This window comes from Shewanella insulae, assembly GCF_009831655.1.
Taxonomy (GTDB): Bacteria; Pseudomonadota; Gammaproteobacteria; order Enterobacterales; family Shewanellaceae; genus Shewanella; species Shewanella insulae.
Genome location: NZ_WRPA01000010.1, coordinates 1 through 57,671 on the forward strand (window position 1 = coordinate 1; position 57,671 = coordinate 57,671).

The following is a 57,671-nucleotide window of genomic DNA, read 5'->3' on the forward strand; positions in this document are numbered from 1 at the left end:
CAACTCATCTACTTCAAGCCGGTCGTGATATAAGAAGTGTTCAAGAGTTACTTGGCCACAATGACGTGAGTACAACACAAATCTATACACATGTACTTGGCCAACATTTCGCGGGGACAACGAGTCCATTAGACACACTGTAAAGTCGGAGTACTCTAGAAACTCTGTAGCATTACTAAAATTTGGTCAACTTATAGTTTGTAGAGTTAATTGTCAGCTGCCCCAATAACTCGCAATGGGGCATAATTGTCGCAGCATCCCCCTCAAAACTATGGCCAGCTTTTATTGGCCACAAGACACAAATTGAAAATCCCCATTTGTCGGTGTTACTTATCAATACGAGGGTTCGCGAGCCCTTGTAGATGATTCCTGTACCAAGGAGGTGGCTATCGTCTAGACATAGACACCCGACGATTGAACCAAAGTGTTCATACCGTCATCATCCTACTGTTCCTCTTTTTGGTAAGATGAACCGAAGAAAAGACACCTTGAGTGTCTTTTCTTCGTTTTTGACTGCAGCTTTACTTACCCGTAGAACATTCCAGTTAATTCAGTGCAGAGCACAGTGCGGCAAATAATCGCTCTTTTGAGCAACAGAGCATCACTCTCACTGAGCAGCGGCTTTCGGGTCGCCTTGTCGTATCTAGAAGGCATTTCCTCTAGCAACTCAGCATGCAACCGTTTTATATCGCTAAAGATTGAGAGCGACTGGGAAAACAGCATTACCTTGCCGTAATACCCGTGCTTTAACCCATAGAGCCATTTCAACAATATGGTTTGCCTAGACGCTTTGGTTTTAAAAGAATGCTCCATCTCAACAGCGACTATAGTGCCATCAGGTTCGATGGCTATTGCATCCACATTGCGCACGTCATTTGACTTAAATAAACGTTTAAACTCAGTCTCTGTGACATAGGCATGCCAAAACGGTTTATCAGCCCCTTCTTTGGTTTTATTGATAAGCCCTTTTTGCAAAATGTACTGCATCATGAGGTCATGCATGATGGTGTTCTGATTCACCCTCAAGCTCGGCTCGCCCGAACGAAAATACACAGCGATGGCAAGTAACTCTTCGGCATATTTAGCGCCGGCGTAATCAAGCAGGTATACCCGGCCATCCAGAGAGCGATGCGTAATGACTAGACTCAATAGTTTTTCCTTTACCAACTTATTCAAGTGCTCCAAGGCGAGTCGGTAAGGAATGGCATACATCCAGGCAATAATACTGGGAGAAGTTAACCCGAAACGCGCCACGAGTTTGATGGTTGCCATTCTTCTCATTTTACCTGTCTGGTTGTTGTTACAACCAGGGGCATATTGCATGGCCATATTGAGATACGGGTGGTACTTTTCTGCAGAGCTTCCTGCCTGCAATATGCTCTGATTGACGAGCTGCTGAGATTGAGAAATGTGCGTTTGCATGGGATACCTTTTTAGACAACAGATTAAGTGGTATCACCAGGTAGATTCTCCCCAGGCAAACAATCTATATTGATAGAGATCTCTCGATAATCATCACGAGAATCTGTTTCATCCCTATCGGAATGAAAATAGCGACAGAAGTCGCTACCAAGCCAGGCTGCGCCTGATGGCAGAACATCTTCGTTGTTCGGCCATATGTCTTGAAAGGCACGCCAGCTCTGATGACTCGTCATCGACCTGTCTTACGAGCTACGCTCTAGCCTTCCAAAGACATTAAACGCGCATGTACCGAGCTACGCTCTGTACTAACCGCATTTTCGCCGCTTACGACGAGGGTGAGTGTGCCACTCCTCTCCCCTCTTTCGACGCTCTGCTTTTCTGACGAAAAGACAAATGGTTTAGCCATCAATTTGTGCCAAATATGAGGCTAAATTTTGCTGAAGCAAAACGTAAATACGGTTAGTACAGACCAGCTGTACATGCGCGTTGCTCCTTTGAATCGGGACGTCGCCCCCATTCAAATACGCCTGCGGTTAGCCTGTTGCACAGGCGCTTTTATTTACAAAAAATCGTGCCGATTGTTTGCTAAAAAGACACACATTCTGTGCTTAGCAGCATTCGCTTCCCCAAGAGAAATGATTAAAACCCAATGAAAAAACAGACGCTAAGACAGCTAAAAATACCGATATAAAATTAATGAAATTCGCTCTTGCAATCACACTTTTTTTCATTAATGTCGAAAAAAGACCAAACAATTAACGACGCTACGGGAGCATGATATGAAAGATGAATCACCGACTACACCTGCTGTAAATGTTGATGGCACACCGATGATAAACGGTACCTATGTCGATGCACTTGGTAAGCCATTTGGCGTAACAAATGACGATTCAACCTCTCATTCGATACAGGATGACTTGAGCCTCAACACAATCGATAGCGGCTACGACGATTGCTTTGACTCGGGCTTTGATTCAGGCTTCTGTGATTCAGGTTTTGACTCTGGATTCGATTCCGGCTTTGGGGATACGTTTTAGTATGCGCCTAAAATTCGACATTGATTATTTTGCCGAAATATCACCACTACTCTACATGGTTGTCGTAGGTGGAGGGCTATTTGCGTGTTTAGTTATCTTTGAAACTAAAGCCAACTTTATAGCCTCTGTGTTTTTTGGCCTAAAATGTACTTGGGGGGGCTATCTCTATGAATATCGAAAAGCAACGAACCAGATAAAACCAACAAGGTGGACTCATCTATCCTATGTCGCTCTGCGATTCATTTAAATGAAGGAAAACCTATGATCATGCTGATACCGCTAACCATTTTTGTTGCTGGAAGCATCTATATAGCAGTCCGTATAGTCAATAATGAACTAGCGAGCTCTAAGAAGAACTAGCGCAACCTCAATATAGGCCACAGTGACGATACGCTCCAATTAAGCGGACCCCTCAGCCTAGGGGCCGCCTCGCATATAACGATTAAAGCGAGGCATACAACCCACCAGAGGTGGGTGAAACAAAAAAATCCATAAACAACTATAAAAAATAATTAAAAAATAAACCACTAAAAATCAACACCTTAAAGCCAAATAAAAAAATAATAAAAAAAAGTTAGCTTAGTCATTTTTTTGGAATTACGACAATAACTGAAACACTCGCCTCAACTTCAGCACAGTCAATGATTCAACAGCGAGAAATTAAGATGTCACTACTCAATCGAAATAAAGCCAAACTTATGAAGGCGCGTCTGTGGGCAAAAAGGGAGTTCGAAAATGATTCGGTACCGCAAAACCGAACCATCAAAAACTGGATACTACGCGGCGATATCAAAGGAAAGGTGATCGGCAGAAGGACCTATGTTTATGAGGATCAATACTACGATATGATACAGGAAGTCAGCGACTGCGTTAGCAGCCTCATCGCCGAATCAGTAATAGTAGATAGAGGTGTTAATGGTAAGGCCTAAGAACAAAGCCAATAAGAACTTGCCAGCTTACCTGCGATATGAAGTGAATACTCGTACCTATCGATTAACACTGATTAACGGGAAAAGGAAATCGATTGGCAAAAACAAAGATCAGGCCATTCAGATCGCCATCGAATATAATAGAATTGCGCGCCCAACAACTGGCTTAATGGTTGATGACTTAATAAAACATTCAGGCGAAATCAAGGTCGAGCAACTGTCATTTGCTCAACATGTCGATCAACTGCTCGAGCTCATAATCACCGAGGAATCTCCCAGCAAGCAGTTGCGAGACACCATGATGAACGATGCTAATCGGGTGAAAGAATTTTTCAATGATATTGCCACGCAAGATATTACTCTTAAACACGTTCACGATTACCTTAATTGCTACCATGGAAATTCCAGCGCTAACGTCCACAACCGCAAGTTGAGTTTTTTACAGAAATTGTTTAATTATGCCATCGACCAGTCATTGATGTTAGAGAACCCGGCAAAAAGGAAAATGAAGAAACGCAATAAAGCTGAAAAGCAACGCCAACGCCTAAGTGTTGACGCTTATCAAGCAATTCATGCAGCTGCTCCACCCTGGTTACAAATAGCCATGGAGTTGGCTTTACAATCAGCACAGGGACGGCTTGAGACATCGCGCATCAAGTACCGCATTAATAAACCAAAAGAAGGACAATGTGGTTGCCAATGGTGGCCAGAACCTATCGATGGCATATACGGAACTCTATTCATCCATAGACAAAAAGTCGAAGATAAGGAAGCGAGTCACGTAGCCATCCCTATCGGCCAGGTACTTAAAGAGATCATCGAGCGCAGCCGTGACGGAGTCGTATGTCCGTACGTCGTTCATCGAGTGCCAGACCGCAACAACGAACAAAGCTCTTTAACAGATCACCGTTTCCAAGTTGACCCCAATTATCTTAGCCGGAGCTTCTCGGATGTTCGTGACGAACTAGGGTTGTTTGATCACCTTGAAATGGAACAGCGGCCAACTTTCCACGAGATCCGCGCGCTCGCAGCAAGAAAGTTTTTTGACATGGGTATAGACCCACAAGCGCGCTTGGCACACACAGACTCACAATCGACAAAACTCTATGTTGAAAACCATCTTGAGTGGACCGAAGTCCCACATGCAGAGATAAAGCTGGCAAATTAACTAACGTGTGTTTCACAGATATGCTAGCTCAGATCTGAACTGACAGTTGCCCAGTTTTCTGGAACCTTCGTCAGATTAGGTTTGAGCTAAATTATTTTCAGCCTAAAGCTACTGACCTATCCCCCAAATTTAGCCAAATTTACTTGCTTACCAAACTACATAACGTTCTGGTTTATAAGTATATAAATAGCTTTCTATAAGTTATTTATACTAATCATATTGCTCACTTTAAACTTAGCCATATTATTTGATTTACAACCTTTAGCATCCTCTCTTCCCAGTGGGCAAGGGGAAAGCTCCATAAATAAAATTGGATTAACACAAAGTTTAGCCCTCTCTTTTTTAATCATTTTTTTCTTTTTTAATTCCCCTATCATCAGGTCTAACTTGATTACACTAATATGTAGTATATCGGCTATTTCTTCCCTGGTAAGCTTTATATCTATCACTAGCCAATCCTTGGAGAAGTCAGATTTAAATGAAGCCAATATATCAAACAGGAATTTAATTAGTTTATCTTCAGCGCTTGATGTCAACAGAAATATAGCCAACGCTGTTTGCCTTTCTGTAAAATAATTAGAATCAAACATAAATTTTGTAAACAAGTCTATATTTGTATTGTTCAAACCTTTTATCAGTGACTTATTGACGAGTGTTACTTCACTATCTCTAGCGACAGTAATTGCTTTACAACATGTACAGTTATCATCGAGAAGTAAATGATAATCAGTCAGCCTTTTTGGGATGATAGCATTGACGAACTTTGGACGGGTGTAGTCATTGGTACGCTTTACATAGAACAAAAGCCCATCATTTAAGTATATAAAGTTGTTTAATAATACATTTTTTGATATCGAACTGCCCTTTTTTAACTGCTTTCTCTCGCCATTATTTTTTAGGAATTCAACGATTTCTCCATTAACCTCTTCAGGAAAAAATATGGTTGATTTACTTTTCATTTCAGTACTTAACGAGATCGCCTGAGCCATTTTTAACACCTAATTAAATTACTGTTAGACTTTATTTTTGTTGATGTTCGAGTTTACGTTACAAGTTTACGCATCGATAAACAACTATGTGAAATTACCGCAAGTTAATTTGAGATATTTATCACACATTGCAATTTGGAACTTTTGTACCAAAAAACAGTGGGGATTGTTTTTATTGTTTTACTGTAGTGTTAACTGGGTCACACTAATATTTACATTATACATATCGGTATAAAGGTTTTCATGAGTGTTATTTGCTCTAATGATTGTAAGAAATTTGGCTTGATAGTTGTGATTTTCTTGTCATTGCTTATCTATTGCTGTGTGGTATTGCCGAGTTTTATATAGCTTCACTATTGGTTGTCAGCGGTTCATTAAACTTATCTTTAAAAGTTATTTCTAATTGACAACGTGTTATTAATTAGTCTTTTAAAGTTAATACATGTTTTTTAACCGCTTACGTAAAAATGAAGCTTCATTGTAAATAAATTTATAGAGGTACTTCATCATGCGATTTGTCTTACAGCTTGCCATTTTTATAAGTTGTGGGGGGCTTTTGCTACCAAGTTTGCATGCTGCACCTTGGAATGATCTCACTACAGATGAGCTTGAAGCGACGCTAACACAGAAGTTTGCCGCAGGTGAATACTCTCCTAAAGGGGCAGACTCTTGCTTAATGTGCCACCGCCGCAGTGAAAAAGTGATGGCCATTTTCGATGGTGTACACGGTCAAGGTAACAGCAACCAGTCACCCATGGCCGGTCTGCAATGCGAAGCGTGTCATGGCCCACAGGGCAATCACAACAAAGGCGGCAAGGAGCCGATGATTAGCTTTGGCCCTGACAGCAAACTGTCGGCCAGCGCCCAAAACAGTGTTTGCCAAGGCTGTCATAACGATGCCCAGCAAATGAGTTGGCACAGCTCGACCCACAATCTTGAAGAAGTGGCCTGCAGTGATTGTCACCAAGTGCACAGCGCCAAAGATCCAGTGATGGACAAGCTGACTGTGAATGACACCTGTAGCAGCTGCCACAGCAAAGAGAAAGCGGACATGAACAAGCGCTCATCGCACCCACTGAAGTGGGACCAGATGACCTGTGTTGACTGTCATGCTCCCCACGGCTCAATGAGTGAAAGTGCACTGACAAAACCAACGGTTAACGATACCTGTTACAGCTGCCATGCGGAAAAACGTGGCCCGTTTCTTTGGGAGCACGCGCCGGTAACAGAAGACTGTGTGACCTGTCATAACCCGCACGGTAGCGTGAACAATGATTTATTGAAACATCGCGCCCCTCAGCTTTGTCAACAATGTCATGCCAATGATGGTCATGCGAGTCGTGTGGTGCCGGAGCCAGGTAGTGATGCATTCGGTGGCGGTAAGAGCTGTTTGAACTGTCACAGTCAGATTCACGGTTCTAACCATCCTTCAGGCAGCTTGCTGCAACGCTAACGGAGAACAAGATGAAGTTGTTCAAAATGAATGTTATCACGCTGTCGATAATGGCGGTGTCAGGCTCAGCGATGGGCGCCGATTTTGGTGTGGGTAATGCCAACCTGTCATCGGTGAACCAGAGCAAATATGAGTGTAAACGCTGCGGTGACAGTAACGGTTACCAAGGCAGTATCAGTGTGTCGGTGGGCTACAACGATATCAGTGATATCCATGCTGGTAATGCGTTAGGCACTGCAGAAGATGGTGCCATTGGTGCGGTGAGCGGTGATGTGCGTTACCAAGGTGAATCAGGTTATCGCGGTCAGCTGCAAGCTCATCAGTTAGGGATGGACAACGGCTTTTTAAGCTTAAGTGCCGGTAAAGCGGATTTGTATGAATTGACGTTTGATTACAGCAACTTAAAGACCTACCAAGCGGGAAATGTGCAAAGTCAGCTGTGGCACAACAACGGCATGTTGACGCCGAGCGTGAGTGTTAACCAGTTTGATTTAGCCCTTGAGCGGGAAAAGATAGGCCTAGGTTTTGATTATGGCCGCGACTTTTATCGCGCATCAGTGAGATTTAGCCAAGTAGGCAAAACGGGGCATCAATCGAGCAGCATTGTGACGCCAAGTCCAGTGAACTTTGGTTTACCGGTGGATGCAACGACCCGTCAGTGGGATGCAGGCTTAGCGCTTAAAGGTGACAACTGGATAACCGAGTTGAGCTACATGGGCAGCTTTTACGAGAACAACATCAATCACTTGAGCTTACCGCATCTTAATGATGTGTTCACTGCCAGCCCAGATAACCAAGCTCACCAAGTGTCACTGGCGGGTCAATACCAGCTCAACCGCACGGTGATGAGTGGCCGTTTAGTGACCGGCCGGATGATACAAGACGATGACCTTATCCAGATGAGCGGCAACCCGCTGCAAAGCTGGGATGGACAAGTGGACACCTTAGACGGTCGCTTGGCATTCACGTCAATGCTGACAAACCGCTTACGTCTAGGTGGTAGTGTGGATTACAGCAAGCGCGATAACAAAAGCTCAGTGGCGGAGTTTGCCCAGTATAACTTCAACAGTGTTACTGGTGCCTTTAGACAAAACACCCCAAGGGATTACGAGGGTAACACCTACAAGGTGAACGCCAGTTATCGCATTGCCAGTGGTTATCGTATTCAAGCTGGTTATGACCGCAAAGAGGTGGAGCGCAGCTTCAGTGAGCGTGAACAGACCAATGATGACAGCTTGTGGATGAAGTTTAACGTACGGGCGTTTGACAATTTCAACATCAACCTAAAAGCGGAGCACGCCAATCGAGGTGGCTCTGAGTATGAAGCAAATGCACTGACTTCATCTGAGCAAAACGCGTTGATGCGCAAGTACTACTTGGCTGACCGCAAACGTAATGCGGTGGAGTTGAGTGTGAACCATAGCCCGGTTCACTGGATGAGCTTAGATATCAATACCTGTTATGCGAAGGATGACTATGACAAGACACAAATCGGCTTAACGGAATCGGAAGACTACGGCTATGAAGTGAGTGTGAGTTTGCAGTTGAACAAGCATGTGAATGCTTATGGTTTTGCGGGTCAGCAGAGGATTAATTCGACACAGGCTGGGAGTCAATCATTTAGTAAGGCTGATTGGTATGGAGATATTGAGGATGACTTTACCAATATCGGTGCAGGCTTGAATTATGGCGGTTTGATGCAGAACAAACTGATGTTGGGGCTGGATTATTTGTTTAGTAGTTCCGTGAGTGACACCTATGTGACAACAGGGGTCACGCGGCCCTACGGCGATTACTACAGCTATAGCCATAGCGCGAGTGTGTATGCGGACTATGCGGTCAATGCACTGATGGCGTTGAAATTGAGCTATCGGTATGAGCGTTACTACGACACCGATGCCGCGGTAACGGATATAAACAGTATTCCAGGTTTAGTGACCTTGGGGGACATCAATCATGACTATAACGCACACCAAGTGATGTTGTCGTTTAGCTACAAATTGCGTTAATCGCAAGCAGTGAACTACGAGGATAGAGATATGGAACGTAGAAGTTTTCTAAAAATGAGTGCAGCAATTGGGGCAGCGGCAACAGTATCTGGGTGTAATAGTACTTCCAAAGATGTTGACGTTGTACCGCCTGAACTGCCAGATAGCACTGGAGAATCTATAAATTGGTCAGCTTGTCTTGTCAACTGTGGCTCAAATTGTCCGATTAAAGTTTTCAGTAAGGATGGAATCATTACCCGTATTGAAGCGGACCATGAGACCACAGACCAATATGGCGTCAACCACCAGGCAAGAGCATGCCCAAGAGGGCGTGCTTTAAGACAACGGACTTACGCTACTGACAGGTTGCGTTCGCCAATGAAACGAGTTGGCAAGCGCGGGGAAGCCAAATTTGTGCAGATAACTTGGGAACAAGCTTATTCTGAAATCGCCGTAAAATTGCAGAGCATTAAAGATAATTACGGCCCAGAGTCGATATACATGCACTATGGTACTGGAGCCTATTATGGCTTTTCATCTAATAATGCTACTTGGGGCCGACTACTTAACTTAAATGGTGGCTTTTTAGATCATCATTGGGACTATTCCTGGGCGGGGGTTTACGCTGCTTGCATGGCCACCTATGGCGATCAGTGGGACAGTATCGGTGGTAGTTCATTAAGCGAGATAGAAAATTCAGATTTATTTGTGGGATTTGGTTTTAACCCGAATGAAATTCGTATGAGCGGCAGTGGTGAAGGATATGACTTTGTCAAAGCACTCGAGAATAATAACAAGGGCATTAAAGTCTGGATGGTTGAACCACGCTACACAGATTCTATGCGCGGTAATGAAGACGAATGGTTGGCGATACGCCCCGGAACCGATGCAGCGTTGGTGGAGGCTGTCATTTATCAAATGATAAGCAGTGGATGGGTCACGCAAAATGTACAAACATTTTTAGACAAGTATGTCGTTGGTTTCGATCGTAATTCGTTAATTAATACTAAGGCAGCTTTAGCGTTGAGCGCCGATCCTTATATTGCTTCCCATGCTCAGTATGTCGACCCAGACCAAAACTATTTTGACTACATCATGGGCCAGGGCGTATTTGCCAGTGAAGGAGCCAAAACCCCCTCTTGGGCAGCCGGTGTTTGCGGTATTTCTGAACACAAAATTAATCAGCTGGCAACGGCCATTATGTCATCTGAAGCACCATATATTTCTGCAGGAGCAGGAATTAGCCGTCATGCTAATGGTGATCAAGCAACAAGAGCTGTGTATACCTTAGCTATCATGACTGGAAAAATAGGCAAAGCGGGAGTGAATAGCGGTGCTATGCCGACCAGCTATAGTTTTGGCGTTGCCGGTATGCCTACTGGAGTTAACCCTGTCGATGTCACTATTCCTGTGTATACATGGTCCGACGCGGTGGTGCGCGGTAAAGAGTTTACGGGAACAACTGACGGGGTGCGCTTCAAGGCTAGTGGCAGCCAAGAGCGAGTCGATAATAATCCGGCGGCGTTGGGCACCAACATTAAAGCCATCATTAACTGTGCTGGGAATGCACTGGTTAACCAACATTCAGACAGTAATGGGACGGCGCAGATCCTTCAAGACGACAGTCAATGTGAACTGGTGATTGTGAGTGATTGTTGGATGACGCCGTCAGCGAAATTTGCCGATTATCTGCTTCCCGATAGTACTTGGTTGGAATCAGTTGACTATGCCAACGATTCATATGCTTCCGGTCAAATGGCTTATGCTACCTTTATGAGTACATCGTTAAAGCCATTAGGCGAGGCACAATCTATGTATGATATATGTGCTGGTATTGCTAAGGCGATGGGCAAAGAGTCTGAATTCACTGAAGGCCGGACAGGTCTGCAGTGGTGTGAAACTCTCTATCAACAAACTAAAGCGATGAATCCAGATGTGGAGATGCCTGATTCATACGAAGAGGCGCAAAAAGTCGGTGTATTCCGTAAATATATGCCAGCTTCGGTTATCGCTTACCAATCATTTATCCAAGATCCAGATGCTAATCCAAGGCCTACCATCTCCGGTAAGTTTGAGATTTTCTCCTTATCGCTAGCCCGTAAAGCGGCAACATGGACACTGCCTGAAGGGGATAAAATTACACCTCTGCCTCAGTACGTTGTGACCTGGGATGGATTTGAAGATCAAGAGTCTATCGATGCCGGTTTCTCACTACAGTTATGTGGTTACCACACTAAAGGACGCACTCATTCCAGTTATCATAATGTGGCTTGGTTACGTGAAGCAGTAGAAGATGCTGTATGGATGAATCCTAAAGATGCCGCTACTCGGGGATTGGCAGATGGTGATCTCGTGCATGTGTATAACGACAGAGGCTCAATTGAGTTACCTGTAAAACTAACGCCAAGAGTGACACCGGGTGTTTGCTCCTTAGGTCAAGGCGCTTGGTATAAACCCGATACGAACGGTAAAAAAGGCCCCTCAGGACATGTTCTTGATGTTGGTGGGTGTATTAACACCTTAACTAAATATCATCCTTCACCTGTCACAAAAGGGAATCCACAACACACCAATCGTGTTCAGGTCGTAAAAGCTTAGAGGGGTAATTAAAAATGACACAGGAAACACAATTAGGATTCTATTTTGATAGCAGCAAATGCACAGGTTGTAAGACTTGTCATATTGCCTGTAAAGACCGCATGGTGGGTAAGACTCGCAGTCAAGATGACGTGGTAAGAGCTGGCGTGTCGGCACTGCCGGGTATGCTCTGGCGCAGGGTCTATGAATATGGCGGTGGCTCGTGGGCGCAAAATGGCGATAACAGTTATGAACAAGATGTGTTCGCATATTATGCTTCTATTGGCTGTAATCACTGTTCTGAACCCGTTTGTGTAAAGGCCTGCCCGACAGGGGCAATGCACAAACGCAAAGAAGATGGCCTAGTATTAGTGCAAGAATCGCTTTGTATTGGATGTGAAAGTTGTTCTCGAGCCTGCCCTTACGATGCCCCTCAAATTGATGTCGAACGTAAAGTCATGACTAAATGCGATGGTTGTTTAGATCGCTTAAAGGAAGGCAAAAAACCAATTTGTGTCGAAGGGTGCCCGTTAAGAGCACTAGATTTTGACACTATGGAAAATTTGCGAGCTAAGTATGGTGAAGGAGATGGCCACTTTGCCCCATTACCTTCACCATCGATAACTTCACCTAATTTGATTGTTAAAGCGGCCAAAAAAGCACAACCATCCGGTGCTGGCAATGGACGCATCTTGAATATCAGAGAAGTTTAATTAAATCGCCACGGGCGAGTATTATCTCGCCCTTTCCTTCAATTTCGAAAGCGAATGAGTGTGCTATGACAAATGAACAACTGCTAGATATGCAAGCCATTGCCAATGTGCTTCATTCGGTGTTAACCCTCTATCCAGAGACAACATTGATGGAGACCTTTAAAGAGCAAGGCATTGCAGAAATTTGGCCACGCTTGTCGGGAACCGATGCTGAACAGGTAGGGTTAACTGAGATCAAAGCCTACCTTGATGCTTGGAACGACGATGAACAGACGATAATTCGTCTTAAACTGGATTACGGCAATCTGTTTTATGGCCCAGGTACGCCCATCGCACCTCCTTGGGGATCGGCTTACCTTAGTCCGTCCTTGCTACTCAACGATGCGAGTACGATAAGACTACAACAGTTTTATCGAGACAATAACATCAACCTTACAATTGCCAGTAACGAACCCGTTGACCACATTGGGCTGATCATCGCGGTATTAGCATTTTTGCTTGGTCAACTGAGTGAGAAGCCCAATGAAACTTTGACAAGAAAACTGATTAATACATTGCTTGCAGAACACCTGTTACCTTGGGCAGACAGATGCTTATTACTAGCTTATGAGCATGCAGATACTAGCTATTTTAAAGGCTTTTCAACACTTGCGCGGGACTTCTTAAATTATCTATCGGTTGCCTTTGATATTGAGCCTAAAAAATTGGCCATATATCGTTAGGGAGATACAGGATGACTTTTGTTCGTTCCTTAATACATCAGTGGAATAAAGCTCAGCTCGGCCACAGCTTGAAGTTAAGTCTCAGAGACTGTGACCAAATAAGGCAAGTATTTAATGGTGCAACTCACTTAGAAACAGTAACTAACCTTATCGCCGCTTTAGTCTACAGTGAAGGAACGCCTGAGTGGCTGTGTGAACCGAAAAACATCCAAGGAGATATGCCAATACTAGGTAGTGAGTCAATTTTACATTGTCTGTTTATTGCTAGTCGATTGATGTTCGTTAAAATCACCAAAGGGGAAGAGTTGACGCAAGCTGAACGGCTAATCTTCACCTTAGCTAGACTATGGGTTAATCAAAGTGAAATTGAGCTGCAAAACCATATGTTAGGTCGATTGATAAGGCAAATTTGTTGTCAAGTTGATTTAATAATGCTAAGTCGCAGAGTTAACACCAAAAGTATGGTTTGAAAAGCGGATTAGTGGAGGTTGTAAATTAACAAATCACCTTGCCAACCAAAAGAATGTTGCCACCAACTACACATAAAATTGTACTGAATACGCTTTCTTATTTGTCTCTGTAACATTTGCATTATGAGCGCGGGAATTTTGTTTTTTGTTATGTCACCAAAAAGCATATTTACCTACGGTATTATGAAAATCGCCACTTGCCTCAAATGCAATCGTACGTGAAGACTGTTGTTTGAAGGAAAAGAATGAGTTGTTTCATAGAGAACTTCTTAGGCAAAACCTTTTAACCTGAACGGTCATGACTAATTAAGGATTTGTCTATCAATACTGAACAATTGAATAGACATAATGGTCTATTGACTTTCATATTTCTAATCTCATCATAGTCGCTGCAAAAGGAGGAGAACATCACAATAAGCATGGTCAAACTAGGTATAAGTTATTGATTGCAAAGAACGCAGAAAACGCAAATTATGGTAAAAGAACACAAATTACCGCTGTATACAGACACATCAAAATCACGATTAACACCTTAAAATCAATACCTTACAATTAAATCACGCACTGTCATGGGGTGTCAGGGGTCGGAGGTTCGAATCCTCTCATACCGACCAAATTATAGAAAAGCCAGCTGACAAGCTGGCTTTTTGCTGTCTGGGATTTGTTGACCGAAAATACTTCTGCTTCAATTATTGCCTCCCAGGTTCGCAACCTAAAGACCAATCTCCAACCATCCCATAATTTTTCAGATTTTCTCGCCAACACCAAGTAGTACAAAGCGTTCCCTAACGCGAACAAGCAACGCCTGCAACCACAAAAGAGTGATAATAAACATTTGGTTAGCATTTAACTAGCGATTCACTTACACTTCTATTAATGCCAGTTAAGGCCGCTTTTCTGGGTGGTCAATGGGTGCCGGCGATAATGAGATAGCCAGCAATATCAGCGCCTTCGATGAAAGATTAGGGAAGAATGTAATTGATCAATAAGAATCACCTTGGGTTCGCCGTACTATTGGGACTACTCGGCTTGCTGGTCAACCTGGCACCTATTCCCCTATTTGGAAACCAACAGCTGATCATTGGTAACCTCTTCTTCGTGATCGTGGCCATCTTCCTCGGCCCCTGGTATGCCCTGTTAACCTCACTTTTGTGTGCCACCGGACTCTATATCGCCTGGGATAGCTGGCACATGTTTCTGCTGTTCCCGTTAGAGGCGCTGTGGCTGGGTTATGCGCGGCGCAAAGAGTTCTACACCCTGTATGCGGATATCACTTTCTGGCTCTTGTTGGGCATGCCGCTTTTCTACCTATACGCCAACCTGGTGTTTCAGATGCCCAACAGCTACATGACCTTTATCACCCTCAAGCAGGGGATCAACGGCATACTCTATACGGCGCTCGCCGTCATCTGTGTCACCTTACTGCCCAGCCAGCTGCATATCCAAGGTAAGCTGGTGAACAAGAAACGTAAGAGCTTCAACGCCCAGCTCACCTACACCTTTACCCAGGTATTGACCCTGGCACTGCTGGTCTCTGCGCTGATCTTCAACAACAACTCCATTGAGCAGCAACAGAAGGATGTGAAACTTAACCTTGAAGACTCGGCAACACATCTTGGTAAGGCGACAGAAAGCTTTATCGAAGGACATATCAGCGCCATCGATAGCGCCGCACGTTGGCTAAGCCTATCTGACTATGATGCGGACCAGTGGCAGAGCCTGCTGTCTAAGCTGCACCAGAGCTATCCCTTCTTTATCTCCATGCTAATTGCCGACGAAAAGGGACAGATCTCGGCGGCCAGCCCTATCTCTCGGCTGGACAAGGAGGCCGTTAAAAACAAAAACCTCAGCATCAGCGACAGGCATTACTTTCAGGAGGCCTTCTACAATCAGCTAACCTATATCTCCCCAGCCTTCCTCGGTCGGGGATTCGGCTCAGATCCCATAGTCGCCATCAGTTCGCCCCTCTATTCCAAAGAGGATCCCGTTAGCCCCATAGGGATCATCGAAGGCTCGTTAAACCTTACCAAGTTCGCCAGCATAGATGAGCGCAACCGTGAATATAAAGAGCAGGCCATGGTACTCACCGACGAGAATGGCCTGGTGATCTACGCATCAGAAATGCTGGACCTTGCCCCCCTAACCCCCTTGAAGGCATCGACCTCGGGGCAGCGCTACCGCACCAGCCTGAACATGATCAACTTTCGCCAACTCGACAGCTTTAACCCAGAGTTTGCCTACGCCAAATATGTGCTGAAAAACGGCTGGTCGCTCCATGTGGTAGTGCCTTTCTTACCCTTGGTGAAGCAGGTGGAGCAGCAATACCTGACCACCTTCAGCCTGCTGTTTGTCGCCTTTATCATCACCGTCTTGCTCATCAAGGTGATCAGTAACCGCCTAACCCAACCGCTGGAGACCATCGCCAAGAAATTTAGCCAGTGGGGGATAACCGAACACCAGGATGAGGCCATGTTAGACACCATGCCACAGGAGATCTACGCCCTCTCCAGCAGCATTCAGAAGAGTAAACAGGAGCTGATCAGCTACCAGCTGGAGCTGGAGGAAAAAGTGGCAATGCGCACGGTTGAACTGGAAGATGCCAACCTCAAGCTGCAGGCGCTGGCAGAGCGCGATGAATTGACTCAGCTCTACAACCGACGCTATGTAGAGAATCATTTCGGCAATATCCATGACATGTGCAAGCGCAGCTATTCCGCGCTGGCGTTCTGCATCATAGATATCGACCACTTTAAGAAGATCAACGACACTTACGGCCATCAGATAGGCGACAGCGCACTGATCGCCCTGGCCGATCTGATGAAACAGTTCTTTAAACGGGACACGGATATCATCTCTCGCTATGGCGGTGAAGAGTTTCTGGTGGTTCTGCCCCAGTGCAACGCCCTGCAGGTGGAGCAGCATCTGAATCAGTTTAAGGAGCTGGTCGCCGAGCATCAGATAGAGGTGCCCGGCAAGGCTCCAATCAGCCTCAAGGTGAGCATCGGCGCGGTGATCAGCAATGCCGGTTACATGAACGACATAGATCACTGGTTTAAGATGGCCGACCTTAACCTCTACGAGGCCAAGGAGAATGGCCGTAACCGGGTGGTCTGCTCGCTGTTATCGGAAGCGGATCAACTCTCCTGAGCCCAGGGCTTGCCCTAAACGCCTCAATCCTCGCGCGCCGTAGCTGTCTGCTGGCGCGCATCGATAAACTGCTCCAGCCTATCGAGCAAGTAAGGAAAGAAGGGATTCCACTTCTGCCTGAGCACCTCAGATGCCGAGACGCCAAGCACACCGCGCTCTCCCCGGGTGGCCGCCGCGCCTATCTGTACCCTGTGACTCCCCTTAACAAACGCCGTGCCATAGAGGCTATCGCTCGCCGGATAGGGCATGGCCACATGGGAGAGCGAATAGACTCCCGCCGGCCAGGTGAGCCCTAAGGCCTTCTCGGTCACCGCTTGTTGGGGACGATAACGCTTAGCATCGACCTCATCGAGGCGATGAGCCGCCCCTTGGCTCGCATGGCGATTCTGCACTAGGGTCAGGTCGACATTCGGCCTTTCGAGACTGAGCGAAGGCAGCAAGGCGGTCAGCGGATCGCTCACCACCAAGGCCAGACTCAAGGGTTGACGGTTGATATCGAACAGCACCAGCTGATGCTGTTTCGAAGGCAGACGCCCATAGAGATCTGTCACCACAGCCTGGGTCGATACCGTGGCGTCGGCCACCGACTGAAAGGTTAAGATATCGGCCAGCTCGGCTAATCGCTCCGGGGAAAGCGTCTGCATCAGCTGTTGATTGCGCTCTGCCAGCTGATAGACCACATCGCCGGCATTGACCGCGAAAGAGTTGTATTTAAAGGGATCGTACTCGGTCTGAATCGAGTTCCAGCTCAGCTTCTCAAGCCCAAGCAGCCGCCCTAACCTGTCCTGCCACTTGGCGCCGGCCGCCACTGGCGACAAACCTATGGCTGGCGAGACGAAGATCATGCCGCGGTAACTCAGTTTGGAGTTGTGAGCGAGCCGCTCTAGCTCATGATTTAACGCCAGCGCCGCGCCGGTAGAGAAGCCCACCACATAAAGCGGCTTATCGCCTAACTGCCGCTTAAGATGCTCGGTTGCCAGCTCGACCGCCCTGGCCATCTCCTGCCATTTAAGCTCCACCAAGGCAGAGGGTATGGTGCCGTGGCCCGGCAGACGCAGCCCCAGCAGGTGGGCGCGCCCCTTAAAATGCTCGGCAAAGTGAGACAGGGCATAGGGGGAGTCCGACATGCCGTGCAACAACAGTACGCCAAACTCGGCATCAGGATTGGCCCACTCATAGCTGCGATTCCAGTCCATCGGCCAGTTATCTGGGGCGGCAAAGCTGCCACGCAGATAACGATTGAGGGGCTGCGCCATTCCCTGGGTATGGCGATAGATCTTACTCTCCACCTCCTCAAACAACTTGGCCTCCAGCGCCTGATAACCCGAGAAATCCGTCACCTCGCTGTTGAGGCGAAACTGATGCTCGAGCCGGGTCGTATGCCAGATGGACAGGTCGGGGCGGGCATTTAAAAACCAGACGCCGAAGGCGAGCGCGGCCGCGACGATGCCAAGACAGGCATAGGTAATGGCTATGGTGAGGTGTTTTGTCGAGTGGATGAGTAATGTTTTCATGAGAAATGACCGCTAGGCTCCATGTGCGCGCTTACGCGCTGCAAGTCCGTTAACCATTAACATACACGGCTTTATTGCGTAAACTCCAGCCCAAACGCCCAAGGAATCGTGAATATGTCTGAGAATGTGAAGCCCTTAGGGCCAGATGGCGCCATGCGATGCTTTTATCTGCCAACGCCGCCCAAACTGGCCGCCGACTGGCAGCTTAGCCAACCAGACAGCCTAGATAGCCTGATCGCCCTTAATGGCAATCATTGGCGCAAGATCTTAGTGATTATGGCAAAGCTGAGCGCACCGGACGACGATTGGCGAGGCTACATGAGCAAGCTTTTAAAGCACGATGAGCAGATACGTTTCGGCGCCGATGCCCTATCACCCTTGGCCCGTGAGCACTATGTGTGCGGCCAGCAGAGTGCCATCGCCTTGGGCTTGACGCCCTTGAGTGAGGCCAAAACCTTTAGACACCAGAAAGAAAACGAGTGTCAAATCTACCTGCTCCCCTATCTGGATTATCGCCAGTGCCCCAACGCCCTGATAGCGGATTTGCGCCAGCTGCGTGCCTCGCTAGTCGATTAGCCCTTAAGCCCAACAACCTCCAATGCTCAAGGAGATTAAGAAAGGGTTTGCATTAGACAGAGCAGCGGGTCTCCCCAAAGAAAAAGGCGCCCGAGGCGCCTTTATCGATTTGCGGCAATCATTTAGTGTCAGTCGTATAGCGTCGGGATAGGCTTACGCTTATGCTGGGTCGCGTTGTAGATGGCGATCAGGCGCGCCTCGACCGCCGCGTCCACCGGCTTGCCTTCGAGGAAGTCGTCTATCTGATCATAGCTCAGGCCCAGGGCGACCTCATCTTCGAGCTGCGGCTTGTCGCACTCGAGATCCGCCGTCGGCGCCTTATCGACCAGCACGCTCGGCGCGCCCAGGGCTGCCGCCAACTGACGCACCTGACGCTTGCTCAGACCAAACAGCGGCGCCAGATCGCAGGCGCCGTCGCCCCACTTGGTATAGAAGCCTGTGATATTCTCGGCGCTGTGGTCGGTGCCCACTACCAGGCCACCGGTAAGGCCTGCTATCTCATACTGGGCGATCATACGCATCCTAGCCTTCACGTTCCCCTTCACAAAATCCACATTGCTGTGGGGGTGAGAGATCACGCCGGCTACTTCGAGGCCCGCCAGGGTTTGATGATGGATCCCTTCGACCCCTTCGCCAATATTGACCGTCACCAGCTTGCTGGGCTTGATGAACTGACAGGCCATCTGCGCCTCATCTTCATCCCGCTGCACCTTGAAGGGCAGACGCACCGCAATAAACTGATAGCTGCCTTCATACTCACCTTCGTTGTTCAGCTCATCCACCGCCAGCTGGCACAGACGGCCCGCCAAGGAGGAGTCTACCCCACCGCTGATCCCCAGCACCAGACTGGTGGCCCGCGCCTCTTTGAGTTTCGCTTTGATAAAGGCGATACGTCTTTGCACCTCATATTCCACCTCAATATGCGGCTGCACCTTCATTTCACGTATGATCTGTCCTTTCACTGGTCGACTCCACTTAGGTTAACTGTCAGCATGATTCTAAGCTGACCATTATGAGCCAATTTATCGGGAAATTCACGACCTAAGCTTGCCCCAAATCGAGAAAACCGCCTCTGCGCTGCAATTATTTACTAGTCAGCGCAAAAGTGGCTGATCTACACTGGTCAATCAGAGAACGGACGATCCGGTCTCTAGTCACAGGTGACTGGCGAAGCAGGATGATGGCAACAAGCGCAGTAGAGAAGATAGATTATTGGCAGGCGAGCATCTTGAAAGAGATGGAGCTGAGCCGCGCGCGCTTTACCCATTTCGCCTTCGAGAAACACGTGCACCTGGACTATCACATAGGCGTCGTCAGCCACGGCGGACAGCGCTACCATCACAGAGGTTGCGAGTATCGGCTCACGCCCGGCAATCTATCCACTCTTAACCCCGACGAGAGCCACAACGGCCAGAGTATCGCCGACGGAGGCTACGAGGCCTTGGTGATGTCCCTACCCACCAGTTATGTGCAACAGGTGGGTCAGGCGCTCAATCAAGGCGAGCTCTTCTTTAACGCCCCCATCCAAGACGATCCCTGGTTGAGGAATTACTTTATCCGCCTGCACCAGCAGCTCACCCTGTACCAGGCCAACATCTCGCCAATGGAGGCGGAGACGCTGCTGCTTGGTTTCATTAGCGAGCTGTTTTACCGCCACGGTAAGCTGCGAAATCTGCCGAGTAACAGCGCCAAATTGAGCGGTGCCCAGCTAGAGAGCATCAAGCAACAGTTCCATTCGGGGCTGGATCAGGAGTTCGAGCTTGAGCAACTTGCCCTAACCGTAGGTCTCAGCAAATTTCAATTTCTGCGCCAATTTAAGGCAGCCACCGGCATGACGCCCCACGCCTACCTGAAACGGCTCAGGCTAGAGTATGCCAAGAAGGCGCTAATGCGCGGCGACAGTGCCATCAACACGGCCCATGGGCTGGGTTTCTTCGACCAAAGTCATTTCAACAAGGCGTTCAAGCAGGCCTTTTTGATCACCCCGGCCCATTTTCAAAAGCGGGTCACCCCCTAGCCGCCGCGGGTCAAGTGCCGAGGATCGAATCCCCTAAAGCCTCAAGCTTTAAAGGCCTCAAGCTTTAAAGGCCTGAGTGCAATATTTTACAATCCCGGCGCCCCGGATAAGCTTACTATGGCGACATCGACTTAATTTAACGTGCGAGAGTTCAACACAGATGGAATTACAACTGCACCTACTGCTATCACTGGCCATCATACACACGGTCGCCCTGGCGAGTCCGGGGCCAGATTTTGCCCTAGTGGTGAGACTGGCTGCCCAGGAGGAAAGAAATACGGCCGTCGCCGCGGCGCTGGGGCTGGCGGTAGCCATCACGCTACATACACTGTTGAGTCTCACCGGAGTTAGCCTGATCATCAAGGGATCACCCGGCCTCTTCATGGCGGTACAGCTAATTGGCGCCAGCTACCTGGGCTGGATGGGCATAGGCGCGATACGCGCGGCCATCGCCCACTGGCGAGACGTGCAGCATCTAAGTACAGAGAAGGTGGCTGAGCGAGGGATAGGCGCGGCTCAGGGCTTTATGCAGGGGATCTCCACCAACCTGCTCAACCCCAAGGCCTTGGTGTTTTTTATCACGCTGTTCTCGACTCTGATCACCCCAGACGTGACCCAGAGTACTAAGGTGGCCGCCACCGCCATGATGTTCGCCCTCTCTCTGGGGTGGTTTAGCCTGATCGCCCTGGTGCTGTCACACCCCAGGATGCAGCTCAAGATGAAAAGAGCAACCCCAAGCATCAACCTGCTGACCGGATTGCTCTTTATCTTCGTCGCCGGGGTGATCCTCACCGGCGCCCTCGGCCGTTAAGCCTGGGCCGTCAGCGAACCATCACCAATAAGAGTATGACGAGCGACTAACTCAGCTGCTTGCTTAACTCAGTTCCTTGCTACGGATATAATCCAGCGCCGAGGTCACCGCCATCACCTGTGCCTGAATACAGTTTTCATCGTCCACCAGGGGGCTGTCTGGATAGACCTCGGTAGTGGTGTTGTATCTGGCATCGCTAAAGCCACAACACAGGCCTAAGGCCTTGGTTGCATAGTTGATCACCCCAAACTGAGTGATGGGCTCGCCTATCAGCCGGCCTTGCTCGTCGGCCGGGGCGATATGGGTCACCTCACCTACGGACTTAATGATGGCCGCCTGCATCTCATCGCTCGGGTTTTCACTGTCCCCCACCAGATAGAAACCGTCGGGGATATTCCAGTTAGTCTGCACCTTAGCGTCTCTGGCCGCTAAGGCAGGACGAAACTCGCTGTTGTCTGTGTCTGTGGTCTCATGCAGATCTATGTGAGCCATCAAGGGCAGGTTACAGCTCGCCACCCACTGCATCAGGGCGCGTGACTCCTGGGCCGGGCTGTCGCCATAGAAGGAACGGTTAGGATCGATCGCCTCGGGGTTCCAGCGGTTGATGGTCTCATAGCCCCAGGGGCTGACACAGGGCGCCACCAGGATATTGAAGTCTTGACTATACTCGGCTGCCTTGGCGATTAAGAAACGCAGCGCCCCCTGTACCCCACTGGTCTCATAGCCATGAACCCCGCCGGTAACCAAAATCGTTGGCTTAGCCTGATCCCAGTCGCGGGACTTGAAACCATAGAGCGGATACTGGCCCTCGGCATAGTTCAGCTCGCCATACTGCTGCGCCTCAAAGCTCTCGCTCACCTGACTAAACTTGCTCAGTACCTCCTGCTCATAGGAGCGCTTCTTCTGCTGCGCACCACGCCACTTAAGCTTTTCCGCCTCGCCCCACGGTATACCCGCCTCGCCAATCCAATAACCCTGCTGCTCTGTCATGCTATTTTCCATCTTATTATCTGCCTCGGCCAAGCCGCCCACTGTCGGCGGGGCCCCATGCCCCCATGATACCCAAACTCGGGGCAACTGTGAGCAGAGTCGAGAAAAAACTGGCGAAAGGCCCTGTAAAGTAAACGGCGGCCGGTCAAACGAAAGCGCGACAGGATAGGCAGAACCGGCAATCTTTGTTAGGATCGCCGCCGAGGAGAGACGATGAAAATATTTAGTTACCAGCCCCCGGCAATTCCCTGGCTCGACATACGTTATCAAGATCGCGATATCATCATACTCAACAAGCCATCTGGCCTGTTGTCTAATCCCGGCCGCGCAGCAGAGACCCATGATTGCGCCATCAACCGCCTGCTACAACGTTTTCCCGAGGCCATCCTGGTGCACAGACTCGACTGCGCTACCTCCGGCATCATGGTGTTTGCCCTCAACAAGAAGGCCGAATCTCACCTTAAGACCCAGTTTCAAAATCGCACCACAGAGAAGTATTATGTGGCCGAGGTACAGGGCCTGATGAGTCAGGACAGTGGCAAGATAGAGTTGGCGATGAAGCCTGATAGCGAGCAACCGCCGCTACAGAAGATCGCCGAGGATGGTAAACCGGCAACCACCTATTTTGAGGTGCTAGAGCGTCGCAGCAACAGCACCCTGGTGAAGCTCAAACCGATCACGGGCCGAACCCACCAGCTCAGGCTACACATGAAGGCGCTTGGCCATACCATACTGGGTGATGACTTCTATGGCGACGAAAGCATAATCGCCGCCGCACCACGTCTGCACCTGCATGCCGAGCATCTGAGCATCACCCACCCCTACAAGCAGACAAGGCTGAGCTTCTCGAGTCTGCATCCCTTCTAGGGCTTCCCCCTTGAGAGACACAAAAAAGGCGCCCATTGGGCGCCTCTCTATTTTATGCCGCTCGCTTAGCGGTATAGAAACATTCGCTGCTGTTGCAAAATTGCAGGTTATTGTCGTCAGACAGGAGGAAATATTCGCCAAATAGGTTACCACCGAGATCTTCCAGCTTAAGGCCGTTGTCGAGCCGGGTGGCCTGCATCTCATCCAAGCTATGACAACCATCGTTATACCAGGTCTCTAGAAACAGCTTATCGCCTTGACGATAAAGGGTGATCTTGTCGCCCAGAGAGGGACGTTCATCTATCCACTGACCAATAATTTCGCGTGTTTCCATATCTTGCTCCTGCCAACCTAGGCGTTTGCGCTTCTCAACAACCGACATTTCGATAACTTGAAGTAATGACTGTGAACCGTTTCCACTGGCTTTGTCTAACATCACCCTAAGCTCAGAACTCATATTTATTTAACCTCTAAATTATCGCAAATGTTACAGCATTGTAAAAAAGCAACTATAAACCAACAAGTTAAACCGACTTGCTTTCCCCTTTATGTGAAATTGTAACCTAGAGTCGAAATAAAAACGCGATCTAAATCACTTTTAATGCATTATTTCAGTAAAGTGTAATACAAAAATTTTGCAACAGGTCAATTCAGCACTCTCTAAACCTTATCGGCCGCAACTCGCCTTTCTAGACACAAAAAAGGAGCCTGAAGGCTCCTTTCATCACATAGGACATTAATACTAGGCGGACTTAGATCTCCGCCTGGCGCTCGGCCGACTCACAAGCTGCGGCCGTAAAGAGCACGTCGGTCGAGCTGTTTAGTGCCGTCTCTGCCGAGTCTTGAATCACGCCAATGATGAAGCCAACGGCCACCACCTGCATGGCGACATCGTTAGAGATGCCAAACAGGCTACATGCCAGCGGGATAAGCAGCAGCGAGCCTCCGGCCACCCCTGAGGCGCCACAGGCCGATACCGCCGCCACGACGCTTAATAGGATAGCGGTGAGAATATCCACCTGAACCCCTTCTGTGTGCACCGCCGCCAGAGTCAGCACTGTGATAGTGATCGCCGCACCCGCCATGTTGATGGTCGCACCCAGCGGAATCGACACCGAATAGGTATCTTCATGCAGGTCGAGCTTCTCGCACAAGGCCATGTTTACCGGAATATTGGCCGCACTCGAACGAGTAAAGAAGGCGGTCACGCCGCTCTCTCTCAGACAGGTTAGCACCAGGGGATACGGGTTGCGGCGTATCTTAAACCAGACGATAAGTGGGTTGACGATCAGCGCAATGATCAACATAGAGCCCAGGAGTACCGCCAGTAACTGGGCGTAGCCGGCAATCGCTTCGAAGCCGGTTGCCGCGAAGGTGTTAGCCACCAGGCCGAAGATACCAATAGGTGCCAGACGGATCACGAAGCGCACCATCTGCGACACCCCATGGCTGACGTCGGCAAATACCGTCTTGGTGTTCTCAGAGGCATGATGCAGGGCGATACCCAGGCCTATGCCCCAGGCGAGGATACCGATGTAGTTACCGGTCATCAGCGCATTAACCGGATTATCCACCACCTTAAAGAGCAAGGTATTGAGTACTTCGCCTATCCCTTCTGGCGGCGTCGCGCCTTGGGCGCCGCTCACTAGCACCAGAGTAGTTGGAAACAGGAAGCTCATGGATACCGCCGTGATGGCCGCGGCAAAGGTACCGAATAGATAGAGCACGACGATAGGTCGCATGTTGGTCTTGGTATTCTTCTTCTGATTGGCAATCGAGGCCGCCACCAGAATAAACACCAGAATCGGCGCAATTGCCTTTAAGGCGCCGACAAACAGATTTCCTAAGAAGGCGACACTCTCGGCCGATGAGGGTGAAAAGCTCGCCAGCACCACCCCAGCTATGATCCCCAAGATAATTTGCAGCACCAGGCTGCCATCTGCCAACTTGGCAAATAAGGAACGATTTTGATTCATTGATTGACCTATCATTATAATTAATTGAATTTAACCTTCGCTCATCGCCATCAACGTTCGCTGAGCAGAACAGCTTTCTTTATGGTATTTATCGTCTCTCACCTTGGTAACCCTCGGTCGCGATGGCCAAGAAGTACTTAGGATGAGAGTAAAAGCTGGTGTCAAACACAGGATCCGGCCCAAGGTTAAACTTCCTTCATCCTGTGTTTTATAGAAACTCCCCCGCCTTGTCTAGCAAACCACTCGATTTCGCTTTAGATATTACCCGCTAGCATCATAAAGATAACAAAAATCTAATCTTTAACTGGACTGATGCCGCTTAGCCCCCCTGAGCATGGCCTCGATCAACTCGTGGGCGTCGAACTTAGTCAGCGCCTCGTTGGCGCCCACCTGATGTGCCTGACTCACGCTGATCTCGCTAGAGAGCGAGGTGTGTAAGATGATATAGGCATCGGCCAGCTCGGGGGTGTTCTTCACCTCGAACGCCAACTCATAGCCATCGAGCCCAGGCATCTCGATGTCACTCACCAGGAGATCCACCGGGCGTCCCTCCTTGGCAGCCTCTTCCATGATAGTGAGTGCCTCCTTGCCATCTGAGGTAACCAGATAGGGAATGTTTATGCTGTCCAGGGCATCGCTAAGCTGCTTGCGCGCCACCTTGGAATCATCCACCAGCAGAATATTGAGCGGCTTTAAAATCTCCCGCTGCACATCGGTCAATATCGCCCGGGTGGTTTCCGGACTGGGGGGAAAGATCTTCGACAGCAAGAGCTCCACGTCCAACAGCTGCACCAGCTTATCGTCGACCCGGGTCACCCCGGTGAGAAAGGCGCTCTTGCCCAGGTTATCCGGCGGCGACTCGATATCCCGCCAGTTACACTCGATGATCTTGTCAATGCTACGCACCAGAAAGCCCATCACCATGCGCTGACAATCTGTGATGATGATATAGGCGTTATCACACTCTTCGGTGGTGATGGGCGCATAGCCTACCGCAGCCGCCATATCGACAATGGGAATGGTGTGACCCCTCACGGTCGCGGCGCCCAGAATAGATGGATGAGACTGAGGGATGGCGCTAAGTTTGGTAAAGGGAACCAGTTCGCGGATCTTGAGCGTGCCGAGGGCAAACAACTGAGTATGGGATAAGCGGAACAATAATAGGCCTTGAGATTGGCTCGCCTTGCTTTTCATATTCTTACCGACACGTAAATGCTTAATTAGCGATAAGTTTAACCCTAGCATAGCCAGATTAAATTGACGATGCTCAAGGCTTGATAAATTGGCCTTACAACTGTGATTCTATGGGTAACAGACCAATAAAATCGGCCATGAAGCGACGCCAGAAGCTGGCGTCAGGATCGGCATAGAAGACTTTGCCGCTAAGATCGTCATGCCAGACTAACTCGCCATCTTCGAGTCCCAAGCGGTAGCTGCTACGCTGCAGGGACTTTTGAACCTCATCCATCATCTCGCCGGCAAACTCGCGCTGCTCGACAATCAGCCCCATCTCTGTGTTGATCCAGGCCGATCTGGGGTCAAAATTGAAGGAGCCGACAAACACAGAGGCCCTGTCCAGCACAAAGGTCTTGGCATGCAAGCTGGTGCGCGAGCTGCCCTTCCAGGCACTGGGGCGGTTGTTGATATCCACCTTCACCTCATACAGGGCGATGCCATTCTCCAGCAGACGCTCGCGGTAAGCCTTGTAGCCCGCATGCACAGCCAATACATCGGTTGCCGCGAGGCTATTGGTAATAACGGTGATCTTTATCCCCTGCTTGGCCGCCTCTATCAGGGCCTGACAGCCGCCGTCGGTGGGCACAAAGTAAGGCGAGACGATCAACACCTCGTGGCGCGCCTTCGCAAGGAAGTGGCTAAGATCTGTTAGCAACCATTCCTGATGGCCCTGCCTGCTGGCCTTCTGGGGCGGATCGTACAGCAGCTGCGCATCCCCCCAATACCAGGCGAGGCCCTTGGAGGTGATCTGTGTGAGTAGATCGCTCAGTTCGAGACGATTAAGGTACTCATCGTGGAGGAAGTTCTGCTTGTTTCTGGCCATGATCTTGGCCGCCTCTTTATACATCTCACTGGTCGGTGGCGGCACCAGGTTGACCACACTCTCGACCTGCTCGCTGTTCCAGTAGCGGTCGAATTGGTTCGATACCTCATCCACCACATCGCCTATGGTCAGGAGATCGAAGTCGCCAAAATCCACATCGTCATTCTTGGAGAAATACTCATTGCCTATGTTACGCCCACCGACAACGGTTATCTGGTTGTCCACGGTAAGGGATTTGTTGTGCATCCTATGGTTAAGGCGGGAGAAGCCGGTCAACATGGCGAAACTGCGAAAGGTGCGCTCATAGGAGGGATTGAAGAGGCGTATCTCGATATTGGGATGACTGGCCAGCAGCACCAGGCCATTGTCCAGGGTCTTAGTGGTGAGGTCATCCAATAACACCCTCACCCGTACCCCGCGATCGGCGGCGTCGATCAGGTGCCAGATCAGCAGCCGGCCGGTTTCATCGTCATGATAGATGTAGTATTGCAGATCTATGCTCTGGCTGGCCGCATCCACTATCGCCAGGCGGGCCACGAAGGCATCGATACCAGAGGAAAGCGGCAGGATGCCTGTCTTGTTAGGGTGCGCCTTAAGATCGCCTTCGAGGTAACGATACAGGCCGGAATCGGTCGGCGCTGCCAGCTTATGGCTGGGGGTTAGTTGCTGAGGCGGTGGTAAACTGCTACAGGCCGACACTAGGCTCAGAGTCAAGGCTAGCGTCATCAACTTCGAGGGCAGAGTCATCAACTTCGAGGGCAGAGTCATCAACTTCGAAGCTTGAGTCATCAACTTCGAGGACAAAGTCATCAACTTCGAAGCCAGAGTCATCAACGTCGAAGTCAATCGCATCATGCTTTTGCTTATCACAGAGAGGTTCATCACTTGCCCTAACACCATGAATTTATACGCCTAGTCACTAACATAGGCGCTGGGCTTACTCCTGTAAAGCGTATAAGACGTCGTAGACGAATTGATCCCAGCCCTCGGCGCTAAAGGCGATATCCCGTACCGCCCTCACCTGGCTCACCGCATGTAGCGGCGCCGCACCATTGTCCATTAGGTAGTAGGCCATTAGCAGCCCGGTCCTGTCTTTGCCGGAGCGGCAATGGATCATCACAGGCAGTCCATCGGCCTCACACTGACGAATAAAGGCCAGAGCCTTGGGTAGCTGGGCCACGCAGTGCGCCTCGTCACCCTCCATGGGGGGAATATTACCCGACAGCGGAATACAGGCGTAACGTAAATCGAGTCTGGCCATCTCTTCAGGCTCACAGAGATCGCCGCCATTGACCGACAGTATGGCGCCGACCCCCAGGCCCTTGAGTTCACTCAGATCCCATGGCACCAGATTGGGTCCACAACGACCGGCAAGTTGGTCTTCGACTAACCAAAAAAGCTGCTGCATCTCTCTTTCACTCTATTAGATAAACGCGCCCTACTATGAGGGACGCTTCCAGATCGCGTCATTGATCTTGGGTAACTTTTTACGCTTTTTCTTGCCCGTGCCCTCGGGTTTAGCCATAGGCTTGGCCTGACGTGACGGACAATCGAGCGGCGCCTCGGCGTCGGCCTCGAAGCCTGGATACTGCTCCCTTGGCAGACGCAACTTGTTCTTCTTCTCGATCACCTTGAAATGATGGTACTCGTCGTGGCTGATAAGAGAGATCGCCTCACCACTCTCGCCTGCACGGCCACTGCGACCGATACGATGCAGATAATCGGCCGGGCTTCTTGGCAATTCGAAATTGATCACCACGGGAAGCTTGTCGATATCTATGCCCCGGGCGGCGATGTCGGTAGCGATCAGCACGGTAATATCGCCGTTCTTGAAACCGTCGAGCACACGGCTTCGAGCGCCCTGAGCCTTATCCCCATGGAACACTTGGGCAGTGATGCCGCGCTTCTCAAGCTTCTGCGCCAGGTGATCGCAGCTGCGCTTGGCGCTGGCAAACACCAGTACCTGACGCCACTGACGCGCCTTGATAAGCTCGGCAAGCAGTGCCGTCTTATTGCTACGGTTTACTGTATAAACGCGCTGCTCGATGTCGGCGCTCTGGGACTCCTGCAGTTGGATCTCCACAGGATCGTTCAGCAGCTTGGCCGTGAGGCTCAGCACCTCTTCGGGAAAGGTCGCGGAGAACAGCAGGGTCTGCTTCTGAGCTGGTAATAGTTTGAGGATCTCGCCAAGCTCCTCGGTGAAGCCCAGATTCAACATGCGATCGGCTTCATCGAGCACTAAGGCCTTGAGCTGAGAGAGCTTAACGGCATTGCTGCCAAGCAAGTCCAGCAGACGGCCAGGGGTCGCCACTAGAATATCTGCGCCACCGCGCAGGGCCAGCATCTGACTATTGACCGAGACACCACCGAACACGGCAACAACCTTGGCTCTGGGTGCCAGCTCGGCCCCGTAACTAGTAAAGCTATCGGCCACCTGCTGGGCAAGCTCACGGGTCGGCACCAGTACTAAGCCGCCTATATGATTGCCGCCAGAAGCTCTCTGGCCCACCAGTTTCTGCAACAGCGGCAAGGCGAAGGCGGCCGTCTTACCCGAGCCCGTCTTGGCACCAGCCAACAGATCGCGACCGGCCAATATCGCCGGGATAGCCTTGGCCTGAATCGGCGTCGCCTGCTGATAACCAAGATGATGTAGTCTGGCCTGCAGCGCCTTAACCAGGTTTAACTGATTAAAATCTGTGGTCGACAGAGGCAGGTCCGATGGCGCAGTCGATTTCGGAGCAGATGGAGCCTGATCAGATGGTGTCATTAAATTTAGCTACCCGTACAAAATAGAGCCGCGCATTGTACCTAAGTTTCCCGCCGAACACCTAATTTTTACGGCATCTCGTCTTTACTGCCTAATCGATTTGGGCGCCAATCTTATCTCAGATTGCTTATCTGCTGCGGCCCACGGCCTCGGCCTCCAGCGCCAGTAGTTGCTGCTTGATCTTCAGGCCATAGGCGTAACCCGTCAGCGCCCCGCCCTTGCCTATGATGCGATGACAGGGAATGATGATAGCGATTCGGTTGGCGCCGTTGGCGCTGCCCACCGCCCGCACCGCCTTGGGGTTATCTATCGCTGACGCGATATCCGAATAGCTCGCCGCATCGCCAAAGGGGTGAGCGAGCAGCGCCTGCCACACCTGATGCTGAAACGCTGTGCCCACCGGGGCCAAGGCCAGGCTAAAGGCAGTCAGCCTACCTGCGAAATAGGCGGATAACTCATCCTCCGCCTGATCGAGGTGGGCCTCGGCCTGCTCCAGCGCCTGCTGCTCGCGCGCGACCAAGGTCACCTCACGCGCGGCAAAGTCATCATCTTGCCCGGGCAGAAAGCTCAGGTGCGACAGACCAAATTGATTGGCCGCCAGGCTCACCCTGCCCAGCGGCGTATCTATGACTCGCTCGGCAAGCGCCTGATAGCTGCTTAACCCAACGTCTCGATTCAGGGGAATATACTTAGCCACTAAGCTCATCTGACTCATTTTTGCTTCCTTAATTCAATGTCGAGGTTTATCGCTGACGCCTTAGGTCACTGCTGATTCCACAGCTGTAGGGTGAGATAACTGCCCCAGGGGGCGACCTGCTGTAACACGGCTTGGCTGAGCGCCTGATATTGTGCCTGCGCCCGCTTCTTCACCGCCTTAGGAGCTTCGTCTTCAGCAGGCTCACCATTGTGACAGGACGGCTCAGGCGATAGATTCGCCAGCAGTTGCTGTTTGACCACGAGGTCGCCAACGAGCAACACGTCCGGCAGGCTCATCCCCCGCAGGCGCACATAATCCAGGGTCCATGGGCCTATCCCCTTGATTTGCAGCCAGTCGTCTATCTCAGCCTCGGGGTTGGTCATCACAAAAGCTGCCAGGGCGCGAATCGCCTCTTTTCTGATCCCCGGCATCTTAAGCCCCTCCAGGCTGGCATCCACGAGCGCCTCAGGAGTCGGGAACAGACGCATCTGACGATCGTTCAAGCTAATCGTCTCGCCATAATCGGCCACCAGTTGCCCCAAGAGCTTGATCGCCTGAGTCACGCTCACCTGCTGGCCTAAGATGGCACGACAGGCGGCCTCGAATGGCGACCAGACGCCGGGCAGACGTATGCCTGGCGAGACTCGAGGCAAGGCCTGCCCCAGTTGTTGCAGCTTATCGCCTATGGTCAGCATGTCGGCGTCGAGATCCAGGATGCGACGAATATGGCTGATGATCCCCTTGAGCTGACTGAGTGAGTCCGCCTCGGCAAAATGAATGGTGACGTGAAAGCAGGCCTCTTGCTCGCTGTGGACAGCGCAGAAATAGCCCTTGGCGGCGCCGAGCACAAAGCTGCGGCCATAGCTCTGTTCTTCCTGCCACTCCATCTCGGGTACGGCGCGCTGGGTAAAGAAGCTGCGCAGGTGTTGCCAATCATAGGGCGGGCGATAGGCAAGCTTGAGCGTCAGCCCCTGAAGGGGCTGCGAAGGCTGGCCCGTGGCCTTGCGGATCTCACTCGGGGTCAACTGCAGCTGCTCACGAAAAATCTCGTTGAAGCGTCTCACGCTGTTAAACCCGGCGGCAAAGGCCACCTGAGTGATTGGCATCTTGGTCTGATGCAGCAGCTGCTTGGCGAACATCAGCTGTTGATACAGGGCATATTGCTTGGGCGAAGTGCCTAGGCTGTCGTGAAACAGTTGCCGCAGATAGCGCTCACTGATACCGAGTCGCTCGGCGAGTCCTGTCATGGGGATCGCCTGGGGGCCGCACAAGACCCCGGCGTCGATCATGCTCATGGCACGATTCAGGCTGGTCTGCTTGCCTAACCAAGGGTTTGAACCCGGCGCGCTGTCGGGACGACAACGCAGACAAGGTCTCAGCCCCGCCTGAGCCGCCGACAGGGCATCGTCGAAATACCTGACATTGGCCTCCTTGGCGGGCACCGCAGGGCAGATAGGACGACAATAGATACCGGTGGAGAAGACGCCGACAAAGAACAGGCCATCAAATCTGGCGTCTCGGGACAGGCGCGCGATGCGATACTGCTCCGCCTTGGGATGCTGCGTCTCATCAGACATGGCTTTGCACGCTTTTGCACTAGACTCTTGTGTTTGCTGACTCACTATAAGATGACTCGTTCTGCTTTGATAAGGCCACTCTAATGCAGCCAGGGTTTGGATACTAGCGGAAAACGGCACTCATGGTGAGATTAACTATCGGCGTAACAATACGTCGCACTCAACTAACGCCTGCTATATGATGAGTGATAGCGATCACATCGACTATCATTCTAAATAAGCCTAAATTTTATAAGGACTTAAATGTTTAAGCGTTTCGAATCATGGGTTTCCGCCCTACCCGACCAGGAGGCCGTGCAGCCGCCCCGTGGGATCTACCAGTTCTGCAGGCATTACACACGTGGCTTCGAGTTGCCGCTCGCACTCATGTCGATACTGACTGCGCTGCTGGCGATTCTCGAGGTCTCGCTGTTTGCATTTATGGGTGACCTGGTGGATCTACTCGCCAGCCACAGCCCTGAGACCCTGTTTGCCGAGCAGGGTGACAAGCTACTGCTGATGGCCGTTTTGGTACTAGTGGTGATACCTGTGCTGGTGTTGCTGCATGCCCTGGTGATCTACCAGGGGCTGCTGGGCAACTACCCCATGTCGATCCGCTGGCTTGCCCATAGGTATCTGCTTAAACAGAGCATCGCCTTCTATCAGAACGATTTTGCTGGGCGTATCGCCACCAAGGTGATGCAGACCTCCCTGGCCGTGCGCGAGACTGTGACTAAGCTGCTGGATGTCTTGGTCTATATTCTGGTCTATTTCCTCTCCATGCTAGTGATCATCGCCGATGCCGACCTGCGCCTCATGCTGCCTATGCTGGCCTGGCTGATGATCTATGTAGGGCTGCAATGCTACTACCTGCCCAAGCTGAAACAGGTCTCTACCGAGCAGGCCGATGCCCGCTCCACCATGACGGGGCGAATCGTCGACAGCTATACAAACATCGCCACGGTGAAGCTGTTTTCCCACACCCAGAAAGAGGCCCAATATGCCAAGGAGAGCATGACAGGCTTCCTCGATACGGTTTATCGTCAGATGCGTCTGGTGACCGGCATCAACGTCTGCGTGCAGGTGATTAATTACTTACTCGCCTTCACCGTTGCCGCCGTCTCCATCTGGCTTTGGCGTGACAACGCCATCACCATAGGCGCCATCGCCGTGGCGGTCAGCCTCTCCCTCAGGCTCAACGGCATGTCACAATGGATCATGTGGGAAATAAGCTCGCTGTTCGAAAATATCGGCACGGTCGCCGACGGAATGAATACCCTGTCGCGCCCCACCAGCGTGCAGGACAGCGACAACGCCAGTCAACTCACAGTCTCTAAGGGTGAGATTGCCTTTAACCGGGTCAGCTTCCACTACGGCGAGGCCAGCGGCGTCATAGAAGATCTCGATCTCAAAATAAAGCCCGGCGAGAAGGTCGGTCTGGTGGGCCGCTCGGGCGCGGGCAAGTCCACCCTGGTTAACCTGCTGATGCGTTTTCACGATGTGGAGCAAGGCAACATCACCATAGATGGGCAAAACATTCGCGAGGTGGAGCAAGACTCGCTGCGGGCCAATATAGGCATGGTGACTCAGGACACCTCCCTACTACATCGTTCCATTCGCGACAACATACGCTACGGCAAGCCGGATGCGAGCGAGGAAGAGCTGGAAAATGCGATTCGCCAGGCCCAGGCCTACGATTTTATTCAAGGACTTAGCGATCCCGAAGGCAATCACGGGCTCGATGCCCAGGTGGGCGAGCGCGGCGTGAAACTCTCAGGCGGTCAGCGACAGCGTATCGCCATCGCGCGGGTTCTGCTCAAGAATGCCCCTATCCTCTTGCTGGATGAGGCAACCTCGGCGCTGGACTCGGAGATCGAAGCCGCCATTCAGGAGAGCCTCTATCAGCTGATGGAAGGTAAGACGGTGATCGCCATCGCCCACCGCCTGTCGACCATTGCCGCCATGGACAGGCTGATCGTGCTAGATCAGGGCAAAATCGTCGAGCAAGGCACTCACCAGGAACTGATCAAACAGGGTGGGATCTACGCCCAGCTCTGGGCACATCAGACCGGTGGCTTCCTCGGCATAGAGTAGATAGCCATATCGAGTTACCAATCCATCGACTGGCGTTAGCAACCCTGTTACGCGCGCTGTGCCAGTCGATGCCCACCTCTCCTGTCACTTATTCGGAAACCAGGCCGGCTCGGTAAAGACCCAGTCTTTGCCTTTTACCGGCGTATGACAGCTGATACAGACCTGCATGCCGCCCTCGAAGGGAGTCTGCTCTGCTCCAACCCAACGTGCCCAGCCCCAGCCATAGGTGTCGGCATACTTTACCGAGTCTTTAAACATAAACTCGGCATGGACGAAGGCCTTTGGCCCTATCGCCTGCGGCCAATGGGTCAATTCACCCGCCTTCCAAACTACCTTAGCCAAGATGGCGCCGTCGGGCCAAGGCATCTGCTTGCCACTACGGGCGGCATTGACTGCTACCTTGTTACCCAGGATTGCCCTGACCGTGTTGTTATCGGTGCGATGGGACACGGCAATACTCGACCAGGTTTGCCAGCCTTGAGGATAAGCGATCTTATGGGACGGCAAAGGTGTCATCTCCTCTGCATGACTTACTGATGAAATTGACGAAATTACTGTTAACAGCAGATAAAGGGATCTCTTCATGGTCTGACTCACTCTATTGCCAAAATGTACTAGTCATTCGCCTAGTGGTTAGTTTGTCAGTGTAGACGCAATAGATGAGCTTTGCCGAAGGTGGTAGTTTCACATCAGTGATGTAGGTGACGCGAGATAGGAACAAAACAACAGACGAAAAAAAACCACCCTTTTGGGTGGTTTTTCCGCGTAACTAAACGCTTATTTGGTGGAGCCTAGCGGGATCGAACCGCTGACCTCAACACTGCCAGTGTTGCGCTCTCCCAGCTGAGCTAAGGCCCCGAAACTGATTGTGACTATACAGTAAAACCTGAACAAACACAACATCTTATTTCAAAATTTATCAAAATAAGTTGTGGTATCCCATAGGGGATTCGAACCCCTGTTACCGCCGTGAAAGGGCGGTGTCCTAGGCCTCTAGACGAATGGGACGCCGGTCTTACGTTTAGACTCCGTAAGGGAGTGAATACTCGTTGAAGCCAGTAGGCTATTGCTTCAACGCTATCGAATCGTCAACTTATGCAGTCAACCACTCAAGAAAGTGGTATCCCATAGGGGATTCGAACCCCTGTTACCGCCGTGAAAGGGCGGTGTCCTAGGCCTCTAGACGAATGGGACACTGTTGATACGTTATACTCCGTATCGAGTGAATACTCGTTGAAACCAGTAGGCTATTGCTTCAACGCTATCGAATCGTCAACTTATACAGTCAACCACTCAAGAAAGTGGTATCCCATAGGGGATTCGAACCCCTGTTACCGCCGTGAAAGGGCGGTGTCCTAGGCCTCTAGACGAATGGGACACTGTTGATACGTTATACTCCGTATCGAGTGAATACTCGTTGAAGCCAGTAGGCTATTGCTTCAACGCTATCGAATCGTCAACTTATACAGTCAACCACTCAAGAAAGTGGTATCCCATAGGGGATTCGAACCCCTGTTACCGCCGTGAAAGGGCGGTGTCCTAGGCCTCTAGACGAATGGGACACTGTTGATACGTTATACTCCGTATCGAGTGAATACTCGTTGAAGCCAGTAGGCTATTGCTTCAACGCTATCGAATCGTCAACTTATACAGTCAACCACTCAAGAAAGTGGTATCCCATAGGGGATTCGAACCCCTGTTACCGCCGTGAAAGGGCGGTGTCCTAGGCCTCTAGACGAATGGGACACTGGTGATACGTTATACTCCGTATCGAGTGAATACTCGTTAAAGCCAGTAGGCTATTGCTTCAACGCTTTGCAAATTAGATGGTGGAGCCTAGCGGGATCGAACCGCTGACCTCAACACTGCCAGTGTTGCGCTCTCCCAGCTGAGCTAAGGCCCCTTACCTAACTTGTCACCTTTGAGTGCACCGCGAGCATCTGCCGGCTGTGTCTCAACTGCGAGGCGCATTCTATGCAGCACACCCAAAAGTGTCAACTCGTTTTTTAGGAATTTATTCTATTTGCTACAAATTCAATCGCTTTGGAGATTCTTTGCTCACAACGGGCCTTTCCGACGAGGAAAGCGGTTAAATCTACGGCAGGCGACATACCCGCACCGGTTACCGCAACACGCAATGGCATACCAACCTTACCCATGCCCACTTCTAATTCGGCGGCAGTAGCCTCGATCGCCTGATGAATGGCCTCTACGTTCCACTCATTCAGCTCGGCAAATTTCTTCTGCAACAGTTGTAGCGGCTCTAAGGCAACACCACGCAGATGTTTCTTAGCGGCGGTTTCATCGAACTCGGCAAAGTCTTCATAGAAGTAGCGGCTAGAAGCGGCCAGCTCTTTTAAGGTCTTGGCGCGTTCGGCCAGTGCAGTGACGACTTCGGCCAAGGCTGGACCATTTGACATGTCGATACCTTGATCTTGCATATGCCACTCAAGATGCTTGGCTACATATTCTGGTGCCAGCTCCTTCATATAGTGCTGATTCAACCAGATCAGTTTTTCGGTATTGAAGGCTGACGCCGCCTTGTTGATGTCGTCGAGCTTAAACAGCTGCTTCATCTCATCCATAGAGAAGACCTCCTGATCACCATGTGACCAGCCCAGGCGTACCAGGTAGTTAAGCAGTGCTTCTGGCAGGTAACCGTCATCACGGTACTGCATCACACCAACCGCGCCGTGACGCTTAGATAGCTTGGCACCATCGTCACCTAAGATCATCGCCACGTGAGCATATTCAGGTACAGGTGCACCGAGTGCCTCCAGGATGTTGATTTGACGCGGCGTGTTGTTGATATGGTCTTCACCACGCACGACACAGGTGATGCCCATATCCCAATCGTCGACCACAACGCAGAAGTTATAGGTAGGTGTACCGTCGGTACGGGCGATGATCAGGTCATCGAGCAGATCGTTTGAGATCTCGATACGGCCACGCACGTGGTCATCGAATACCACGCTGCCTTCGGTAGGGTTTTTAAAACGAACCACAAATGGTTCATCTGTGTCACGCGGCGCCTTGTCACGGCAGCAACCATCATACTTTTGCTGTTCGCCCTTGGCGGCCTGCTCTTCACGCATCGTCTCGATACGCTCGCGGCTACAGTAACACTTATAGGCGGTGCCCTGCTCTAGCATCTGCGCGATGATCTCGTTATAGCGATCGAAACGCTTAGTCTGATAGTACGGGCCCTCATCCCAGTTAAGTCCAAGCCACTCCATGCCTTCTAAGATAGCCGCGCAGGCTTCAGGGGTTGAACGCTCGAGATCCGTATCTTCGATACGTAACACGAACTCACCTTGGTTAGCGCGGGCATAGAGCCATGAATAGAGTGCAGTACGAGCACCACCTACGTGAAGAAAACCGGTAGGACTTGGAGCAAAACGCGTCTTAATCGTCATAATGGGACAGTAACCTATTATCGAATCGTCTAAATATAGACTGAGCTATTTAATGTGGCCGCTATTCTAACAGCCAAATGGGATAAGAGAAAATAGCCAAGCCAACAGCGTCTGGCTTGGTGCCCCGAAAAGGTGATCACTCCATCACAGACCACAAAGCTTACCTTTGTGAATACAAACAAGCGTAAGGCGTTATCTCTAAATGACAATGACTTTGGGTCACATCCACGACAAGGTCGGCTATATGGGCGCCTTGTACACTCAAAGCACGGCATGCCCCCGCTTCACTTCTTCATCCCCGCTGATAGCTTTAACAAAGAAAAAGTATTGGCTAAAGAGAAAAGGCAAGTGCTGATTAAACACCTACAAGCTTACCAAGAGCTGGCCACGACTAGGGCTAGCACCACTCTTCGCGCAACGAATAGCACAACAAGTAGAAAGGCTCTGCAGCGCATGTCGACACTGTGGATTTATCATTGTGTGCCCATCAAATTGGCATAGCCTCAAGCTGTGCACAGTGTCGTTAGCCACAAATATTATTTACGGACTAAATAGTAGAAACGACTATCCGAACTGACATGATATCTTGCATCTAAAAATTGGACAATTTCAGCGTCGCGACTGAAGAATTTTAACAAAGAAAAATCTTTGTTCGTAATGTATCCCGGCATCTTATCTATAACAATAAGATCTGGGGAATAGTTGGTAAGGTCTTCCTTAATATGAGCTCTGGTCTCAATAGCGATCTCGTTCAAGCGCAGACAAGACTTAGGGCTACTACTACAAGATTGCTCGGCATCCGTATTGGCGATGACAGGAATTGTCCAAAATGTAGGGTATCGTGATGCCCATTCAGCGTTGTTTCTTAACGCTAGGATTGGCCCAATGGAGACATAGGTGCTGTAAACCACTAGGCTATTGAAGGGGGTTAACTGTTGGAGTCGCTGCATCAGCCATTCGGTTTGGTAAACTTGATATGGACCCGTTTTGATGAACCAGGTCGAGATAAATGTAACGACAAATAAAGCAATGGCTTTGAGCTTGAAAGGTGAATAATGCTCGACCATGAGCCAGAAGCAAAATAGCACTATCCACGAATATAGCGGTAGTAAGTGATAATCGAACCCTTTCCATTGAACCACATAAATTGCTAGCGCAGCGAGCACCAGGCAGACAAAAATGCCCGTAGTCTGTCGTTGCAATGTATAAGAAGCGATGGCCAAGACGATAAAAAAGAGTAAGGGAATGAACTCAATACTGCTTAATATTAGCTCTGTAGATTTCGCATAATTATAAGTTAACTTCGCTACAGGAATGATTTCTGTAAAGTATACGGGATGAATTAATGCGACAGAGACCACATAGCAGACGCCTACCAGTGCCATCGTTATATTGGCATTAGAGATGACGGGCCTAATAGAACGCTGCGAAATGACGAAAAAAACCGTCATAAAGATTGGATAAATAACAAAATATGGTTTGAGACAAATACCCGCTGCAGCCAAAACTGCCCTTGAGGCGCCCCTTCTTTGATGTTCACACTCTTGTTCTAATAGCAGCCCGACTATCCAAGGTAAAAGCAACACCACCAGGATATGCTCTCGCTGAACAGCATAGGGCAGCCCGGTAATAATCACGGTAAAGCCAAGCGCTAGTATGAGCGTGGCGTTTTTTCGACCGTTAAACTTGTTGACTCCTACAAGGATATTCCAACACCAAAATAATGAGCCCCATAAAATAGCTGAAAAAAGGATATATTGTGCATCGATATCACTTAACCCCAAGTTATCAGCAAGCCAAATAGCGGGCGCCGTGTAGTAAAAATTGAGCGGTGGATTTACCTCTAAAATTTTGTCGTAAAGAACTTGTCCTTCCAGCCACTTTCGTGTCGCGACTAAATACCACGCGGTATCATGGTTAATAATCTGTCCGAGATGAACATTCAAAAAAATCACGCTTGGCACTAAAGAGATTAGGACACCTATTAAAAACTTATTTAAGGTGATTTCAGTTAATCTCTCCCCCCAGACCTTCAACATCGAAAGCATAGTTACATGCGTCACAATAGCGACAAGTAACACCCCTTGAGTAAGCGACCACTCGAGCTTATATATTGAAAAGTAAACAATAAAACTTGACAGAGCCAAGCCTAATAGCAATGTGGCAAGAAAAAGAGGGACGTAAAAATACCGCTTGGGTCTTCTCCCAAACGTGAAATAACTATATCCAAAACAGGAAATGACCGTCGCGATACCAAAACCATAAAAGTTCACTATCATAGGCGCTAGGCTTAAGGCCTTGGCACTCATTAACGCAACAAATACATGAGTGATGATTGACACCACACCGACAGCAATAAAACAAAGGCTGGTGGTGATCATGATGAGTTATTTTTTGAGAGAATGGCGCCAACAGTAAGCCCGAAGGGCATTGAAAAAGCCCTTCCTACCATGTGCTGCTCTAAGGAAAATATTTCACGTAGGAGCGTATTCATCCATAAACTTGGCATTTCCTCATCGGCTCTATTTGAGTTTAGCAGCCACTTCCCAAAGCGAAACAGCAAGGCGACAGGGAATAACAGCATATTAAAATGAAAAACACGCTCAACCTTAAGACCCGCTTCATGGGCAACATTTAGCAGATCCTTTTTATTGTACCGCCTGTGATGGTGATGAACTTCATCGTGCTTCGACCACAACCATGGATAGGCGGGAACAGTCACCAAGAGCCTACCATCGGCTGACAGACGATGACTCAATGCTACCAATGAAGTAGTGTCGTTACCGATATGCTCTAATACATCCAACATGCAGATAAGATCGAACTGTTTACCTTGAAAAGGCAAGCAATCCGGTAAAGCGCCGGCTTGAACATCAATCCCCGATTTTACTTTTGCAACGGTGCGCGCCCTCTCATCATACTCAAAGGCAGAGAGGTGACCGTAGCCTTGTAGTAGCTTTAGGTTGCCACCCGTGCCACATCCAGCTTCTAGAATTTTGGCTTGTTCGGGCAACTCAATATATCGATTTATCAGCGCAGCGATGACATTTCGTCGAGCAACGAACCACCAATGCTCATCTTCAAGCGTCGCCATCCGTTCGAAAACTATGCGATCCACGCTATCGCGTCCTGCTGATAGAGCGAATGATGTAAAGTGGACGTTGTCTTACTTCTTCATATATTCGCCCTATGTATTCCCCCATGACCCCTAATGCAAACATGTTGAGCGCACCAAATGTCAGTATTAACAGCACTGTTGAAGCATAACCCGGTACGTCCCGACCAAAAATCAGGGTTGTGAATAATATAACCAGCCCGTATATCACAGATAGGCAACCCATGGTTAAGCCGATATAGGTCCATACCCGCAAAGGCAGTGTTGATGAGGTAAAAATGCCATCGAGAGCTAACTTAATTAGCTTCCAGCAGGACCATTTACTTGAGCCTATATCCCGATGGGGCCTAGAGAACGTCACCTCAGATGTTTCATACCCTACCCAATTAAAAATCCCTTTATTGAATCGTGATCTTTCACCAATAGTTAAAATTGACTCAATCACAACTCTGTCCAACAGCCGGTAGTCACCAACATTTTGGGGAATTGGATATTCTGTCATAGTGTTATATATGTAATAGAATATCTTGGCTGAGGTTCGCTTGAAGAAACCATCTTCGGATCTATCTATGCGACGTGCATTAACAATCTTTGCACCGGCATTCCATTTTTCAATCATCTCTGGAATTAACTCTGGCGGGTCTTGAAGATCAACATCCATAGGTATGACAGCATTACCTCTAGCATGTTGCATACCTGAAGCGAGCGCGGCCTCTTTGCCAAAATTTCGGGATAAGCTCACCAGTGTGACGGGAAAAGGCATATCCCCTTGCATTATCGACTCAATCGTTCGCTCTGTATCATCACGACTTCCATCATTGACAAACACAATTTCAAAATTGCACACACCGGCTAATACTTTCATGACCCTGTCACAAAAAGGCGCTATTGACAGAGCTTCATTGTACACGGGGACAATGAGGGAGATTCCATCAAACTTTTCAGATTCATTCACTTCAAATAACGACATTGTAGTTTCCAATGTGTTTACTCTGCCCTTAGGGGCTTTGGCAAAGATCACAGGAAGTACTGTTAATCCTTAGCTTCCAATAAATTTATTATTTGATGTCATAGAGCCAATGCTGCTTACTCTTTGAATATGTCGCCGTACAGCAATCTAATTTGATAGGCGTTAAACGCTTAGCCAACAAAACGCTGTTCAACGGCAAGATTTTTAACGACCTTGAAATCAGTCTGGTTCAGTTTCATAACAAAGTAAAATTAAAACAACTAAGCTAGCCGGCTCTTTATTAAGAGGAAAAAGGTTAAATGCCCTGGTCTCGACTTAGCAAGCAAGACACTTACTTTCAACGTGAATCAGGAAAGTTACGGTACTTTGTTTGCAGTTGAACTCAATCGCAAGCGGCTACTCTGCTCAGTATCATTCATTGACTCGCCATCAAAGATTCATCATCAAACATGCCAAAATCTTGCGTTAATCAATCCTATGAGCAATGTACAACCCTGCCTGATTAAATCGTGCTTCGCCTACCCCAAGGGTTGATGGAGACAGAGTTGCAATAATGGAAAGCTCAAACCGCGCACAACAAAGAGGCGCCCTCATCTGTCTAGTGACTTCCTTATCACCCCATGATCCCCCCAACTCTCGCCTCAAGCCAGCGAGCTAAAAGCCCCTTCTGTTCAGGCTTTCACCAAGATGGCATCAGAAATCATCCTGATTTATTTAACATTACGGCGATCCGAACAAATTTGAACCGGACTCATTATTTTCTCGAAAAAAGCGTTGACAGTAGATCCTTGCCCCCTATAATACGGCCCCACACAGCGAGGTCGATTAGCTCAGCTGGGAGAGCACCTCCCTTACAAGGAGGGGGTCACTGGTTCGAGCCCAGTATCGACCACCATACATTTTGTATGGCTGAAAAATTTGATGTGTCCCAGGTCGATTAGCTCAGCTGGGAGAGCACCTCCCTTACAAGGAGGGGGTCACTGGTTCGAGCCCAGTATCGACCACCATGTTTTGTCCTAGATTGAAATATGTGGTGTATCGAATTTAATGTTGTGAGATATTCCCAGGTCGATTAGCTCAGCTGGGAGAGCACCTCCCTTACAAGGAGGGGGTCACTGGTTCGAGCCCAGTATCGACCACCATCTCTTCATGAGAGAATATCGAATATAATAATGTCCCAGGTCGATTAGCTCAGCTGGGAGAGCACCTCCCTTACAAGGAGGGGGTCACTGGTTCGAGCCCAGTATCGACCACCATTGTTATCAAAATATGTAAGATGCTGTATTTATCCCAGGTCGATTAGCTCAGCTGGGAGAGCACCTCCCTTACAAGGAGGGGGTCACTGGTTCGAGCCCAGTATCGACCACCATAGCATAGATAAATCACAGACATTCCCAGGTCGATTAGCTCAGCTGGGAGAGCACCTCCCTTACAAGGAGGGGGTCACTGGTTCGAGCCCAGTATCGACCACCATATTTCCTCTTTATTGCTTCACTCCCCTATTTATAATCAAACAGCCTAGCAGCAATCCATTGCGCCCGGTTATCGCTATTGCGAATCCCTTAACCTCAACTATTCTTCATTAATACCAATCACAGTAAATATGTGATCAGAAATAGCGCAGGAAAAACGCTTGAGAACAAAGCAGGATTTTTAGATAAGTAGTTATTCTACAATTAAAAATACTAATACAGTTATCGAGTGTTTTAACAAGCTAAAATGATTAATTATTTATTACGATTGGTATAAGACTTTGCTCAAACCAAGTACTACTCAAGGTGGTTGAACATGGCCGATGTAACTCAATCTGCATCGCTGGCAAGCATTGCCGCGTACCTCAAACTCACCCATGAATGCGATGAGCAGGAAGCGATGACCGAAGCCAAGGAGGTGATGCAAAACCTGGTCGCCATGCGACAGAAAGGCTTCATCACAGGTTGGTATTTCGATGCCCAGGGCCACCTGGAGCTGCTGCCCAGCGAGGCGATCCTCAGACGCATCAATCCACCCAAATAATAACCGAAATTATTGCCAATAAAATAAACAGCTGATCGCATTGCCACTCTTTCCCCGCTTACTTAAATAAACAAAAAGCTTTACTTAATTACTTACTGAGGTAGAGTAGTCCTACCTATTGATTCTTTTAAAGGTTGTCATGAAGGCCACCGACTCCCTACAAGCCGCTCCAGAGCAGACTACCCAACGCATTCTCGGCGTCACCTTAATCGTTACCCTGATCAGTGTGGCGGGGATCGCCCTGCCTTATCCTGTCCTGGCACCGCTATTTCACGACAACAGCTCTCCCCTTACCCACTTCATGGGTCTGCCCAGCGAGTTTTTGATGGGTATCGTCTTAGGCATCTATCCACTGGGGATCATCATAGGTGGCAGCTTCATAGGTAGCCTATCCGACACCTATGGGCGCAAGCGTCTACTTAGCCTCACCCTGATGGGCAGCGCGCTGGGTTATGGGCTCACGGCATTCGCCGCCCACTCGGAGCAGTTTGTGCTTTTCTGTCTCGCGCGTTTGCTGACGGGGATCTGCGAAGGCAACATCGCCATCGCCAGGGCGATAGCGGCCGATCTCCATCCACAAATCGATAAGACCCGCAGTTTCTCGCTGATCAGCGCCATGGGCTATGGCGGCTACCTACTTGGACCTTTAGCGGGCGGCTACCTCATCAATTGGGGAATGGAGATGGTATTTGGTGCGGCGGCCATCGCCTGTATTCTGTGTGCCCTCTTGAGTCATCAACTCCTGCCCCGTCAACTCGATGAGACTAAGGTCAATGCCGACAAAGCTTCCAGCCTGGTCCTACTTAAAGAACCCGCCCTGAGACGCTTCTTTCTGCTCTATCTACTGCTGACCATGGGAGTAAACTTCTACTATGAGTTCTATCCGCTGCACCTGGTGCAACAAGCGGCCTTCACGCCGGCGCAGATCAGCTGGGTAACCGTTTTGCTCACCGCCTGCATGATCGCCACCAGCATCTGGTTCACGCCTCTATTACAACGCAGACTCAACCACGCCAGCGCGAGCCTGATGGGGATCTCGCTATTTGGTGTCTCTTTGGCCTGTTTTCCCTATCTCGCCAATGCCAGCTATCTGCTGACCTTCATGACCATAGGCGCGGGCATTGCCATCTACAACAGCTTCCTGCCGACCTACCTGTCTCATGCCTATCAAGACAGACCACAGGGACAACTCATGGGCATGCTGGTGACCATCTTCTGTGTCGGCAACTTGCTCGCCGCCCTCTTAGGTGGCCTGCTAGCCGTGTTTGATGTCAAGATCGTCTTGCTGATCGGAGCCCTGTGCGCGGTAGGCGCCGGAGCCATTCTATATCACGGTCACTTCAAGGCTAGATGCTGGCCAGCGCACAATTAACCCCCAAAATTAGGCGCAGCTCAAATTTCACCCCTTAAAAATGGGTGGATTTCCACCCATTGAAATAAGACTAATGGGCGACAATCTCCCCAAGCACACCTGTTTACTAATCAACCAACTCACCGCAACATATTGATATAGGTCGATTTACATAATTTAAACATCTTTGGCCTGGTCCTTGCCTATAATTTTGATGAGTTAATCACATCGTGAACCTGCAGTCGCCCTAAGGCACTGAAGGATTAACTATTAAAGGGATAATAAAATGACCAGACTCAACACCTGTACCTTCATCAAACAGATCGTCAAGATAACCTCAATCGCCGCCCTTCTGGGCGCTAGCCTAAACAGCTGGGCAGCGCCAACGGAAATTAAGTTTTCCCATGTGGTGGCCGAAAACACGCCTAAAGGCCAGATGGCACTGAAGTTCAAGCAACTTGTAGAAGAGCGTCTTCCCGGTGAATACCAGGTAAACGTGTTCCCAAACTCTCAGCTATTCGGTGACAACAACGAGCTCTCCGCCCTGCTGCTTAACGACGTACAGTTTGTGGCACCATCACTCTCCAAGTTCGAGCGCTACACCAAGAAGCTGCAGTTATTCGATCTACCTTTCCTGTTCAAAGACATGGACGCCGTTAACCGCTTTCAGCAGAGTGATTCAGGTCAGAAGCTACTGAACTCGATGAAGCGTAAGGGCGTCATCGGCCTGGGCTACCTGCACAACGGCATGAAGCAATTTTCGGCCAGTAGTCCACTGACCCTGCCGGAAGATGCTCAGGGTAAGAAATTCCGCATCATGGCTTCAGATGTGTTGGCGGCTCAGTTCCAGGCAGTGGATGCCATTCCAGTGAAGAAGCCTTTCTCAGAAGTCTTCACCCTGCTACAGACCCGCGCCATCGATGGTCAGGAGAACACCTGGTCTAACATCTACTCGAAGAAGTTCTACGAAGTACAAAGCAACATCACAGAGAGTAACCACGGCGTACTCGACTACATGGTGGTCACCTCAAGTACCTTCTGGAAGTCGTTACCCGCCGACAAGCGTAAGGTGATCAAGGCATCTCTGGACGAAGCTATCGCCTATGGCAACGAGATCGCCGCCGCCAAGGTCAACAAAGACAAGCAGGCCATCATCGACTCTAAGCGCTCAGAGATCACCTACCTGAGCCCTGAACAGCGCGCCGCCTGGGTAACCGCCATGAAGCCCGTATGGGCAAAGTTCGAAGATAAGATAGGTAAAGATCTGATCGATGCCGCCGTTGCCTCGAACGAATAATAGGCACTAACCCCCAACCTAATAGGGAAGTATTGAGGCCGTTTCCACGGCATTCGGCCTCTTTCCTATTTGAGGAGTCTTAGAGATGATGTCTCGCTTTTTTTCTCATATCGAAGAGGTGGTGCTTAACGCCTTGATCACAGCAATGACCCTACTGGTCTTTGTGGAGGTGATCGCACGTTTCTTCTTTAACACAGGTTTCTTGTGGATCCAGGAACTTACGCTCACCATCTGCGGCTGGTTCGTACTGTTTGGCATGTCCTATGGCGTCAAGATCGGCGCGCACATAGGGGTAGATGCCTTCGTGAAGAAGCTTCCCGCCAAGGGGCGCAAGTATACCGCCTTGCTGGCCGTAGCCATCTGTCTCGTCTACTGCGGCATGTTCCTGGTCGGTAGCTGGGACTATCTGGCGAAGATGTATCAGATAGGCGTGCCCATGGAAGATATCGACTTCCCTCATTTTCTCATTAGCGGACTGGATCCAGACAAGGCCTGGGAATACCTGCGCATCGACGTCGAAGAACCTGCCGTGCCACTGTGGATCTCCCAAAGCATACTACTCATCGGCTTTAGCTTGTTGACCTGGCGCTTCCTACAGCTGGCCCTTGCCATCATCACCAACAAGACCGACGGCTTCGCCTTTGCCGATGAAGCTAAGGAGAGCATGCACCTTATCGATCAGGAGGCTCAGGCCGACGACAAGCAGCCGGGAGACCAAAAATAATGACTATAGCAACCCTCTTTATCAGCCTGTTAGTCTGTATGCTGCTGGGCATGCCAATCGCCATCGCGCTTGGCTTCTCCAGCATGTTGACCATCTTGCTCTTCTCCGATGACTCACTGGCCTCGGTCGCATTGAAACTCTATGAGTCCACCTCGGAGCACTACACCCTGCTGGCGATCCCCTTCTTCATCCTTTCGTCGGCGTTTCTCTCCACCGGTGGCGTCGCCCGGCGTATCATCGACTTTGCCATGGACAGTGTGGGGCATATCCGAGGCGGCCTCGCCATGGCCTCAGTCATGGCCTGCATGCTGTTTGCCGCTGTGTCCGGCTCATCCCCCGCCACAGTTGCCGCCATCGGCTCTATCGTTATCGTCGGCATGGTCAGGGCCGGCTATCCAGAGAAGTTTGCTGCCGGGGTGATCACCACCTCGGGCACACTGGGTATTCTGATCCCTCCCTCAATCGTCATGCTGGTCTATGCGGCGGCGACAGAAGTTTCGGCGGCGCGCATGTTCATGGCGGGGCTTATCCCAGGTCTGATGATGGGACTGCTGTTAATGCTCGCCATCTACATAGTGGCCCGCATCAAGAAGCTGCCATCAAGACCCTTTCCCGGTCTGCGTCCCCTGGCCATCTCCAGCGCCAAGGCGATGGGCGGCCTGGCGCTGATCTTTATCGTACTCGGCTCCATCTATGGCGGCGTCGCCAGCCCAACCGAGGCGGCAGCCGTCGCCTGCGTCTACGCCTATTTCATCGCGGTATTTGGTTATCGTGATATCGGCCCGCTGAAAAACGTCAGCTGGCGTAACAGCGGCGAGTCGCTCATCAAAGCCGCGCTGCGTAACCTGGGCTTCATGGTGCTGGCCGTGCTAAAGACCCCAGCCGACAAGGAGATCCGCCACGTGGTGCGCGATGGCGCCAAGGTCAGCATCATGTTGCTGTTCATCATCGCCAACGCCATGCTGTTCGCCCACGTACTCACCACGGAGCGCATTCCGCACCTTATTGCCGAGACCATTGTGGGCATGGGGCTGCCGGTATGGGGCTTCCTCATCATAGTCAACTTGCTACTATTGGCGGCGGGTAACTTCATGGAACCATCGGCCATCTTGCTGATCATGGCACCTATCCTGTTCCCTATCGCTACCCAGCTGGGGATAGACCCTATTCACCTGGGGATCATCATGGTAGTGAACATGGAGATAGGCATGTTGACGCCGCCCGTAGGGCTCAACCTGTTTGTGACCGCGGGGATCACTGGGCGCAGCATGGGATGGGTGATTCACTCCTGTATCCCTTGGCTACTACTGCTGCTCTTCTTCCTGGCACTGATCACCTATATTCCGCAGATCTCCCTGTTCCTACCGGAATATATCGATAAGTTAAACGGTTATTAAAACACTTGATTTTATTTAACAATTGGGCGAGTCTGAAATGAGATCTTAAGATCTCCTTTCCAGGCTCGCTTTTTCAATTGGACATGCCTTTTATGTCGAAAATGATAACAAGAAGAAAATACCTCGGCGTCGGACTCATCATATTCCTGGGCCTCGCCTTTACCCTACGCGTCGCCTACTGGTTCCATCTGGAACATGGCTATGAGATGACACGGCAACAATCCAACGCCCAGATGAAGGAGCTGCTGAGCTTCCTCTCGGGCTCACTCAGCCGTTATGAGAGCATACCCCATGTGCTCTCGACCAACCCTCTGCTGGCAAACGCCCTGTTAAAACAGGACGATCCCAATACTATCACCCCACTCAACCGCTACCTGGAGGAAATCCAGAGCATCACTGAGGCGCTGGATATCTATCTAGTCAATATCGACGGCGATGCCATCGCCGCCAGTAACTGGCAGCAGAGCTACTCCTTTATTGGCAAGAATTACGCCTTCCGCCCCTATTTCAAGGACGCCATCGAAGGCAAGATGGGCCGCTATTTCGCCGTCGGCACCAGCTCAAATAAACGCGGCTACTACTTCTCCTACCCCATCTACAGCCATGGCTATCCTGTCACGCCCAGTCAGGGGGAGGCTAAGGTGTTAGGAGCGATCGTGGTCAAGGTCGATGTCACCGAGATAGAGCAGCAGAGCACGGGCATGGCCAGGGGCAGTAGCTATGAGTTCGCCATCAGCGATCCAGACAACATAATCTTCCTCTCCAGTCGCCCAGAGTGGCGCCTCACCGCCCTGGTACCAGTGACCCAACAGCTTAAACAGCGCATAGAGACATCGAGACGCTATGCCAACCGCGACATCAGGCCACTGGCAATCGAGCCGCCCTTTGCCGCCTCGCTGGCGGCGGACTATCAAATCTATCAGATAGGCGAGGATAAACTAGGTACGGAATTTATGGATAATGCCGCCTTCATGAGTGATGCGGGGTGGCGGGTGCATATCCTATCGCCCATGGCACCCATATACCGCTCTCTCCCCCCCCTGCTCCTGCTCTATGGTGCCCTCTACCTGCTATGCGCACTGGCACTGTTATTTGCCATAGAGAAACGTAAGAATACCCGCCGCATGCAACAGGCCCACGAGCAGTTAGAGCAGAGGGTCAAGGAGCGCACCCAGGAATTGGAGACCAGCCATCAGCAGCTGAAAGAGACCCAGGATGAACTGATCCAGGCCGCCAAGTTGACAGTGATAGGCAGCCTCTCGGCCAGCATCAACCATGAGATCAATCAACCCCTGGCGGCCATTCGCAGCTATGCGCAGAACACCCAGACCCTGCTGTCCCGAGCCAAGTGGGACGATGTCTCCAGTAACATCATGACCATCATAGAACTCACCGATCGCCTGGCGGCCATCGTGTCGCAATTTAAGAGTTTCACCCGCAAGAGCCAGGGTAACGACAAGGCGATTAGCGTGGCGCAATGTATCAGGGATGCACTGACCATCATCCAGCCCGAGGCGGACAAGCAAGGGATCGATCTCGTGCTAAACAATACCGAATGCCAGACGCTAATCTGGGGCGATCCTATCCGGCTGCAACAGGTGTTAGTCAACTTGATGAGTAATGCCATGGTCGCCATGCGCGCCAGCAACCCAAAACAGCTGATCATAGGCGTGGTAGTGAGTAATCGCCTGGAGATCACCATAGAGGATACCGGCACAGGCATAGACGAGAGTCAGATGCAGAAGATTTTCGATCCCTACTACACCAGCTCGCGCCAGGGGCTTGGCTTGGGGCTGTCTATATCCCGGCGTATCGTAGAGGCGATGCAGGGCAAAATCAGCGTCGCCAATCGCGAACAGGGCGGCGCCATCTTCCAGATCACTTTGCCAATACATGCGGTAGGTTAGCGATGCAAAATCAAGTTTTTAATCAATACGACATCTTAATCGTCGATGACGAGCCCCTGATAGGCTCGGCCCTGGTCCAGCTGTTTGAACTGGAATCCTACCGCGCCCTGGCCCTCACAGATGCCAAACAGATTGGCCTCGGCCTGCCCGACAACTGGCCCGGCATAGTGATCTCAGACGTCAACATGCCAGATATCGACGGCCTGTCGCTAATGCGTACCCTGCTAGCCCAGGACAAGGATATCCCCATCATACTCTTGACCGGCCACGGTGATATCGCCATGGCGGTGCAGGCGCTGAAACAAGGGGCCTATGATTTTATCGAGAAGCCTTTTAATAACGAGCACATGCTGGATATCGCCAAGCGCGCGCTGGAGAAACGTGCGCTGACCCTGGAAAACCGCAGCCTGAAACGTGAACTGGAATCCCAGAGCACACCTGGGCCACGCATCTTGGGCCATAGCCCGGGGATCAAGCAGATGCGCCACATCATCCACCAGGTGATCGACATGCCAGCCGATGTGTTGATCGAAGGCGAGACGGGCACGGGCAAGGAGCTGGTCGCCCGCTATCTGCACGATCACAGCCCCAGAGCCGAGGCCAACTTCGTCGCCATCAACTGCGGCGCCATCCCCGAGACCATCATAGAGAGTGAGCTGTTTGGTGCCGAATCCGGGGCCTTCACCGGCGCCGATAAGACTCGCATCGGCAAGTTCGAGTATGCCAACGGCGGCACCCTGTTTCTCGATGAGATTGAGAGTACGCCACTATCCTTGCAGGTCAAGCTGCTCAGGGTGTTAGAAGACAGGAAGGTGGAGCGCCTCGGCTCCAACAAGAGCATTGACCTGGATATTCGCATCATCGCCGCCACTAAGGTAGATCTCAAGAATTTGTGTGACACAGGCGAGTTTCGCCAGGATCTCCTCTATCGTCTCAATCTGGTGACTGTGCCAATTCCGGCCCTCAGGGAGCGACGCGAAGATATCGGCCTGCTGTTTCTGCATTTCGCCCGGGTTGCCTCGGCCCGCTACCATAAGGCGCTGATCCCCCTGACGGCCGAGTACACGGCCCAGCTGGTCTCCCACGACTGGCCTGGCAATGTCAGGGAGCTGCGTAACCTGGCCGAGCGTTACGTCTTGTTAGGTCCCGAGGCGGCGTTTGCGACCTCCCTGGGGCAGAGCAGTCAACTCAACGCCAATATGTCGCTACAGCAGCGGGTGGAGTTTTTCGAGCGGTTGCTGATCGAAGAGGCGCTGAGTAACAACAAGGGCAGCATCAAGCTCACCATGGAACAGCTGGAACTGCCGCGCAAGACCCTTTATGACAAGATGCAGAAGTATAGCCTCAACCGTAAGACCTTCATCAACTAGTCGAGGCCGCCAATTTTTTCCCCTCATGAAAAATGAGCCCGTTAGCCCGCCGCATCCAATAGCGGCGAGCGCGGTCCATGGGAGCGTTGCAGCATCACCACGATAAAAATTACGCCACTAAGCAGGGTCAGGCTGCCAGCCACCACGCCACTCCAGCCCCAATACTGCCAAAACGGTAACAGGAAAGGCCCGCCCAATGCCGCCCCTAGATAGTAACTACACAGGTAGAGCGCCGTGGCCTTCGCCCTGTGCTGCTGGGCGCGCTGGGCCACCCAGGCGTTGCAGACACTGTGAAAGGTGAAGAAGCCAAAGCTCGACAGCAAGAATCCTATGACGATGGCGCTGCTGGTATCCCCCAGGGTCACCAGGCTACCGACGCACATCATCACCGCCGAGAGGATAAACAGCGGCTGACGTCCCAGGCGGGCCACCCACTTGGCGGAGCGAAACGAGGCATAGGTACCGCTCAGATAACAGAGGAAGATCAGGGTGACCTGAAACTTCCCCCAGTGAAACGGCGCCTGCATAAGATGCAGTTGGATATAGCTGAATTGATTGACCATCACCATGAAGGCCAGCGCCCCCAAAAGATAGAGCTTCACCAGAGTTGCATCACCAAGGTGCAGACCAAAGCCCTTGAGATCCGCCAGGCCAAAAGCGCTCTTGCGTTGACGGCGTCGGATCCGCACCCGATCGAGCCGCGGCAGTAACATGAGTACGCCCACCACGCCCGCCAGGGTCAAGATGGTCACCAGGCCCATGGCCTCTACCCAGCTCAGATACTCTGTCATCAAACCGCCGAGCAGTCGCCCCGCGATGCCCCCAAGACTGTTGGCGCCGATATAGATAGCCCCAGCCTTGAGCAGCACGCTGGTATCGAGCAGATCCTTAAAATAGGCCATGGCGATGGCGGGCACCGCCGCCAGCAGTATCCCCTGAAACAGGCGCACCGCCACCAGCGCCGAGAAATCCTGCACCCAGATCAACATGATATCCGCCACCACCAACAGGGCCAGGCTCCACAGCAGCGGCTTACGCCTGCCGAGCTTGTCCGACAAGGTGGCATAGAAGAGTAGCGCAAAGGCCATGGAGAAGCTGGTCACCGACAGCAACAATGTGGCATGGGCCGGCGACACGCTAAAACTGGTCGCGATCAGCGGCAACATTCCCTGCACCATATACAGGTTAATGTAGATCACCACTGAGGCCAGCGACAGGCCCCAGATCAGACGAAGTTGTAGTGGACGGCTGGCGGTCATGATATCGCGCTCAAAAGGATAGATAGACACAGGCTAGCACCGGCGCTAACATAACAAAAATAGATTATAAATATGATATCGATAATATTTTATTATCGATGATTCAAGGTTCAAACCGATAGCATTGCGTCTGTAAGCGACAAGGCCTCACTCGGGGTGGTAAAACATGGATATCAAACAGCTTAGACAGTTCGAGGCGCTCGCCAGCAAGGGCAGCTTTACCCTGGCGGCCAAGCAGCTCAACATAGCTCAGCCGGCCCTGAGCCAGGGGATCAAACGCCTCGAAGAATTCCTCGGGGTAACGCTCGTAAACCGCAACAAACACTATCGCGGTCAAGACGGTAGCCGCCTCACCCTCACCGCCGAGGGCGAAGCGCTGGCACAACATGCCAGACTCATCCTCAAGCAGGTCAAACAGGCAGAGGCCCATATTAAGTCGATGGCCAACCTCACCAAGGGCGAGGTACGCATCGCTGTGCCCGGCATGCTCGGCTCCTACTACCTGCCCTCTCGCCTGATGGCCTTCAGGCACAGGTATCCAGATCTCAAGCTCTCCTTGTTCGAAGGTGGCACCCGCGACAGCCTGCGGATGTTGCAAAACGAAGAGGTGGATATCGCCATCATCACTGGGCAAGACCTGCAGCCTAATTTCGATAGCCATCTACTGCTCAGAGAACAGATGGTAGTGGCCGTGGGGGAAGATCACCCCTTGGCGGAGCACTCGGGGATCACCCTGGAGCAGTTCTTCGAGCAGGAGCTGGTGATGTTTAAGCCCGGCTATTTTCACCGCGAGTGGATGCTATCTCAGGCCAAGGCGCTAGATCTCGAGGTGAATATTGCCTTCGAAACCAACCTTATCAACCTGATCAAGCAGGTGGTCGCCCAGGGATTTGCCATCACCAGCGTGCTGGAGATGGTGATCGAGGCAAGAGATCCTATCCGCGCCATCCCCTTCTCACCTGCGGTGCATCTGGACCTGCATATTGCCTGGAATAGAGAACGCCCCATCGGCCTGGCCGACAGGGCGTTCGTCGAGTTCTTGATGAATAACCCTTAGCAGAAAGCTAAGGGCCTAGTCACCTAGATGGCATCCGCCTGACGCTCGGGCGCCGCCAACTGGAAGGCCTCTAACTTATGGCAGTTATCCCAGATGCGACGAATATTGGGATAAGCGCCTAAGTCGACCTTGAAACGATTGGCGTTATAGACCTGAGGGATCAGGCAGAGATCCGCCAGCGTCACCTCATCGCCATAGCAGTAGGTGCCGGCATGTCTTTCCAGCTGCTTCTCGAAGGCGCTAAAGCCCTGGTGGATCCAGTGATGGTACCAGGCGTTCTTGGTATCCTCATCCAACTCAAGCGTGTTGGTGAGATACTGCAACACCTTGAGGTTGTTCAGCGGATGCACCTCACAGGCGATAGAGAGTGCCATGGCGCGCACCTCGGCCCTTGCCTTGGGATCTTTTGGCAGCATCATGATACCGCCATACTGCTCATCGAGATATTCGATGATCGCCAGCGACTGAGACAAGACAAACTCGTTGTCGCCTTCGATCAGGGTTGGCACCAACTCCTGGGGATTGAGCGCCGCATACTCGGGTAAATGCTGCTCGCCGCCATTCTTCACCAGATGCACAGATTCGAGCTCTGCATCCAGCCCCTTTAAATTCAATGCGATACGCACCCGATAAGCGGCGCTGGAGCGCCAGTAGCCCAATAATTTCATCACAAAGCTCCTCTTTTCCTTAGCTCTTTATCTGCTTGGCAATTTACGGCCTTGGCTGACGGTGATTACAAAAACGGGGCAACCTTGGTCGCCCCGAAATATCAACAAAACTGAGAATTAACCTTTGTACTCAACTACCTGCTGGTCGATGGCGCCGAAGATGGATTTATCGTTCTCATCCAGCATCTCGATACGCACGCGATCGCCGAAACGCATGAATGAGGTCGATGGCTTACCGTCGCTGATGGTCTCCAGCATACGGGTCTCGGCCAGACAGCTAGAGCCTGCGCTGCGGTCGTAGTTAGAGATGGTGCCCGAACCTATGATGGCACCGGCGCCCAGAGGACGAGTCTTGGTGAAATGGGCAATCAACTGACTGAAGTTAAAGGTCATGTCGATGCCACAGTTTGGCTTACCAAACAGCTCGTTGTTCAGGTGGGTGATCAGTGGTAGATGCACCTTAGACTCATGCCACTTGTCGCCCAGCTCATCCGGAGTCACGGCCACAGGCGAGAAGCTGCTCGATGGCTTAGCCTGGAAGAAACCAAAGCCCTTAGCCAGCTCGGCAGGGATCAGGTTACGCAGCGACACATCGTTCACCAGCATAAGTAGCTTGATATGCTTCTCCGCCGAATCTGCGTCTATGCCCATAGGCACGTCATCGGTGATCACTGCTACTTCAGATTCGAAGTCTATGCCCCACTCTTCGCTGGCCAGCTCGATGTCCGCCTTCGGGGCAATAAAGCTATCAGAACCACCCTGATACACCAGAGGATCTGTCCAGAAGGTCTCTGGCATCTCGGCGCCGCGGGCCTTACGTACCAGCTCAACGTGGTTTACATAGGCGCTACCGTCGGCCCACTGATAGGCACGTGGCAGTGGCGATAGACACTTGCTCTCGTCGAAATCTACCGCATTGTCGAGTACGCCTTGGTTAAGGGCCTCATATAGCTCTTGCAGTTGCGGCTGAAGCAGATCCCAGGCGTCGAGCAGCTGCTGCATTGTGTGTGCGATGGCCGGTACCGCAACAGCCTTGGTTAGATCCTTACTTACAAGCATCAGCTGACCGTCACGACGGCCGTTGTTATAACTTGCTAACTTCATACCCACTCCTTCCGAATTCTTCTTTATACCAGACCCTAGGGGCGCGCCGCTATCGGGTCCGGGACTATCAATTTGGCATAGAAATACCCTATGCGCCTCAAGATAGGAATAGCGTGATGCAAATCACACTCCTTCCCTTAACATTCAATTTTGTAAACTATTCATGACAGGCAGAGAGAGCCCCAAATCCATGGGGTTTCGGCCTTGTCTCTGCCTAGTAAACCGCCAACCAACTGGCAATAAGGTTTTACATCCCTTTTTGCTTGCTGATCTTGTATTCCCTCAGCTTGTTGGCGATGGCCGTATGGGACACCCCGAGCTTCTTTGCCAGCTGACGGGTGCTCGGATAAGCCGGATAGAGGCGTCTTAGCAGACTCGCCTCAAACTGCTTCATCGCCTGATCCAGGCTGCCCTCAAACTGATGATCGAAATAGCCAAAGCCCTCGGCATAAGAGGGCAGCTTGAGCTGATCCACCGTCAGCTCCGCCGAGCCGTCCCACATGGACACCGCACGGAAGATGGCATTTTTCAGCTGGCGCACGTTACCCGGCCAGGCATAGCCCAGCAGATGCTCACGGCATGGGGCCGAGATGCGGCGAATGGGGATAGACAGCTGCTGACTGTAATGCTCGAGAAACATCTCGGTCAGGGGGATCACATCCACCTTGCGCTCGCGGAGCGAGGGCATATGGAAGCTGAGTACATGGATACGATAGTAGAGATCTTCGCGGAACTCCCCGGTCTGGCACAGCTCGGCCAGATTCTTCTGGGTCGAACAGATGATGCGCACGTCCGAGCGCACCTCCACATCACCGCCTACTCGGCGGAAGGTACCGTCCTGCAGCAGACGCAACAGTTTAACCTGCGCCGCCTTAGACATCTCGGCGATCTCGTCTAAGAAGACGGTGCCGCCCTTGGCCTCCTCGAAGAAGCCGCGTTTGACCACCTCGCCACCGCTAACATAGCCGAAGAGCTCCTCTTCGGCGGCGCTGTCTGGCATGGCGGCGCAATTGATGGCGATAAAGGGATGCTCACGGCGCATGCTGGCATCGTGGCAGGCTCTGGCCATCAGCTCCTTGCCCGTGCCTGTCTCACCCGTGATCAGCAGAGGTGCATCGAGCTGGGCCATGCGTCTGGCCTGTACCAGCACCTCTTTCATCTTGTCACTGACCGCCAGCACATTCTCAAAGCCTGTGGTCTGATTCTGCAAGGCGTTAAACTGCTTGCCGACCCGTGCGGGTGATTTGAGGGAAACTACGGCACCGGCCAGAATAGTCTTGTCGTTCTCGTCGGGCAGATAGATGGGCAGCATCTCGGCCAGGTATTCACTCTGGCCTATGTTGACCCGGGTGGCCTGGGCCAACACCAGCGGCTCGCTGAGCCAGCGGTTGAAGTTAAAGCCCTGCACCCAATGGTTGAGGGGTTCGTCGAGCACCTCGTGCTCGCCCATGTTAACCGTCATCAGCGCCGACTCGTTGACG

The 57,671-nt window shown here is 50.9% G+C and carries 46 protein-coding genes and 13 tRNA genes (1 of these 59 running past the window's edge); 30 read left to right on the forward strand and 29 right to left on the reverse strand.

All coding sequences use genetic code 11. The annotated features are described in order from the left end of the window. The coding region (locus GNT65_RS11680; RefSeq protein WP_160796420.1) for a tyrosine-type recombinase/integrase at positions 1–143 on the forward strand (143 nt) is incomplete at its 5' end. 382 nt (positions 144–525) lie between these two features. On the opposite strand, the gene GNT65_RS11685 is transcribed toward GNT65_RS11680, so the two are convergent. After that, positions 526–1,422 (reverse strand): hypothetical protein, encoded by an 897-nt coding sequence (locus tag GNT65_RS11685; RefSeq protein ID WP_244952168.1) that lies wholly within the window; start codon positions 1,420–1,422, stop codon positions 526–528. Between the two features lie 779 nt (positions 1,423–2,201). Between GNT65_RS11685 and GNT65_RS20540 the strand changes: the two genes are divergently transcribed. The 3 genes from GNT65_RS20540 (at position 2,202) to GNT65_RS11695 (ending at position 4,556) form a co-directional block, all read left to right on the forward strand. After that, the gene (locus tag GNT65_RS20540; RefSeq protein ID WP_181006262.1) at positions 2,202–2,459 is read left to right on the forward strand and encodes a hypothetical protein; all 258 of its coding nucleotides are present in this window, start codon (positions 2,202–2,204) and stop codon (positions 2,457–2,459) included. 665 nt (positions 2,460–3,124) lie between these two features. Then, a complete protein-coding gene (locus GNT65_RS11690; RefSeq protein WP_160796421.1) occupies positions 3,125–3,388 on the forward strand; it encodes a hypothetical protein in 264 nt (87 codons plus the stop codon). Next, on the forward strand, positions 3,375–4,556 hold the full coding sequence (locus GNT65_RS11695) for a site-specific integrase (RefSeq protein ID WP_160796423.1): 1,182 nt from the start codon (positions 3,375–3,377) through the stop codon (positions 4,554–4,556). Before GNT65_RS11690 ends, GNT65_RS11695 begins: the two co-directional genes overlap by 14 nt. 194 nt (positions 4,557–4,750) lie before the next feature. On the opposite strand, the gene GNT65_RS11700 is transcribed toward GNT65_RS11695, so the two are convergent. Beyond that, on the reverse strand, positions 4,751–5,545 hold the full coding sequence (locus tag GNT65_RS11700) for a cyclic nucleotide-binding domain-containing protein (protein ID WP_160796425.1): 795 nt from the start codon (positions 5,543–5,545) through the stop codon (positions 4,751–4,753). 508 nt (positions 5,546–6,053) lie between these two features. On the opposite strand from GNT65_RS11700, the gene GNT65_RS11705 reads away from it, so the two are divergent. From GNT65_RS11705 to GNT65_RS11735, 7 genes are all read left to right on the forward strand, one after another. After that, positions 6,054–6,998 carry a DmsE family decaheme c-type cytochrome gene (locus GNT65_RS11705; protein WP_160796427.1) on the forward strand — a complete coding sequence of 315 codons (945 nt, stop codon included), beginning with the start codon at positions 6,054–6,056 and terminating at the stop codon, positions 6,996–6,998. A gap of 11 nt (positions 6,999–7,009) precedes the next feature. Next, the gene (locus tag GNT65_RS11710) at positions 7,010–9,007 is read left to right on the forward strand and encodes an MtrB/PioB family decaheme-associated outer membrane protein (RefSeq protein WP_160796429.1); all 1,998 of its coding nucleotides are present in this window, start codon (positions 7,010–7,012) and stop codon (positions 9,005–9,007) included. A gap of 30 nt (positions 9,008–9,037) precedes the next feature. Continuing rightward, on the forward strand, positions 9,038–11,584 hold the full coding sequence (locus tag GNT65_RS11715) for a DMSO/selenate family reductase complex A subunit (RefSeq protein ID WP_160796431.1): 2,547 nt from the start codon (positions 9,038–9,040) through the stop codon (positions 11,582–11,584). A gap of 14 nt (positions 11,585–11,598) precedes the next feature. Further along, on the forward strand, positions 11,599–12,276 hold the full coding sequence (locus GNT65_RS11720; protein WP_160796433.1) for a DMSO/selenate family reductase complex B subunit: 678 nt from the start codon (positions 11,599–11,601) through the stop codon (positions 12,274–12,276). A 65-nt stretch (positions 12,277–12,341) separates the two neighbouring features. Further along, positions 12,342–12,998 carry a TorD/DmsD family molecular chaperone gene (locus GNT65_RS11725; protein ID WP_160796442.1) on the forward strand — a complete coding sequence of 219 codons (657 nt, stop codon included), beginning with the start codon at positions 12,342–12,344 and terminating at the stop codon, positions 12,996–12,998. A gap of 11 nt (positions 12,999–13,009) precedes the next feature. Beyond that, a complete protein-coding gene (locus GNT65_RS11730; RefSeq protein ID WP_160796444.1) occupies positions 13,010–13,468 on the forward strand; it encodes a hypothetical protein in 459 nt (152 codons plus the stop codon). Positions 13,469–14,446: 978 nt separating this feature from the next. Then, positions 14,447–16,615 carry a sensor domain-containing diguanylate cyclase gene (locus tag GNT65_RS11735; RefSeq protein WP_160796446.1) on the forward strand — a complete coding sequence of 723 codons (2,169 nt, stop codon included), beginning with the start codon at positions 14,447–14,449 and terminating at the stop codon, positions 16,613–16,615. 23 nt (positions 16,616–16,638) lie between these two features. On the opposite strand, the gene GNT65_RS11740 is transcribed toward GNT65_RS11735, so the two are convergent. Beyond that, on the reverse strand, positions 16,639–18,129 hold the full coding sequence (locus tag GNT65_RS11740; RefSeq protein ID WP_160796448.1) for an alpha/beta hydrolase: 1,491 nt from the start codon (positions 18,127–18,129) through the stop codon (positions 16,639–16,641). 114 nt (positions 18,130–18,243) lie between these two features. On the opposite strand from GNT65_RS11740, the gene GNT65_RS11745 reads away from it, so the two are divergent. Then, positions 18,244–18,705 carry a DUF6942 family protein gene (locus tag GNT65_RS11745; RefSeq protein WP_244952169.1) on the forward strand — a complete coding sequence of 154 codons (462 nt, stop codon included), beginning with the start codon at positions 18,244–18,246 and terminating at the stop codon, positions 18,703–18,705. Positions 18,706–18,833: 128 nt separating this feature from the next. On the opposite strand, the gene nadE is transcribed toward GNT65_RS11745, so the two are convergent. Further along, on the reverse strand, positions 18,834–19,667 hold the full coding sequence (gene nadE / locus GNT65_RS11750; RefSeq protein ID WP_160796450.1) for an ammonia-dependent NAD(+) synthetase: 834 nt from the start codon (positions 19,665–19,667) through the stop codon (positions 18,834–18,836). 215 nt (positions 19,668–19,882) lie between these two features. On the opposite strand from nadE, the gene GNT65_RS11755 reads away from it, so the two are divergent. After that, positions 19,883–20,722 (forward strand): helix-turn-helix transcriptional regulator, encoded by an 840-nt coding sequence (locus GNT65_RS11755; RefSeq protein WP_160796452.1) that lies wholly within the window; start codon positions 19,883–19,885, stop codon positions 20,720–20,722. Positions 20,723–20,882: 160 nt separating this feature from the next. Then, positions 20,883–21,533, forward strand: a complete 651-nt coding sequence (locus GNT65_RS11760) for a LysE family translocator (RefSeq protein WP_160796454.1) — start codon at positions 20,883–20,885, stop codon at positions 21,531–21,533. A 63-nt stretch (positions 21,534–21,596) separates the two neighbouring features. Here GNT65_RS11760 and GNT65_RS11765 read toward each other — a convergent pair whose 3' ends face one another. Next, positions 21,597–22,523 (reverse strand): M14 family metallopeptidase, encoded by a 927-nt coding sequence (locus GNT65_RS11765; protein ID WP_160796689.1) that lies wholly within the window; start codon positions 22,521–22,523, stop codon positions 21,597–21,599. Between the two features lie 213 nt (positions 22,524–22,736). On the opposite strand from GNT65_RS11765, the gene GNT65_RS11770 reads away from it, so the two are divergent. Beyond that, positions 22,737–23,390 carry an RluA family pseudouridine synthase gene (locus GNT65_RS11770; RefSeq protein ID WP_160796456.1) on the forward strand — a complete coding sequence of 218 codons (654 nt, stop codon included), beginning with the start codon at positions 22,737–22,739 and terminating at the stop codon, positions 23,388–23,390. A 52-nt stretch (positions 23,391–23,442) separates the two neighbouring features. On the opposite strand, the gene GNT65_RS11775 is transcribed toward GNT65_RS11770, so the two are convergent. The 8 genes from GNT65_RS11775 to GNT65_RS11810 all read right to left on the reverse strand — a co-directional run bounded on the left by GNT65_RS11775 (position 23,443) and on the right by GNT65_RS11810 (position 32,466). Continuing rightward, positions 23,443–23,847 carry a hypothetical protein gene (locus GNT65_RS11775; protein ID WP_160796458.1) on the reverse strand — a complete coding sequence of 135 codons (405 nt, stop codon included), beginning with the start codon at positions 23,845–23,847 and terminating at the stop codon, positions 23,443–23,445. Positions 23,848–24,142: 295 nt separating this feature from the next. Further along, positions 24,143–25,366, reverse strand: coding sequence for a serine/threonine transporter SstT (gene sstT, locus GNT65_RS11780; protein WP_160796460.1), 1,224 nt, complete (start codon positions 25,364–25,366; stop codon positions 24,143–24,145). Between the two features lie 300 nt (positions 25,367–25,666). Continuing rightward, positions 25,667–26,560, reverse strand: coding sequence for a chemotaxis protein CheV (locus GNT65_RS11785; protein ID WP_160796462.1), 894 nt, complete (start codon positions 26,558–26,560; stop codon positions 25,667–25,669). A gap of 94 nt (positions 26,561–26,654) precedes the next feature. Further along, positions 26,655–28,214: a phospholipase D family protein gene (locus GNT65_RS11790; RefSeq protein ID WP_244952170.1), complete on the reverse strand. Its 1,560-nt coding sequence runs from the start codon at positions 28,212–28,214 to the stop codon at positions 26,655–26,657. Between the two features lie 148 nt (positions 28,215–28,362). Further along, positions 28,363–28,833, reverse strand: coding sequence for a dual specificity protein phosphatase family protein (locus GNT65_RS11795; protein WP_160796464.1), 471 nt, complete (start codon positions 28,831–28,833; stop codon positions 28,363–28,365). 33 nt (positions 28,834–28,866) lie between these two features. After that, positions 28,867–30,192, reverse strand: a complete 1,326-nt coding sequence (locus GNT65_RS11800) for a DEAD/DEAH box helicase (RefSeq protein WP_160796466.1) — start codon at positions 30,190–30,192, stop codon at positions 28,867–28,869. A gap of 127 nt (positions 30,193–30,319) precedes the next feature. Then, positions 30,320–30,898 (reverse strand): methylated-DNA--[protein]-cysteine S-methyltransferase, encoded by a 579-nt coding sequence (locus tag GNT65_RS11805; protein WP_420853519.1) that lies wholly within the window; start codon positions 30,896–30,898, stop codon positions 30,320–30,322. Between the two features lie 56 nt (positions 30,899–30,954). After that, the gene (locus GNT65_RS11810; RefSeq protein ID WP_160796470.1) at positions 30,955–32,466 is read right to left on the reverse strand and encodes a DNA-3-methyladenine glycosylase 2 family protein; all 1,512 of its coding nucleotides are present in this window, start codon (positions 32,464–32,466) and stop codon (positions 30,955–30,957) included. A 243-nt stretch (positions 32,467–32,709) separates the two neighbouring features. Here GNT65_RS11810 and GNT65_RS11815 point away from each other — a divergent pair, with 243 nt between their 5' ends. Next, on the forward strand, positions 32,710–34,539 hold the full coding sequence (locus GNT65_RS11815) for an ABC transporter ATP-binding protein (RefSeq protein WP_160796472.1): 1,830 nt from the start codon (positions 32,710–32,712) through the stop codon (positions 34,537–34,539). A gap of 84 nt (positions 34,540–34,623) precedes the next feature. On the opposite strand, the gene GNT65_RS11820 is transcribed toward GNT65_RS11815, so the two are convergent. From GNT65_RS11820 to GNT65_RS11875, 12 genes are all read right to left on the reverse strand, one after another. Further along, the gene (locus GNT65_RS11820) at positions 34,624–35,055 is read right to left on the reverse strand and encodes a cytochrome P460 family protein (protein WP_244952171.1); all 432 of its coding nucleotides are present in this window, start codon (positions 35,053–35,055) and stop codon (positions 34,624–34,626) included. A gap of 266 nt (positions 35,056–35,321) precedes the next feature. After that, positions 35,322–35,397, reverse strand: a tRNA-Ala gene (locus GNT65_RS11825). 74 nt (positions 35,398–35,471) lie between these two features. After that, positions 35,472–35,547, reverse strand: a tRNA-Glu gene (locus GNT65_RS11830). Positions 35,548–35,657: 110 nt separating this feature from the next. Further along, a tRNA-Glu gene (locus GNT65_RS11835) sits at positions 35,658–35,733 on the reverse strand. Between the two features lie 108 nt (positions 35,734–35,841). Beyond that, positions 35,842–35,917: transfer RNA gene (locus GNT65_RS11840), tRNA-Glu, on the reverse strand. A 108-nt stretch (positions 35,918–36,025) separates the two neighbouring features. Next, positions 36,026–36,101: transfer RNA gene (locus GNT65_RS11845), tRNA-Glu, on the reverse strand. Between the two features lie 108 nt (positions 36,102–36,209). Continuing rightward, positions 36,210–36,285 (reverse strand) — tRNA-Glu (locus GNT65_RS11850). Positions 36,286–36,366: 81 nt separating this feature from the next. Further along, positions 36,367–36,442 (reverse strand) — tRNA-Ala (locus GNT65_RS11855). Positions 36,443–36,545: 103 nt separating this feature from the next. After that, on the reverse strand, positions 36,546–37,955 hold the full coding sequence (gltX, locus tag GNT65_RS11860) for a glutamate--tRNA ligase (protein ID WP_160796476.1): 1,410 nt from the start codon (positions 37,953–37,955) through the stop codon (positions 36,546–36,548). 536 nt (positions 37,956–38,491) lie between these two features. Beyond that, the gene (locus tag GNT65_RS11865; RefSeq protein WP_160796478.1) at positions 38,492–40,336 is read right to left on the reverse strand and encodes a GtrA family protein; all 1,845 of its coding nucleotides are present in this window, start codon (positions 40,334–40,336) and stop codon (positions 38,492–38,494) included. Further along, a complete protein-coding gene (locus GNT65_RS11870) occupies positions 40,333–41,073 on the reverse strand; it encodes a class I SAM-dependent methyltransferase (RefSeq protein WP_219822469.1) in 741 nt (246 codons plus the stop codon). Before GNT65_RS11870 ends, GNT65_RS11865 begins: the two co-directional genes overlap by 4 nt. Before the next feature lies 1 nt (position 41,074). Next, positions 41,075–42,040, reverse strand: a complete 966-nt coding sequence (locus tag GNT65_RS11875) for a glycosyltransferase family 2 protein (RefSeq protein ID WP_160796480.1) — start codon at positions 42,038–42,040, stop codon at positions 41,075–41,077. Between the two features lie 819 nt (positions 42,041–42,859). On the opposite strand from GNT65_RS11875, the gene GNT65_RS11880 reads away from it, so the two are divergent. The 13 genes from GNT65_RS11880 (at position 42,860) to GNT65_RS11940 (ending at position 52,102) form a co-directional block, all read left to right on the forward strand. Then, positions 42,860–42,935: transfer RNA gene (locus tag GNT65_RS11880), tRNA-Val, on the forward strand. 36 nt (positions 42,936–42,971) lie between these two features. Beyond that, positions 42,972–43,047, forward strand: a tRNA-Val gene (locus GNT65_RS11885). A gap of 59 nt (positions 43,048–43,106) precedes the next feature. Next, positions 43,107–43,182, forward strand: a tRNA-Val gene (locus GNT65_RS11890). Between the two features lie 38 nt (positions 43,183–43,220). Then, positions 43,221–43,296: transfer RNA gene (locus tag GNT65_RS11895), tRNA-Val, on the forward strand. A gap of 37 nt (positions 43,297–43,333) precedes the next feature. Then, positions 43,334–43,409: transfer RNA gene (locus GNT65_RS11900), tRNA-Val, on the forward strand. Between the two features lie 28 nt (positions 43,410–43,437). Then, a tRNA-Val gene (locus GNT65_RS11905) sits at positions 43,438–43,513 on the forward strand. Between the two features lie 315 nt (positions 43,514–43,828). Continuing rightward, a complete protein-coding gene (locus tag GNT65_RS11910; protein WP_160796482.1) occupies positions 43,829–44,056 on the forward strand; it encodes a hypothetical protein in 228 nt (75 codons plus the stop codon). Positions 44,057–44,195: 139 nt separating this feature from the next. Further along, positions 44,196–45,428 (forward strand): MFS transporter, encoded by a 1,233-nt coding sequence (locus GNT65_RS11915; protein WP_160796484.1) that lies wholly within the window; start codon positions 44,196–44,198, stop codon positions 45,426–45,428. A 265-nt stretch (positions 45,429–45,693) separates the two neighbouring features. Then, complete coding sequence (locus tag GNT65_RS11920; RefSeq protein ID WP_160796486.1) at positions 45,694–46,704, forward strand: TRAP transporter substrate-binding protein; 1,011 nt, start codon at positions 45,694–45,696, stop codon at positions 46,702–46,704. Between the two features lie 85 nt (positions 46,705–46,789). Continuing rightward, positions 46,790–47,428 (forward strand): TRAP transporter small permease, encoded by a 639-nt coding sequence (locus tag GNT65_RS11925; protein ID WP_160796488.1) that lies wholly within the window; start codon positions 46,790–46,792, stop codon positions 47,426–47,428. Further along, the gene (locus GNT65_RS11930) at positions 47,428–48,825 is read left to right on the forward strand and encodes a TRAP transporter large permease (RefSeq protein WP_160796490.1); all 1,398 of its coding nucleotides are present in this window, start codon (positions 47,428–47,430) and stop codon (positions 48,823–48,825) included. Before GNT65_RS11925 ends, GNT65_RS11930 begins: the two co-directional genes overlap by 1 nt. A gap of 83 nt (positions 48,826–48,908) precedes the next feature. After that, on the forward strand, positions 48,909–50,732 hold the full coding sequence (locus GNT65_RS11935; RefSeq protein WP_420853518.1) for a sensor histidine kinase: 1,824 nt from the start codon (positions 48,909–48,911) through the stop codon (positions 50,730–50,732). Positions 50,733–50,734: 2 nt separating this feature from the next. Then, complete coding sequence (locus GNT65_RS11940) at positions 50,735–52,102, forward strand: sigma-54-dependent transcriptional regulator (protein ID WP_160796494.1); 1,368 nt, start codon at positions 50,735–50,737, stop codon at positions 52,100–52,102. A gap of 41 nt (positions 52,103–52,143) precedes the next feature. Here the strand turns inward: GNT65_RS11940 and GNT65_RS11945 are convergent, their stop codons facing one another. Continuing rightward, positions 52,144–53,361, reverse strand: a complete 1,218-nt coding sequence (locus GNT65_RS11945; protein ID WP_160796694.1) for an MFS transporter — start codon at positions 53,359–53,361, stop codon at positions 52,144–52,146. Between the two features lie 166 nt (positions 53,362–53,527). Here GNT65_RS11945 and GNT65_RS11950 point away from each other — a divergent pair, with 166 nt between their 5' ends. Further along, positions 53,528–54,418, forward strand: coding sequence for a LysR family transcriptional regulator (locus tag GNT65_RS11950; RefSeq protein ID WP_160796496.1), 891 nt, complete (start codon positions 53,528–53,530; stop codon positions 54,416–54,418). A gap of 23 nt (positions 54,419–54,441) precedes the next feature. Here the strand turns inward: GNT65_RS11950 and maiA are convergent, their stop codons facing one another. The 3 genes from maiA to tyrR all read right to left on the reverse strand — a co-directional run. Further along, complete coding sequence (gene maiA / locus GNT65_RS11955; RefSeq protein WP_160796498.1) at positions 54,442–55,086, reverse strand: maleylacetoacetate isomerase; 645 nt, start codon at positions 55,084–55,086, stop codon at positions 54,442–54,444. A 117-nt stretch (positions 55,087–55,203) separates the two neighbouring features. Beyond that, positions 55,204–56,190 (reverse strand): fumarylacetoacetate hydrolase family protein, encoded by a 987-nt coding sequence (locus tag GNT65_RS11960; protein ID WP_160796500.1) that lies wholly within the window; start codon positions 56,188–56,190, stop codon positions 55,204–55,206. Positions 56,191–56,437: 247 nt separating this feature from the next. After that, positions 56,438–57,671, reverse strand: partial view of a transcriptional regulator TyrR gene (gene tyrR, locus GNT65_RS11965; RefSeq protein ID WP_011865236.1) — the 3' portion only. It continues 311 nt past the right edge of the window; only the last 1,234 of its 1,545 coding nucleotides appear in the window; the start codon falls outside the window, past its right edge — the gene reads right to left on this strand; the stop codon is at positions 56,438–56,440.

Excerpts from the sequence above, each read along its gene's own strand:
- GNT65_RS11685 (WP_244952168.1), bottom strand. The coding sequence starts at position 1,422 with ATGCAAACGCACATTTCTCAATCTCAGCAGCTCGTCAATCAGAGCATA.
- GNT65_RS20540 (WP_181006262.1), top strand. The coding sequence starts at position 2,202 with ATGAAAGATGAATCACCGACTACACCTGCTGTAAATGTTGATGGCACA.
- GNT65_RS11690 (WP_160796421.1), top strand. The coding sequence starts at position 3,125 with ATGTCACTACTCAATCGAAATAAAGCCAAACTTATGAAGGCGCGTCTG.
- GNT65_RS11695 (WP_160796423.1), top strand. The coding sequence starts at position 3,375 with ATGGTAAGGCCTAAGAACAAAGCCAATAAGAACTTGCCAGCTTACCTG.
- GNT65_RS11700 (WP_160796425.1), bottom strand. The coding sequence starts at position 5,545 with ATGGCTCAGGCGATCTCGTTAAGTACTGAAATGAAAAGTAAATCAACC.
- GNT65_RS11705 (WP_160796427.1), top strand. The coding sequence starts at position 6,054 with ATGCGATTTGTCTTACAGCTTGCCATTTTTATAAGTTGTGGGGGGCTT.
- GNT65_RS11710 (WP_160796429.1), top strand. The coding sequence starts at position 7,010 with ATGAAGTTGTTCAAAATGAATGTTATCACGCTGTCGATAATGGCGGTG.
- GNT65_RS11715 (WP_160796431.1), top strand. The coding sequence starts at position 9,038 with ATGGAACGTAGAAGTTTTCTAAAAATGAGTGCAGCAATTGGGGCAGCG.
- GNT65_RS11720 (WP_160796433.1), top strand. The coding sequence starts at position 11,599 with ATGACACAGGAAACACAATTAGGATTCTATTTTGATAGCAGCAAATGC.
- GNT65_RS11725 (WP_160796442.1), top strand. The coding sequence starts at position 12,342 with ATGACAAATGAACAACTGCTAGATATGCAAGCCATTGCCAATGTGCTT.
- GNT65_RS11730 (WP_160796444.1), top strand. The coding sequence starts at position 13,010 with ATGACTTTTGTTCGTTCCTTAATACATCAGTGGAATAAAGCTCAGCTC.
- GNT65_RS11740 (WP_160796448.1), bottom strand. The coding sequence starts at position 18,129 with ATGAAAACATTACTCATCCACTCGACAAAACACCTCACCATAGCCATT.
- GNT65_RS11745 (WP_244952169.1), top strand. The coding sequence starts at position 18,244 with ATGTCTGAGAATGTGAAGCCCTTAGGGCCAGATGGCGCCATGCGATGC.
- GNT65_RS11755 (WP_160796452.1), top strand. The coding sequence starts at position 19,883 with ATGATGGCAACAAGCGCAGTAGAGAAGATAGATTATTGGCAGGCGAGC.
- GNT65_RS11760 (WP_160796454.1), top strand. The coding sequence starts at position 20,883 with ATGGAATTACAACTGCACCTACTGCTATCACTGGCCATCATACACACG.
- GNT65_RS11765 (WP_160796689.1), bottom strand. The coding sequence starts at position 22,523 with ATGACAGAGCAGCAGGGTTATTGGATTGGCGAGGCGGGTATACCGTGG.
- GNT65_RS11770 (WP_160796456.1), top strand. The coding sequence starts at position 22,737 with ATGAAAATATTTAGTTACCAGCCCCCGGCAATTCCCTGGCTCGACATA.
- GNT65_RS11775 (WP_160796458.1), bottom strand. The coding sequence starts at position 23,847 with ATGAGTTCTGAGCTTAGGGTGATGTTAGACAAAGCCAGTGGAAACGGT.
- sstT (WP_160796460.1), bottom strand. The coding sequence starts at position 25,366 with ATGAATCAAAATCGTTCCTTATTTGCCAAGTTGGCAGATGGCAGCCTG.
- GNT65_RS11785 (WP_160796462.1), bottom strand. The coding sequence starts at position 26,560 with ATGAAAAGCAAGGCGAGCCAATCTCAAGGCCTATTATTGTTCCGCTTA.
- GNT65_RS11790 (WP_244952170.1), bottom strand. The coding sequence starts at position 28,214 with ATGACTCAAGCTTCGAAGTTGATGACTCTGCCCTCGAAGTTGATGACT.
- GNT65_RS11795 (WP_160796464.1), bottom strand. The coding sequence starts at position 28,833 with ATGCAGCAGCTTTTTTGGTTAGTCGAAGACCAACTTGCCGGTCGTTGT.
- GNT65_RS11800 (WP_160796466.1), bottom strand. The coding sequence starts at position 30,192 with ATGACACCATCTGATCAGGCTCCATCTGCTCCGAAATCGACTGCGCCA.
- GNT65_RS11805 (WP_420853519.1), bottom strand. The coding sequence starts at position 30,898 with ATGAGCTTAGTGGCTAAGTATATTCCCCTGAATCGAGACGTTGGGTTA.
- GNT65_RS11810 (WP_160796470.1), bottom strand. The coding sequence starts at position 32,466 with ATGTCTGATGAGACGCAGCATCCCAAGGCGGAGCAGTATCGCATCGCG.
- GNT65_RS11815 (WP_160796472.1), top strand. The coding sequence starts at position 32,710 with ATGTTTAAGCGTTTCGAATCATGGGTTTCCGCCCTACCCGACCAGGAG.
- GNT65_RS11820 (WP_244952171.1), bottom strand. The coding sequence starts at position 35,055 with ATGACACCTTTGCCGTCCCATAAGATCGCTTATCCTCAAGGCTGGCAA.
- gltX (WP_160796476.1), bottom strand. The coding sequence starts at position 37,955 with ATGACGATTAAGACGCGTTTTGCTCCAAGTCCTACCGGTTTTCTTCAC.
- GNT65_RS11865 (WP_160796478.1), bottom strand. The coding sequence starts at position 40,336 with ATGATCACCACCAGCCTTTGTTTTATTGCTGTCGGTGTGGTGTCAATC.
- GNT65_RS11875 (WP_160796480.1), bottom strand. The coding sequence starts at position 42,040 with ATGTCGTTATTTGAAGTGAATGAATCTGAAAAGTTTGATGGAATCTCC.
- GNT65_RS11910 (WP_160796482.1), top strand. The coding sequence starts at position 43,829 with ATGGCCGATGTAACTCAATCTGCATCGCTGGCAAGCATTGCCGCGTAC.
- GNT65_RS11915 (WP_160796484.1), top strand. The coding sequence starts at position 44,196 with ATGAAGGCCACCGACTCCCTACAAGCCGCTCCAGAGCAGACTACCCAA.
- GNT65_RS11920 (WP_160796486.1), top strand. The coding sequence starts at position 45,694 with ATGACCAGACTCAACACCTGTACCTTCATCAAACAGATCGTCAAGATA.
- GNT65_RS11925 (WP_160796488.1), top strand. The coding sequence starts at position 46,790 with ATGATGTCTCGCTTTTTTTCTCATATCGAAGAGGTGGTGCTTAACGCC.
- GNT65_RS11930 (WP_160796490.1), top strand. The coding sequence starts at position 47,428 with ATGACTATAGCAACCCTCTTTATCAGCCTGTTAGTCTGTATGCTGCTG.
- GNT65_RS11935 (WP_420853518.1), top strand. The coding sequence starts at position 48,909 with ATGCCTTTTATGTCGAAAATGATAACAAGAAGAAAATACCTCGGCGTC.
- GNT65_RS11940 (WP_160796494.1), top strand. The coding sequence starts at position 50,735 with ATGCAAAATCAAGTTTTTAATCAATACGACATCTTAATCGTCGATGAC.
- GNT65_RS11945 (WP_160796694.1), bottom strand. The coding sequence starts at position 53,361 with ATGACCGCCAGCCGTCCACTACAACTTCGTCTGATCTGGGGCCTGTCG.
- GNT65_RS11950 (WP_160796496.1), top strand. The coding sequence starts at position 53,528 with ATGGATATCAAACAGCTTAGACAGTTCGAGGCGCTCGCCAGCAAGGGC.
- maiA (WP_160796498.1), bottom strand. The coding sequence starts at position 55,086 with ATGAAATTATTGGGCTACTGGCGCTCCAGCGCCGCTTATCGGGTGCGT.
- GNT65_RS11960 (WP_160796500.1), bottom strand. The coding sequence starts at position 56,190 with ATGAAGTTAGCAAGTTATAACAACGGCCGTCGTGACGGTCAGCTGATG.